Source organism: Streptomyces sp. NPDC048295 (assembly GCF_040652135.1).
Lineage (GTDB): Bacteria > Actinomycetota > Actinomycetes > Streptomycetales > Streptomycetaceae > Streptomyces.
The window spans coordinates 56,841-114,511 of record NZ_JBEZLL010000027.1; the positions used below are offsets into that span (position 1 = coordinate 56,841).

The 57,671-nt window shown below is 71.0% G+C and carries 48 protein-coding genes (2 of these 48 cut by a window edge); 18 read left to right on the forward strand and 30 right to left on the reverse strand.

The genetic code is table 11. The features are described 5' to 3' along the window. On the reverse strand, positions 1 to 1,833 hold the 5' portion of the coding sequence (locus AB0D53_RS31960) for a RecQ family ATP-dependent DNA helicase (protein ID WP_362452627.1). The gene continues 327 nt to the left of window position 1, outside the view; 1,833 of the gene's 2,160 nt are visible here — the first part of the coding sequence; its start codon is at positions 1,831 to 1,833; the stop codon falls past the left edge of the window. A gap of 368 nt (positions 1,834 to 2,201) precedes the next feature. On the opposite strand from AB0D53_RS31960, the gene AB0D53_RS31965 reads away from it, so the two are divergent. Then, the gene (locus AB0D53_RS31965; protein ID WP_362452628.1) at positions 2,202 to 2,831 is read left to right on the forward strand and encodes a hypothetical protein; all 630 of its coding nucleotides are present in this window, start codon (positions 2,202 to 2,204) and stop codon (positions 2,829 to 2,831) included. Between the two features lie 67 nt (positions 2,832 to 2,898). Here the strand turns inward: AB0D53_RS31965 and AB0D53_RS31970 are convergent, their stop codons facing one another. The 6 genes from AB0D53_RS31970 to AB0D53_RS31995 all read right to left on the reverse strand — a co-directional run bounded on the left by AB0D53_RS31970 (position 2,899) and on the right by AB0D53_RS31995 (position 9,740). After that, positions 2,899 to 3,513 (reverse strand): hypothetical protein, encoded by a 615-nt coding sequence (locus tag AB0D53_RS31970; protein ID WP_362452630.1) that lies wholly within the window; start codon positions 3,511 to 3,513, stop codon positions 2,899 to 2,901. Positions 3,514 to 3,573: 60 nt separating this feature from the next. Further along, complete coding sequence (locus tag AB0D53_RS31975) at positions 3,574 to 4,284, reverse strand: ribonuclease HII (RefSeq protein ID WP_362452631.1); 711 nt, start codon at positions 4,282 to 4,284, stop codon at positions 3,574 to 3,576. Positions 4,285 to 4,395: 111 nt separating this feature from the next. Then, positions 4,396 to 6,138 carry a DUF4153 domain-containing protein gene (locus AB0D53_RS31980; protein WP_362452632.1) on the reverse strand — a complete coding sequence of 581 codons (1,743 nt, stop codon included), beginning with the start codon at positions 6,136 to 6,138 and terminating at the stop codon, positions 4,396 to 4,398. Between the two features lie 218 nt (positions 6,139 to 6,356). Beyond that, a complete protein-coding gene (locus tag AB0D53_RS31985; protein ID WP_362452633.1) occupies positions 6,357 to 7,259 on the reverse strand; it encodes an ADP-ribosylglycohydrolase family protein in 903 nt (300 codons plus the stop codon). 12 nt (positions 7,260 to 7,271) lie between these two features. Beyond that, positions 7,272 to 7,931, reverse strand: coding sequence for a histidine phosphatase family protein (locus tag AB0D53_RS31990; protein WP_362452634.1), 660 nt, complete (start codon positions 7,929 to 7,931; stop codon positions 7,272 to 7,274). 198 nt (positions 7,932 to 8,129) lie between these two features. Beyond that, positions 8,130 to 9,740 (reverse strand): ABC-F family ATP-binding cassette domain-containing protein, encoded by a 1,611-nt coding sequence (locus tag AB0D53_RS31995; RefSeq protein WP_362452635.1) that lies wholly within the window; start codon positions 9,738 to 9,740, stop codon positions 8,130 to 8,132. Between the two features lie 82 nt (positions 9,741 to 9,822). Between AB0D53_RS31995 and AB0D53_RS32000 the strand changes: the two genes are divergently transcribed. Continuing rightward, the gene (locus AB0D53_RS32000) at positions 9,823 to 10,482 is read left to right on the forward strand and encodes a TetR/AcrR family transcriptional regulator (RefSeq protein WP_362452636.1); all 660 of its coding nucleotides are present in this window, start codon (positions 9,823 to 9,825) and stop codon (positions 10,480 to 10,482) included. A 45-nt stretch (positions 10,483 to 10,527) separates the two neighbouring features. Here AB0D53_RS32000 and AB0D53_RS32005 read toward each other — a convergent pair whose 3' ends face one another. Continuing rightward, positions 10,528 to 11,133, reverse strand: coding sequence for a YdbC family protein (locus tag AB0D53_RS32005; RefSeq protein ID WP_362452637.1), 606 nt, complete (start codon positions 11,131 to 11,133; stop codon positions 10,528 to 10,530). 89 nt (positions 11,134 to 11,222) lie between these two features. Here AB0D53_RS32005 and AB0D53_RS32010 point away from each other — a divergent pair, with 89 nt between their 5' ends. Further along, positions 11,223 to 12,179, forward strand: a complete 957-nt coding sequence (locus AB0D53_RS32010) for a DUF1152 domain-containing protein (RefSeq protein ID WP_362452638.1) — start codon at positions 11,223 to 11,225, stop codon at positions 12,177 to 12,179. Between the two features lie 146 nt (positions 12,180 to 12,325). Further along, on the forward strand, positions 12,326 to 12,862 hold the full coding sequence (locus AB0D53_RS32015) for a TerD family protein (protein ID WP_362452639.1): 537 nt from the start codon (positions 12,326 to 12,328) through the stop codon (positions 12,860 to 12,862). 94 nt (positions 12,863 to 12,956) lie between these two features. Here the strand turns inward: AB0D53_RS32015 and AB0D53_RS32020 are convergent, their stop codons facing one another. The 5 genes from AB0D53_RS32020 to nrdR form a co-directional block, all read right to left on the reverse strand. Beyond that, entirely contained in the window at positions 12,957 to 15,353 is a 2,397-nt protein-coding gene (locus AB0D53_RS32020) for an excinuclease ABC subunit UvrA (protein ID WP_362452640.1), read from the reverse strand. 132 nt (positions 15,354 to 15,485) lie between these two features. Continuing rightward, positions 15,486 to 15,896, reverse strand: coding sequence for a VOC family protein (locus tag AB0D53_RS32025; protein ID WP_362452641.1), 411 nt, complete (start codon positions 15,894 to 15,896; stop codon positions 15,486 to 15,488). Positions 15,897 to 15,901: 5 nt separating this feature from the next. Then, the gene (locus tag AB0D53_RS32030) at positions 15,902 to 16,351 is read right to left on the reverse strand and encodes a helix-turn-helix transcriptional regulator (RefSeq protein ID WP_362452643.1); all 450 of its coding nucleotides are present in this window, start codon (positions 16,349 to 16,351) and stop codon (positions 15,902 to 15,904) included. A gap of 167 nt (positions 16,352 to 16,518) precedes the next feature. Beyond that, on the reverse strand, positions 16,519 to 19,413 hold the full coding sequence (locus tag AB0D53_RS32035) for a vitamin B12-dependent ribonucleotide reductase (protein ID WP_362452644.1): 2,895 nt from the start codon (positions 19,411 to 19,413) through the stop codon (positions 16,519 to 16,521). 160 nt (positions 19,414 to 19,573) lie between these two features. Beyond that, the gene (gene nrdR, locus AB0D53_RS32040; RefSeq protein WP_362452646.1) at positions 19,574 to 20,086 is read right to left on the reverse strand and encodes a transcriptional regulator NrdR; all 513 of its coding nucleotides are present in this window, start codon (positions 20,084 to 20,086) and stop codon (positions 19,574 to 19,576) included. Between the two features lie 522 nt (positions 20,087 to 20,608). On the opposite strand from nrdR, the gene lexA reads away from it, so the two are divergent. Next, positions 20,609 to 21,403, forward strand: a complete 795-nt coding sequence (gene lexA / locus AB0D53_RS32045) for a transcriptional repressor LexA (protein WP_362452647.1) — start codon at positions 20,609 to 20,611, stop codon at positions 21,401 to 21,403. An 81-nt stretch (positions 21,404 to 21,484) separates the two neighbouring features. On the opposite strand, the gene AB0D53_RS32050 is transcribed toward lexA, so the two are convergent. From AB0D53_RS32050 to AB0D53_RS32070, 5 genes are read right to left on the reverse strand one after another with little or no spacing between them, the layout of a single operon-like run. Continuing rightward, the gene (locus AB0D53_RS32050) at positions 21,485 to 23,455 is read right to left on the reverse strand and encodes an ATP-dependent DNA helicase (RefSeq protein WP_362452649.1); all 1,971 of its coding nucleotides are present in this window, start codon (positions 23,453 to 23,455) and stop codon (positions 21,485 to 21,487) included. A gap of 38 nt (positions 23,456 to 23,493) precedes the next feature. Then, entirely contained in the window at positions 23,494 to 25,392 is a 1,899-nt protein-coding gene (locus AB0D53_RS32055; protein ID WP_362452650.1) for an IucA/IucC family siderophore biosynthesis protein, read from the reverse strand. Positions 25,393 to 25,452: 60 nt separating this feature from the next. Then, the gene (locus tag AB0D53_RS32060; RefSeq protein ID WP_362452652.1) at positions 25,453 to 26,217 is read right to left on the reverse strand and encodes a GNAT family N-acetyltransferase; all 765 of its coding nucleotides are present in this window, start codon (positions 26,215 to 26,217) and stop codon (positions 25,453 to 25,455) included. A gap of 44 nt (positions 26,218 to 26,261) precedes the next feature. Beyond that, positions 26,262 to 28,136, reverse strand: coding sequence for an IucA/IucC family protein (locus AB0D53_RS32065; protein ID WP_362452653.1), 1,875 nt, complete (start codon positions 28,134 to 28,136; stop codon positions 26,262 to 26,264). Positions 28,137 to 28,165: 29 nt separating this feature from the next. Then, complete coding sequence (locus AB0D53_RS32070) at positions 28,166 to 29,545, reverse strand: diaminobutyrate--2-oxoglutarate transaminase family protein (protein WP_362452654.1); 1,380 nt, start codon at positions 29,543 to 29,545, stop codon at positions 28,166 to 28,168. A gap of 328 nt (positions 29,546 to 29,873) precedes the next feature. Here AB0D53_RS32070 and AB0D53_RS32075 point away from each other — a divergent pair, with 328 nt between their 5' ends. Together AB0D53_RS32075 and AB0D53_RS32080 are read left to right on the forward strand one after the other, a co-directional pair. Further along, complete coding sequence (locus tag AB0D53_RS32075) at positions 29,874 to 31,094, forward strand: hypothetical protein (protein ID WP_362452655.1); 1,221 nt, start codon at positions 29,874 to 29,876, stop codon at positions 31,092 to 31,094. Positions 31,095 to 31,319: 225 nt separating this feature from the next. Further along, positions 31,320 to 32,489: a hypothetical protein gene (locus tag AB0D53_RS32080; protein ID WP_362452657.1), complete on the forward strand. Its 1,170-nt coding sequence runs from the start codon at positions 31,320 to 31,322 to the stop codon at positions 32,487 to 32,489. An 88-nt stretch (positions 32,490 to 32,577) separates the two neighbouring features. Here the strand turns inward: AB0D53_RS32080 and hflX are convergent, their stop codons facing one another. The 6 genes from hflX to miaA all read right to left on the reverse strand — a co-directional run bounded on the left by hflX (position 32,578) and on the right by miaA (position 40,601). Beyond that, the gene (gene hflX / locus AB0D53_RS32085; protein ID WP_362452658.1) at positions 32,578 to 34,098 is read right to left on the reverse strand and encodes a GTPase HflX; all 1,521 of its coding nucleotides are present in this window, start codon (positions 34,096 to 34,098) and stop codon (positions 32,578 to 32,580) included. 145 nt (positions 34,099 to 34,243) lie between these two features. Further along, positions 34,244 to 35,698: a M1 family metallopeptidase gene (locus AB0D53_RS32090; RefSeq protein ID WP_362452659.1), complete on the reverse strand. Its 1,455-nt coding sequence runs from the start codon at positions 35,696 to 35,698 to the stop codon at positions 34,244 to 34,246. 96 nt (positions 35,699 to 35,794) lie between these two features. Further along, complete coding sequence (locus tag AB0D53_RS32095; RefSeq protein WP_362452661.1) at positions 35,795 to 37,969, reverse strand: HD domain-containing protein; 2,175 nt, start codon at positions 37,967 to 37,969, stop codon at positions 35,795 to 35,797. Between the two features lie 208 nt (positions 37,970 to 38,177). Next, entirely contained in the window at positions 38,178 to 39,050 is an 873-nt protein-coding gene (gene dapF, locus AB0D53_RS32100) for a diaminopimelate epimerase (protein ID WP_362452662.1), read from the reverse strand. Between the two features lie 67 nt (positions 39,051 to 39,117). Next, positions 39,118 to 39,555 carry a hypothetical protein gene (locus AB0D53_RS32105; protein WP_362452716.1) on the reverse strand — a complete coding sequence of 146 codons (438 nt, stop codon included), beginning with the start codon at positions 39,553 to 39,555 and terminating at the stop codon, positions 39,118 to 39,120. 107 nt (positions 39,556 to 39,662) lie between these two features. Then, positions 39,663 to 40,601 carry a tRNA (adenosine(37)-N6)-dimethylallyltransferase MiaA gene (gene miaA, locus AB0D53_RS32110; RefSeq protein WP_362452663.1) on the reverse strand — a complete coding sequence of 313 codons (939 nt, stop codon included), beginning with the start codon at positions 40,599 to 40,601 and terminating at the stop codon, positions 39,663 to 39,665. 181 nt (positions 40,602 to 40,782) lie between these two features. Here miaA and AB0D53_RS32115 point away from each other — a divergent pair, with 181 nt between their 5' ends. Beyond that, positions 40,783 to 41,034, forward strand: coding sequence for an antitoxin (locus AB0D53_RS32115; RefSeq protein WP_362452664.1), 252 nt, complete (start codon positions 40,783 to 40,785; stop codon positions 41,032 to 41,034). Between the two features lie 81 nt (positions 41,035 to 41,115). On the opposite strand, the gene AB0D53_RS32120 is transcribed toward AB0D53_RS32115, so the two are convergent. Then, a complete protein-coding gene (locus tag AB0D53_RS32120; RefSeq protein ID WP_362452665.1) occupies positions 41,116 to 41,829 on the reverse strand; it encodes a class III extradiol dioxygenase subunit B-like domain-containing protein in 714 nt (237 codons plus the stop codon). A 45-nt stretch (positions 41,830 to 41,874) separates the two neighbouring features. After that, positions 41,875 to 43,404: a tRNA (N6-isopentenyl adenosine(37)-C2)-methylthiotransferase MiaB gene (gene miaB / locus AB0D53_RS32125; RefSeq protein ID WP_362452667.1), complete on the reverse strand. Its 1,530-nt coding sequence runs from the start codon at positions 43,402 to 43,404 to the stop codon at positions 41,875 to 41,877. A 125-nt stretch (positions 43,405 to 43,529) separates the two neighbouring features. Between miaB and AB0D53_RS32130 the strand changes: the two genes are divergently transcribed. Then, on the forward strand, positions 43,530 to 44,528 hold the full coding sequence (locus tag AB0D53_RS32130; protein WP_362452669.1) for a TAXI family TRAP transporter solute-binding subunit: 999 nt from the start codon (positions 43,530 to 43,532) through the stop codon (positions 44,526 to 44,528). A gap of 24 nt (positions 44,529 to 44,552) precedes the next feature. Here AB0D53_RS32130 and AB0D53_RS32135 read toward each other — a convergent pair whose 3' ends face one another. Beyond that, entirely contained in the window at positions 44,553 to 45,947 is a 1,395-nt protein-coding gene (locus tag AB0D53_RS32135) for a HAMP domain-containing sensor histidine kinase (RefSeq protein ID WP_362452670.1), read from the reverse strand. A gap of 15 nt (positions 45,948 to 45,962) precedes the next feature. Beyond that, on the reverse strand, positions 45,963 to 46,655 hold the full coding sequence (locus tag AB0D53_RS32140) for a response regulator transcription factor (RefSeq protein WP_362452671.1): 693 nt from the start codon (positions 46,653 to 46,655) through the stop codon (positions 45,963 to 45,965). A gap of 357 nt (positions 46,656 to 47,012) precedes the next feature. Here AB0D53_RS32140 and AB0D53_RS32145 point away from each other — a divergent pair, with 357 nt between their 5' ends. From AB0D53_RS32145 to AB0D53_RS32180, 8 genes are all read left to right on the forward strand, one after another. Further along, positions 47,013 to 47,798, forward strand: coding sequence for an amino acid ABC transporter ATP-binding protein (locus AB0D53_RS32145; RefSeq protein ID WP_329819298.1), 786 nt, complete (start codon positions 47,013 to 47,015; stop codon positions 47,796 to 47,798). Between the two features lie 69 nt (positions 47,799 to 47,867). Further along, entirely contained in the window at positions 47,868 to 48,704 is an 837-nt protein-coding gene (locus tag AB0D53_RS32150; protein ID WP_362452672.1) for a glutamate ABC transporter substrate-binding protein, read from the forward strand. A gap of 75 nt (positions 48,705 to 48,779) precedes the next feature. Then, entirely contained in the window at positions 48,780 to 49,445 is a 666-nt protein-coding gene (locus AB0D53_RS32155; RefSeq protein WP_362452674.1) for an amino acid ABC transporter permease, read from the forward strand. Continuing rightward, the gene (locus AB0D53_RS32160; RefSeq protein WP_362452675.1) at positions 49,442 to 50,338 is read left to right on the forward strand and encodes an amino acid ABC transporter permease; all 897 of its coding nucleotides are present in this window, start codon (positions 49,442 to 49,444) and stop codon (positions 50,336 to 50,338) included. The genes AB0D53_RS32155 and AB0D53_RS32160 overlap by 4 nt, the downstream gene beginning before the upstream one ends. 245 nt (positions 50,339 to 50,583) lie before the next feature. Continuing rightward, entirely contained in the window at positions 50,584 to 52,197 is a 1,614-nt protein-coding gene (locus AB0D53_RS32165) for an FAD-dependent monooxygenase (RefSeq protein ID WP_362452676.1), read from the forward strand. A 47-nt stretch (positions 52,198 to 52,244) separates the two neighbouring features. Next, entirely contained in the window at positions 52,245 to 52,316 is a 72-nt protein-coding gene (locus AB0D53_RS32170) for a putative leader peptide (RefSeq protein ID WP_309544753.1), read from the forward strand. Between the two features lie 133 nt (positions 52,317 to 52,449). Further along, positions 52,450 to 52,971, forward strand: coding sequence for a cysteine dioxygenase (locus tag AB0D53_RS32175; RefSeq protein ID WP_362452717.1), 522 nt, complete (start codon positions 52,450 to 52,452; stop codon positions 52,969 to 52,971). Continuing rightward, positions 52,968 to 53,375, forward strand: a complete 408-nt coding sequence (locus tag AB0D53_RS32180; RefSeq protein WP_362452677.1) for a rhodanese-like domain-containing protein — start codon at positions 52,968 to 52,970, stop codon at positions 53,373 to 53,375. The genes AB0D53_RS32175 and AB0D53_RS32180 overlap by 4 nt, the downstream gene beginning before the upstream one ends. A 204-nt stretch (positions 53,376 to 53,579) precedes the next feature. On the opposite strand, the gene AB0D53_RS32185 is transcribed toward AB0D53_RS32180, so the two are convergent. Next, complete coding sequence (locus tag AB0D53_RS32185; protein WP_362452678.1) at positions 53,580 to 56,120, reverse strand: FtsX-like permease family protein; 2,541 nt, start codon at positions 56,118 to 56,120, stop codon at positions 53,580 to 53,582. A gap of 301 nt (positions 56,121 to 56,421) precedes the next feature. Between AB0D53_RS32185 and AB0D53_RS32190 the strand changes: the two genes are divergently transcribed. Continuing rightward, complete coding sequence (locus AB0D53_RS32190; protein ID WP_362452679.1) at positions 56,422 to 57,084, forward strand: hypothetical protein; 663 nt, start codon at positions 56,422 to 56,424, stop codon at positions 57,082 to 57,084. A 194-nt stretch (positions 57,085 to 57,278) separates the two neighbouring features. Here the strand turns inward: AB0D53_RS32190 and recX are convergent, their stop codons facing one another. Further along, positions 57,279 to 57,671: the 3' portion of a recombination regulator RecX gene (recX, locus tag AB0D53_RS32195; RefSeq protein WP_362452681.1), read on the reverse strand. Its footprint extends 345 nt past the window's final position; 393 of the gene's 738 nt are visible here — the last part of the coding sequence; its start codon lies beyond the right edge, outside the window; the stop codon is at positions 57,279 to 57,281.

Below are 57,671 nucleotides of genomic sequence, written 5' to 3' on the forward strand. Positions count from 1 at the left end.
CGGTACGGCAACGACTCCTACCGGCCGGGCGGCGGCGTCCGGGGCATTCGGTGCCCAGCCGCCCGGGGAGCGTGCCCAGTCGGCGAGGACCGCCACCGCAGCCCGCAGGACATCGTCGGGGACCGGACCGTCGGGTGCGTTGTCAGCCAGCAGCGGGCGCAGTCGGTTGCCCCAGCCGATGTCCGAGAGCCGTCCCAGGGCACGTCCGGTGGAGCACTGCTCCTTGGCCGGGATGCGGCCCTTGAGGTCGATGCCCAGCGCGGGCATCCCCGTCGGCCACATGCGGCGCGGCTCGACCTCCACGCCGGGGCGGTCCAGTTCCTTCGTCGCACCTGTCAGCGTCTCGGCGGAAACGGCCGTGTCGGCCCAGGCCCCCGCACAGTTGTCGCAGCGGCCGCACGGGGCCGCCCCCTCGTCGTCCAGCTGCCGGCGCAAGAACTCCATCCGGCACTCGGACGTGCCCGCGTAGTCCCGCATGGCCTGCTGCTCGGCTGCCCGCTGCCGTGCCACCCACGCGTAGCGTTCGGCGTCGTACATCCACTCGGCGCCCGTGGCCGTCCAGCCGCCCTTGACCCGCTTGACCGCGCCGTCGACGTCCAGCACCTTCAGCATCGACTCCAGCCGGGTGCGCCGGAGGTCCACCGCTGCCTCCAGAGCCGGCACGGACAACGGCCGTCCCGCGCTCGCGAGGGCCGAGAGGGTCTGCCGGACCTGCGCCTCGGGCGGAAAGGCGGTATCGGCGAAGTAGCGCCAGATGGCCTCGTCCTCCTTGCCCGGCAGCAGCAGCACATCGGCGTGGGCAACCCCGCGCCCCGCGCGCCCCACCTGCTGGTAATAGGCGATCGGCGAGGACGGCGAGCCGAGGTGGACCACGAAACCCAGGTCCGGCTTGTCGAAGCCCATGCCCAGGGCCGAGGTCGCGACCAGCGCCTTGACCCGGTTCTCCTGCAGGTCGACCTCGGCCTGCAGCCGGTCGGCGTTCTCCGTCCTTCCGGTGTACGAGGCGACGCGGAAGCCGCGCTGCCGCAGGAAGGCGGTGGCCTCCTCCGCTGCGGCGACGGTGAGGGTGTAGATGATTCCGGAGCCCGGCAGCTCGTCCAGGTGCTCGGCGAGCCAGGCCAGGCGGTGCGGGGCGTCCGGCAGCCGGACGACGCCCAGCCGCAGGCTCTCCCGCTCCAGCGGACCGCGCAGCACCAGGGCCTCGCCGGCGCCGGTGCCCAGCTGATCGGCCACATCCGCGGTGACCCGCGCGTTCGCCGTCGCGGTGGTGGCCAGCACCGGCACGCCGGGGGCGAGCTCGGCGAGCATCGCCCGCAACCGGCGGTAGTCGGGGCGGAAGTCATGTCCCCAGTCGGAGATGCAGTGCGCCTCATCCACCACCAGCAGACCCGTGGTGGCCGCGAGCTTGGGCAGCACCTGATCACGGAAATCCACGGAGTTGAGACGCTCCGGGCTCACGAGGAGGACATCGGTCTCGCCGCGCTCGACCTCCTCGTAGATGGTCTCCCACTCCTCCGGGTTGGCCGAGTTGATGGTGCGCGCCCGGATACCGGCCCGCGCCGCCGACTCGACCTGGTTGCGCATCAGCGCCAGCAGCGGCGAGACGATCACCGTGGGCCCCGAACCGCGCCTGCGCAGCAGAGCGGTGGCGACGAAGTACACCGCCGACTTGCCCCAGCCCGTACGCTGCACCACCAGCGCACGCCGACGCTCCTCCACCAGGGCGGCCACCGCCTGCCACTGGTCCTCCCGGAGCCTCGCCGAACCGCCGGGGTCGCCGACGAGCTCGGCGAGGATGGCATCGGCTTCGGCGCGGAGCTCCAGGTTGTCCATGCCTCCATGCAACCCGATAGCACTGACAATCGGCGAATCCACCCCGTGGGGCACCCGCGCGCCGGCCGGGGACCGGGCGGTGGCAGCGGGGCTCAAGCGGCCGAACGGGGCGGACGGGGTGTTTCTGCTGGTCCTCGCCGTTCAGGCGGGGCAGGAGCGTCGTCCGGGCCTGGCGTGGGCAGGGATATCAGAGTCATTCCGGCTGATTCCCGTCAGCCGTGCCATTTGCTCGTTGCCGCCCGCCGATACGCCAGGAAGAATTGGACCCGCTCCCCGCACAGTCCCTTTCGCGGTCCGGAAGGACTGTGCCCCGGTGCGCCCTCACCCGGCTCTGCCCGCACCATGGGCGCGTATGCGAAGGGAGGATCGTGACCTTCGGATTCGCTTCGTCCGCAGCCACTTCGATATCCGCGTCCGCCGACTCGGCCAACCGTCTCGCCAGGATGCTCGAACCGGCCGAGTGGGCCGAAGCGGGCATACCGTTGCTGCGCAGCCCCCGCGAGGTCGTCAGCGGCCTGCACGCCCGGCACGGGCCGACCCCGTCGACCGCTGTGGTCGCCGTGCTCGACCATGAGGAACGCCTCACGGCCAGCGCCTCGTTCGCCCGCCGCTCCACGGCTGCGGACGGCTGGGAGTTCCGCAACGCGCTGCTGGCGCATCTGCGCCGGGTCGTCCCGCACGATCTCCGCCGCCGCACGCCCGTCCGTACCGCGGTGCTGCTCTACTGCCGCGAGGGCGACGAGCGTTGGACGGAGGAGGACGGGGCGTGGATGTGGGGCCTGCGGGACGCCTGCACGCTGCACGGCCTGCGGTGCGGCGCGTACATCACGCTGACCCGGGGCGGTTGGCAGGTACTGGGCGAGGGGCGGGGCGGGCGCCGTCCCAGCTCCACATCGCGGCCGTCCGCCCTCGCCGACACCTCGCTCGGCCCGGATCCGGCCCCGCTGCGCTCCGGCGGCGGCGCGGCGCAGCCGCTGCGGCGTACCGTCGCCCGCTGACCGCGGCCGCGGACCCGGCCGCCCTCTCGGACGGCCGGGCCATCATGCGTGCCGAGTGTCCCGCGGATCAGACGCCAGCGCCGAGCACTGCGTTGATCCGCTGCGGGTCCCCGCACACGATCAGCAGTGCTCCGGCGCGTTCCCGCGCCCCGGTCAGCGCACCGTCAAGGGCATCACCGCCGTTGACGGCGACGATCACCACCGGACGGGTCTTCATCCGGTCCGCGGCCGCGGCACCGGCGAAGAAGACGTCCTCGCCGGCCTCGTACTGCGCCCAGTAGGCGGCCTCTCCGAAGGAGAGTTCGTGCGCGGCCCACGGGTGCTGCTCGCCGGTGGTGAGCACCAGGATGTCGCCGGGTGCGCGACCGGAGTCGAGCAGCAGGTCCACGGCTTCGTCGGCGGCGTCGAGTGCGCCGGCCGCCGAGGCGGGAATCAGCTGGATCTGCGGTGCGGAACGATTCTCCGGCCGGTCCGTCCGGGGACGGTCGGAGGTGGGGTGCGGGCGCTGCGCCGGGGGCGCGGGCCTCGCGGGGCCGGGCCCGGGGCGACCGGGACGCGGCGTGGCCGCTGAACGCGGACCGGGTACAGGACGGGGGGTCGGCGCGGTGCGGCCTGCGGCCGGAGTGACGCGGGGACCCTGGGCGCTCTCGTGAATCTGAGGCTCCTCGGGGATGAGAGGCATGGGTGGTTGTCTATCAAACGCCGGCGCTCGGGACGTCGGCGGGTGGGTACTTGTGCGCGATCAGAAGTCGAAGCCGAGCTGGCCCCCGCTTTCCAGTGCAGCCGCCTCGGCGGAGATGCGGACCTTCTTGAGGTGCTGCCACCTGGGCAGCGCGTCGAGGTAGGACCACGAAAGCCGGTGGTGGGGGGTCGGCCCCCGCTCCTCCAGCGCGGCCCTGTGTACGGGCGACGGGTAACCGGCGTTGGCCCCGAAGGCGAAATCGGCGTACTCCCCGGAATCCGCACCCAGTTCGGCCATCATCGTGTCCCGGTGGACCTTCGCGATCACCGAGGCGGCCGCGACCGCGATACAGGACTGGTCACCCTTGATCACCGTACGGACCTGCCAGGGCGGGCCCAGGTAGTCGTGCTTGCCGTCGAGGATCACCGCGTCCGGCCGGACCGGCAGGGCTTCGAGGGCGCGCACGGCGGCGAGGCGCAGCGCGGCCGTCATCCCGAGCTCGTCGATCTCCGTCGCGGAGGCGTCGCCGAGACCGAACGCGGTGACCCAGCGCTCCAGCAACGGCGCGAGCTCCGCGCGGCGTTTGGGGCTGATCAGCTTGGAGTCGGTGAGTCCGGCGGGAGGTCTGCGGAGGCCGGTGACGGCCGCGCACACGGTGACCGGTCCCGCCCACGCTCCGCGTCCGACCTCATCGACACCGGCGACGGTCTTGGCACCGGTGGTGGCGCGCAGTGAGCGCTCGACGGTGTGCGTGGGTGGTTCGTACGGCATGGCGCCTGTCAGCGTACGCCGATGGGGGCGCCCGCAACACCCCGGGGCACCCGTCGGCCGTCCCGGACGCGTTCATGCCCCCACCTCCCGCACGCGCGCGGCACGGACCGGTCAGTACGGGTCGTAGGGATCGCTCACGCCACCGTCGCGATCGCCGCCTTCGACACCCCTGCGCGTCGTTCGGGCACAGGACTGCTCCGCGTCCCGCGGACTCCGTTTCCGCAGAATGTCCCGGGCCCGCGCCTCGCCCCAGCTGGTGGCGTACCAGGGGGCGTCGTCGGAGCGCAGCGAGCGCTCGATGTCCCTGAGGGCGCAGGAGCGCAGGGGCTCGGGCAGCGTGTCCAGGGCCGGTACCGCGTCGGCGGAGAGGCCCCGGAGGTAGTCGATGTCGATCGAGTGGTCGGCGCGGTAACGCTGCACGTTCTGCTCCGCGATCAGACCGTCGGGCGAGGCGAGTCCGAACGCGAGGACGCCGACCGCCGCGCTCGCGGCCACGGCACGCGGCAGCAGCCGGGCACCGAACACCCCGGCAGCCATGATCAGGACGAGCACCACACCCAGCCAGAGTTCCACCGCGGCCACCGATATCCGTAGCCGCGTCAGACCGTACGCGTCGACGTAGAGGTCCATCCGCCTCAGCGCGGAGGCCACGACGATCAGGGTGAGCAGGCACAGCACGCCGAGCACGGTCCGGACGAGAGTGCGGTCGCTCCCCCGCCCGCGGGGGGCCCAGCGCAGCGCGAGCGCGATCACCAGCAGCGTGAGGAGTGTGGCCCAGAGAAGCTGCCAGAAGCCCTGCCGGGCGTATGCGGAGTAGCTGAGATCGGTCTCGGCCATCACCTTGTCGTACCCACCGAGCAGCACGGTGAGCTGGACGGCGATGAACACGGCGAACAGCAGGTTCAGCACGACGAGCGGGAGGGCCCACTCCAGTCGCCCGCGGGGCTTTCCCCTGCGGACGGTGATGCCGTCCCAGCGCACCGGAGCGGCTGCCGCGTACGCGGCGGCGAGCGCGCCGACCAGGCCGGTCAGGAAGAGGAGGAATCGCCACGGGCTGCCGCTGACCGACACATCGGGCATCAGACTGCCGAGCACGTCGGCGAAGGCGGCGTCGGCGCTCGCGAACAGCGCCCCGAACACGATCAGCAGGACGACCGCCACCGCGGCGCTGCGGAGAACGCCGCCCAGCCGGCCGCGGGAGCCCGACATCCGCGCGCGCACGCCCCGTCCGCCCCAGGCGAGACCGTCGGCGACGGCGCTGAACAGACCCAGTGACCCCAAAAACACCCCGAGCCAGCTGCGGCTGCCGTGCAGGGCGAGCGAGCCCAGCGCGACCGCCGACACGACGGCCAGGAAGACGGGCCATCCGGCGTCCCGAAGGGCCGGGACGGCGAGGAGTGCCAGTCCGCCGACTGCCCAGACGCCCGTCCACGGACGCAGGCGGCGACCGGTGGTCCGCGCGGCGAAGAAGGCCCCGAGCGCCGCGGGGACCGCGACGATCAGCGCGTTCAGGCCGAGGCCGTCGCCCAGCAACAGGCCGCTCAGGATCGCTGTGACAATGACGCAGCAGAGCGTCGCGCCGGGGACCGCGGCCGGCGTGGCCGGGCGGAGCGTCGACAGTGCGGTGGCCTGGGGGCTGTTCTTCCGCCAGGGGTCGGCCGGCTGCTGGTGACCACCGTGTCGCGCGTATCCCGGCACTTCCGGCGGCTCGGGAACGGTGCCCCCGGGCTCCGGCGTCGGCGTCTTCGGCAGTGCGCGCTGCCCGGGCGTTCCGGCCTGCCCCGATGGCTCGGGCTGCTCGGACGGCTCGGGAGCGTCGGCCGGCCGGGGCGTTTCTGACGTGTGATCGGACATGGGACCCCTCCCCCACCGAGGGCCGCGCACACCGCCCACAGGGCAGCGGCTGGGGCACCCCGGCGTCTCGATTTCGGCGCACGCCCGTCCGGATGATCATCGGCGGCGGCGTGGCCGAAAGAGTAGCTTCCGCTCGCCGGTCCGGGCCGTGCGCGGAGGAGCTGTGGCAGTACCGTGACAGTCGGGCGGCCCCTGGCAGGCGCTCCGTGGCGCCCGCCCTACCGCGGGAGCCAGTCCGGCAGCTCCTCCGTCCGTGCCGTCCAGTCGGCCGGCGGCGCGCCCGCACGGCTCGCCGCGACGATCCCGCCGGCGATCGCGCAGGTCGTGTCGACGTCCCCGCCGGCCTGGGCGGTCACCCAGAATGCCTGCTCGAAATCGCCGAGGCTCCGCGCCGCCGACCAGAGGGCGAACGGAACGGTGTCGTGTGCACTGGTACGCCGGCCGTTGCCGAGGACCGCCGCGACCGTGCCGGCGTCGCCGTAGTCGAGCATGTCGCGTGCCCGTCGCAGTCCGGCGCCGACGGCGCTGCGCGGTACGAGCGCGACGACGCCGTCCAGCAGCTCCGCGGGGGAGGGCGGCCCGGCCGGCGCCGCCGCGAGTGCGGCAGCCGCCGCGACGGCCATCGCGCCCACGACCGCCTCGCGATGCTGGTGCGTGGTGTATGAGGAGATCTCGGCCTGGTGCGTGGCCTGCTCCGGGTCGTCCGCGTACCAGGCGCCGAGCGGGGCGATGCGCATCGCCGAACCGTTGCCCCAGGAGCCCTGGCCGTTGAAGAGCGCGGACGCCAGCTCCCGCCAGTCACCGCCTTCCCGGACCAGTCTGAGCAGCCGGTTCACGGCGGGGCCGTATCCCCGGTCGAAGTCGTGGTGGCCGGCGAAGGAATGGGCGAGCGCGTCCTGGTCGATCCGCTCGTGCTCCACCAGCACGGCCAGCACCGAACACGCCATCTCGGTGTCGTCCGTCCACTGCCAGGAACCTGGTGGAAGCTCGCGTTGCTTCAGCAGCGGATAGTTGACGGGCACAAAGAACTGGGAGCCCAGTGCGTCTCCCACGGAGAGCCCGCGCAGGCTGGCAAGGGCACGTTCGAAACGTTGGCCGGAGGCAGAGTCAGCGGTTGTCATCGCCTCTCCACTCTATCCGGTGATGCCGTACGGCTCAGGGGTGCGCCAGCGCTCGAACGGCCGGTCAAGGGTGTAGCGCCCGTCCTCGCCGAGTACCAGCGTCCGGGTCTCTCCGTTGCCCGGATTGGACAGTGACTCGAACTCGGCGACCGACCAGTGGAACCAGCGCATGCAGAACAAACGCATGGTCAGTCCGTGTGTGACCAGCAGAACGTTCGGCGGATGGTCAGGGTCCTCGAAGCTCCGGTGCAGGCTCTCCAGAAAGGCCCCCACCCTGTCGTACACATCGGCTCCGGACTCCCCCTGGGCGAAGCGGTAGAAGAAGTGGCCGTACGCGTCCCGGTAGGCCTTCTGCAGCCGTACGTCGTCGCGGTCCTGCCAGTTTCCCCAGTCCTGCTCGCGCAGGCGCGGCTCCTCCCGTACCCGTACCCGTCGAAGGTCCAGACCGAGGGACCGGAAGGTCTCGTGGGTGCGCCGGTAGGGCGAGATGTACACGCTGACCCGCTCGCCGTCGAACAGCGCGCGCAGCCGCACTCCCGTCTCCCTGGCCTGCCTCAGCCCCGCCGCGGTGAGTCTCAGCGCATGGTCCGGTTCGCGCTCGTACACCGTGTCGTCGGCGTTTCCCTCGGACTCCCCGTGCCTGACTAGGACAATGCGTTGCGGTCGTGCCATGTACCGACCCTAAGGGCTGTCCCGTAGTCCCTGGTGGATCAGCCTGCGGCGTCGGACGCGGTGCATCGCGAGGCGGAGGGACGCCCGAATGCTGGACGTATTCGGGCGTTCCGGCAACGCGGCGAGGTGCCGTGGCTGTCGTCGCACGCCCGCCGGGGATTACGGGACAGCCCTTAGGGCCTCTCGAACGACTGCGGCTCATTCGAGGAGCCGGCCGGACTCCATCCGTCGGATGTCGCCGGTGAAGCGGCGGCGCAGCAGCCGGTCGTGCGAGACCACGACCAGGGCGCCCGGCCAGTGGGCCAGCGCTTCCTCCAGTTCCTGTACGAGTCCGAGGGCCAGGTGGTTCGCCGGCTCGTCGAGCAGCAGCAGATCAACGGGCCGGGCCAGGAGGCGGGCGAGGGCGAGCCGCCTGCGCTGTCCTGCAGAGAGCGACCCGACCGGCACCCGCAGGTCCCGGGGGCGGAAGAGCCCGTACGAGAGCAGCAGTTCCGCCTGCTCGTCATCGGTGAGCGGCAGCCCTCGGCCGAAGGTGGTGAGCACGGACTCCGCCGGGCGGTGCACCGGGATCTCCTGCGCGAGGTAGCCGGTCCCGCCCCGCCGGACCACACGGCCCTCATCCGGTTCGAGCACGCCCGCCATCACCCGGAGCAGGGTGGACTTCCCCGCTCCGTTGCCTCCGTGGATCAGCAGTCTCCCGGCCGCCGCCACGGAGAGCCGGTGGACCGCGAGTCGGTCGCCGACCCGTACGTCCGTCAGGGAGACCAGCTCTCCCCCGGCTGCGCCGGCCGTGGGCCGGGCGGCGAAACGCAGCGGGTCCGGGGGTCTGGGGACGGGCTGCGACCTGAGCCGCTCCAGGCGCCTGTGCGCGTCGCGGACGCGGCCGGACACCGAGGCCTGGACCCGGCCCGCCGCCCGGTCGTACGCCATCTTGTTGTTGTCCTTGATGGCGCGGCCGACGGCGACGCCATGGGCGGTGGTAGCCGCGTACTCCTCCAGTCGCGCGGTTTCCTCGCACCACTGGGCGTAGGTCTGTTCCCAGCGCTGCCGTGCGGCGCGCTGCTCGGCACGGAATCCCCCGTACCCTCCGCCGTAGCGCACGACCGTCCGCCGGTCGGCGTCGACCTCCAGCACCGCGGTGGCGACCTGCTCCAGGAAGATCCGGTCGTGGGACACGGCGACCACTGTGCCGGGGTGGGACCGCAGTGTGCTCTCCAGCCAGTCGAGCGCGGCTCCGTCCAGGTGGTTGGTGGGCTCGTCGAGCAGCATCACTTCCGGACACGCCGCGATCAGGCAGGCGAGACCCAGCCTCGCCTGCTCGCCGCCGGAGAGACTGCCCAGTTTCCTGTCCGGTCCCATGTGTCCGAGGCCGAGGCCGTGCATCGCCCTGTCGACGCGTGCGTCCGCCTCGTATCCCCCGCGCGACTCGAACTCCGTGAGCAGGTCTCCGTAGGCGGCGAGCGCGGCATCGTCGGCCGCACCGAGGTCCGCCTCGATCTCGCGCAACTTCCGCTCCACGGCGCGCAGTTCCGCGAGCGCGTCATCGACCGCGTCCTGGACCGTACTGCCGGGCGGCAGCCGGGGCGTCTGGGACAGCAGGCCGATGCCGCGCTCCGCGGCCGTGAACACGCTCCCGGAATCGGGCTGTTCGAGCCCCGCGAGGAGCCGGAGCAGAGTCGTCTTCCCCGCGCCGTTCTCCCCGACGACGCCGATCCGTTCACCCGGGCGCACGGTCAGCGAGACATCGTCGAGCAACAGTCTGTCGCCACGGGTCATGGTCACGCCGCGAAGAGAGATCTGTGTGGGCAAGGGCACCTCCGGGCTAACGCAATCATTGTCGCATTAGAGCGAGTGTGGCAGACTGGACCCACTAACGCAACAGGAGTAGCAATTGACTGAGCAGAGATCCTCATCGGAGCCCGATCCGCCGGCGCCCCCGGCCGCCCCCGGCACCAGCCGTCCGGGCGGCAGGACCGCCCGCACCCGGGCGGCCGTCCGTGACGCCGTCCTCACCGGCCTGGTGGAGCACGGCTACCCGGGCCTCACCGTCGAGTACGTCGCGGAGCACTCCGGCATCCACAAGACGACCCTCTACCGCCGCTGGGGAAACCTCGAAGGGCTCCTCGTGGACGCCCTGGACCTGGCCGGGGAGGACAGCTGGGCCCCGCCCGACACCGGAAGCCTGGAGGGAGATCTGCGCGCCCTGGCTCGGACGACGGCCGCCGCCTTCGAGGACCCCGCCGCAGCGGCCGCGCCGACCGCGTTCATCGCCGCGGCCTTCCAGTCCGAGCGTGCCGCAGAGGCGCTGAACGCCTTCTACACGGAGCGGTTCGCCCGCTGCGAGGCCATCGTGGCGCGCGCCGTCTCCCGGCGCGAGCTGGACCGGCGCACGGACGCGGCGGCACTGGTCAGGGCCGTGGTCGCGCCGCTGTTCCTCAGACTCTTCATCACCCGCGAGCCCGTGGACGGGACGCTGGCCGACCGGTCCGCCGACGCGGCTCTGGCAGCGGCCCGCGCCGGATCCTTCAACTCCCCTGCCGCATCCGCCTGATGAACCGCCCGGAGCGCCCTCGCTTCATCGCTCCGGCCGCGCCGGTCACACCGTCCACGACGGCTCCAGCTGTACGACGTCCCCTGCCAGCTCCGCCACGTCGTCCTCGAGCTGCGCCCGTTGCGACAGCCGCTCGATGCTCCCCGCCCGGTACTTGCCGCGCTCGGCGCTCGACTGCCACATCGACAGCACGAGGAACTCCTGCCCCGGCGCCTCCCCGAACACCCCGCGCAGCATGCCGGGCGAGCCGGCCATCGCCGGATTCCACACCCTCTCCTGCATCAACGCGAAGTGCTCCACCCGGTCCTCGCGCACCTTGCTGTGCGCCACCCGGACGACATCCGCGTCGGTGAAGCGCGGCTCGAAGCCGGTCTTCACATCGAAGCGGTGCTCGAAGAGTTTGACCTGGATGCCGCTGTACGTGCCGGACTGGGCGGCGGCCAGGCCCTCGTGCGCACGCGCCATGAACGAGTCGTAGAAGACACGGTTCTCCCAGAAGGCGAAGATGTGCGCCACATCGGGACGCCCCCGGCTCCACCCGCCGCCCTGGCCCCTGAATCCGGGCTCGCCGAGCAGCCCCGCCCACTTCCGCTGCCCCCGTTCAAAACCTCGACGGTCCACCACGGTGCAACGAATCCACTTGACCAGCACCGCGCCATCGTACGGTGCCGGGCGTGGCAGCGGTCACGCCCGGACGGAGTAGTCCCGAACCGACCGTCCTGTAACGCAGAATGATCTCCATGGCCCCGTTGCACACCAACCCCCTGTTCGCCCGGCTCGAATCCGCGGAACGTGTCCTCGTCGCAGGGGCCGGCGACGGATTCGACATCTACGCCGGACTGCCCATCGCGCTCTCCTTGCTCCACCAGGGCAAGCAGGTACAGCTCGCCAATCTGTCGTTCAGCGCTCTCGAAGGGCTGCCCCTCGATTCCTGGATCGCGCCGGACGTCGCCGCGATCACCCCCGAAACCTCCCTCCACCAGGCGTACTTTCCGGAGCGGACGCTCGCCCAGTGGCTCGGCCTGCACGGCTATCCGAGCACGGTCCACGCCTTCTCCCGAGTGGGCGTGCAACCACTGCGTGCCGCCTACCGGGAACTGATCGGGAAGTACGACATCGACGCGGTCGTCCTGGTCGACGGCGGTACGGACATCCTGATGCGCGGTGACGAGTCCGGCCTCGGCACACCGGAGGAGGACCTCACCAGTGTCGCCGCGCTCGCGGCGATCGACGTGCCGGAACGCCTCGTCGTCTCCATCGGTTTCGGCATCGACGCGTACCACGGGGTGAGCCACGGCCTCGTACTGGAGAACATCGCCGCGCTCGAACGCGACGGTTCCTGTCTCGGCGCGTTCTCCGTGTCCCGTGCGAGCCGTGAGGGCGCGCTCTTCGTCGATGCCGTGGCACACGCCCGGCACCACACGCCCGACCACCCCAGCATCGTGAACGGGTCGATCGCCGCCGCCGTCCAAGGAGCATTCGGGGACGTGCAGTTCACCTCACGCACCCGTGGCAGCGAGCTGTTCATCAACCCGCTGATGACGCTCTGCTTCGCCTTCGAGCTGGAGGGAGTGGCCCGCAACTGCCTCTATCTCGACCGTATCGAGGACACCCAGCTCATCCGTCAGGTCAGCAGCGCCATCGAGGTCTTCCGGGACGAGATCCGGCAGCGACCGCCACGGCGCATACCGCACTGATCCGGAGCGGCCACGCGGGCACGGGCCGTCGATGGCCCGATTCCATCGCCGGGAACCAAGCCGGTTGGCTCCACGGTCGGTTACGGACATGATCGGGTGATGTGAACGGCCCGACGGCCCAGCGGACAGCCAGGGAGGCATCTCCGATGAGCACGCCCAACAAGGACATCGACAAGGTCGAGGTCAGACTCAAGTGGGACCCCAGCCCTTCGGGCGCACCAGCCCACGACCTCGACATCATCGCGGCGACCTACCTCGCCGAAGCGCCGTACGGCAGCCCCGCGTACCTGGTGCACTTCGACAGCCGCTCGCCGGACGGCACCATCATCCTCAACCGCGACAGCAGGACCGGCCAGGGGTTCGGCTTCGACGAGGTGATGACGCTGGAACTGGAGCGGTTGTCGGACACGTACAGCCGGGTCGTCGTCGGGGTCGCCATCCAGCAGCGCGACGGCCACAAGACGTTCGGCGAGATACCGAACACCGGTGTCCAGGTCCGGGAGGGCTACACGAATCTGGCGGAGGACGACTTCTCCGCCGTCGGCGCGGCCACCGCGGCGACCGTGGCCGAGTTCGTCCGGAGCGCCTCCGGGTCCTGGGAGTTCCACGGCACGGTCCGGGGCTTCGACGGCGACCCCGAATCGTTCGCCGCGACGATGGGAAGCCGCGCGTCCGGCGCCTGACACGTCGCTGGGCACGGTCCCGTGGAGGCATCGCGGGAGCGTGGCCTCCAGGGCCCCGCGCGGTCGTGTCGTGCGCCCGCGCGAGGCCCTCCGGTCAGGCCCCGGCGTACTGCGCGAGGTGCTCGCCGGTGAGGGTGGAGTGGGCGGCGACGAGGTCGGCGGGGGTGCCCTCGAAGACGATCCGGCCGCCGTCGTGACCCGCGCCGGGCCCCAGGTCGATGATCCAGTCGGCGTGCGCCATGACCGCCTGATGGTGCTCGACGACGATGACCGACTTGCCGGAGTCGACGAGCCGGTCGAGCAGGCCGAGGAGCTGCTCGACGTCGGCGAGGTGGAGGCCGGTGGTCGGCTCGTCCAGGACGTACACCCCGCCCTTCTCGGCCATGTGGGTCGCCAGCTTCAGCCGCTGCCGCTCGCCACCGGACAGCGTGGTGAGCGGCTGGCCGAGGCTGAGGTAGCCGAGCCCGACATCGGCGAGCCGCTCCAGGATCCTGTGCGCGGCCGGCGTGCGCGCCTCGCCGGCGCCGAAGAACTCCTCCGCCCCGGTCACCGACATCGCGAGCACCTCGCTGATGTCGCGGCCGCCGAGGCGGTAGTCGAGCACCGATGCCTCGAACCGCTTGCCCTCGCACTCCTCGCAGGTGGTGGCGACGCCCGCCATCATCGCCAGGTCGGTGTAGATGACCCCGGCGCCGTTGCAGGTCGGGCAGGCGCCCTCGGAGTTGGAGCTGAACAGCGCCGGCTTCACACCGTTGGCCTTCGCGAACGCCTTGCGGATCGGGTCGAGCAGTCCGGTGTACGTCGCCGGGTTGCTGCGCCGCGAACCGCGGATGGCCCCCTGGTCGACCGAGACCACGTCCGCGCCCGCCGGGATCGACCCGTGCACGAGCGAGCTCTTGCCGGAGCCCGCGACGCCGGTGACGACGGTCAGCACGCCGAGCGGAATGTCGACGTCGACGCCCTGGAGGTTGTGTGCCGTCGCGCCACGGATCTCCAGCGTCCCGGTGGGCTCACGGACCGCCTCCTTGACGACGGTCCGGTCGCCGAGATGACGGCCGGTGATGGTGTCGCCGGCCCGCAGCCCCTCGACGGTGCCCTCGAAGCAGACGGTGCCGCCCCCCGTGCCCGCGCCGGGACCGAGGTCGACGACATGGTCGGCGATGGCGATCGTCTGCGGCTTGTGCTCCACCACGAGCACCGTGTTTCCCTTGTCCCGCAGCCGCAGCAGCAGGTCGTTCATCCGCTGGATGTCATGGGGGTGCAGACCGATGGTGGGCTCGTCGAAGACATAGGTGACATCGGTGAGCGAGGAGCCGAGGTGGCGGATCATCTTCACGCGCTGCGCCTCGCCGCCCGACAGCGTGCCCGACGGCCGGTCGAGCGAGAGGTAGCCGAGGCCGATCTCCACGAACGAGTCGAGGGTCCGCCGGAGCGCCGCGAGCAGCGGGGCCACCGACGGGTCGTCGAGGCCGCGCACCCACTCCGCCAGGTCGTTGATCTGCATCGCGCAGGCATCGGCGATGCTCAGCTTCCTGATCTTCGACGAGCGGGCCTCCGCGCTGAGCCGGCTGCCGTCGCACTCGGGGCACGTGGTGAAGGTGACCGCCCGCTCCACGAATTCCCGGATGTGCGGCTGCAACGCCTCCTTGTCCTTGGACAGGAAGGACTTCTGGATCTTGGGGATCAGTCCCTCGTAGGTGAGGTTGACGCCCTCGACCTTCACCTTGGTCGGCTCCCGGTAGAGGAAGTCCTGCATCTCCTTCTTGGTGAACCTGCGGATCGGCTTGTCCGGGTCGAGGAGGCCCGACTCGGCGTAGACCCGCACGGTCCAGAAGCTGTCCGACTTCCAGCCGGGAATGGTGAACGCACCCTCGGCGATCGACTTGGAGTCGTCGTAGAGCTGGGTGAGGTCGATGTCGGAGACCGTGCCGCGGCCTTCGCAGCGGGTGCACATGCCGCCGGTGCGGGTGAAGGTCCGCTTGACGGTCCTGGTGCGGTCGGCGCCGCGGTCGACCTTGAACGCACCGCTCGCCTGGACCGAGGCGACGTTGAAGGAGAAGGCCTGGGGCGAGCCGATGTGCGGCTTGCCGAGCCGGCTGAAGAGGATGCGCAGCATCGCGTTGGCGTCGGTGGCGGTGCCGACCGTGGAGCGGGGATCGGCGCCGAGTCGCTGCTGGTCGACGGTGATCACGGTCGTCAGCCCGTCGAGCACATCGACCTCGGGCCGCGCGAGGGTCGGCATGAAGCCCTGTACGAAGGCGCTGTACGTCTCGTTGATCAGCCGCTGCGACTCGGCGGCGATGGTGCCGAACACCAGTGAGCTCTTGCCCGAACCGGAGACTCCGGTGAACACCGTCAGCCGGCGCTTCGGGATCTCGATGCTGACATCCTTGAGGTTGTTCACGCGCGCGCCGTGCACGCGGATCAGGTCGTGGCTGTCGGCGGCGTGCGGCGCAGGCGACTGCGTGTCCGTCCTCTTGGCCATGCTCATCGTTTCTCCATCTGTCGGGCGGAGCCGCCTCGCGGTCTCCGTCTGCGTCGCCTGGCTCGGCGTCCTGGGCGTCGAGCGGTACGCCCGGTTCTGCGTCGTCCGCGCGGCGCGTGGCCGCGATCGCCGGACGGTTCAGCGCACCTCGTTGATGCGGACGAGATTTCCGGCGGGATCACGGAAGGCGCAGTCGCGGATCCCGTACGGCTGCTCGGCCGGCTCCTGGACGACCTCGGCACCGCCGGCCTGGAGCCGGTCGAAGGTGGCGTCGAGATCGGCGGTGGCCAGGGTGATGATGGCGTAGGTGCCCTTGGCCATCATCTCGGCGATGGTGCGCCGCTCCTCCTCCGTGACGCCCGGATCCGCGGCCGGCGGATGCAGGACGACGGATGTGCCGGGCTGACCGGCGGGACCGACCGTGATCCAGCGCATCCCGCCGAACCCTACGTCCTTGCGGATCTCGAAGCCCAGGATGTCGCGGTAGAAGGCCACGGAGGCGTCCGGGTCCTCGTGCGGAAGGAAGCTGGAGTGAATCGTGATGTCCATGGACGTCACGCTAGATCGCGGCCCGCGGACCGCGCTTCTCGATTCCTGATCGGTCTGGTGACCTGCTTCGCCACGCAGGACGGCATCCCCACCGTCGCACGCGTCGCCTCCCGCCGGTAGACGCTGGGCGGCATGCCCACCAGCTCGGTGAAACGCGTGCTGAAGGTGCCCAGCGACGAGCAGCCGACCGTGAAACAGACCTCGGTGACGCTGAGATCGCCGCGCCGCAGCAGTGCCATCGCCCGCTCGATGCGCCGTGTCATCAGATATCCGTACGGCGACTCGCCGTACGCCTGCCGGAACGCGCGGCTCAGGTGCCCCGCCGACATGTGCACGCCACGGGCGAGCGCCTCGACGTCCAGCGGTTGCGCGAACTCCCGGTCGATCCGGTCACGGACACGGCGCAACCGCGCAAGGTCGCGCAGGCGCTGCGCCTCATCGGGTCTGCTCGTCATCTGCGAGATGGTGCCACACCACGGTGACCACCGCTCGCCGGCCCGGGAGCGCATCACGGCGAAGGGCGCCGACCGGAAGTCGGCGCCCTTCTTGAGCTGCGGTTCAGCCACCCGGACGGATCACGTGGAACGACGCGTCCCGAGCCGTCGGGCGGCCGGCCGGCCGGTCAGCTGCAACCGCTGGTCGAGCCGCAGCCCTCGCAGATGTAGCAGGATCCGGCGCGCTGCATCTTCGTACCGCAGGAGAAGCAGAGCGGCGCGTCCGCGCTGATGCCCAGCTGCATCTCGACGAGCTCCGCCGAGGTGTGCGCGGTCTTCGGGGCGGGCTGCTCCGCCTCCTGAACCGCGGCCACCGCCTTCAGCGGCTCCGTCCGCACCGGGGCGGACTGGGCGAGGCTCTCGATGTCCAGCTCCTCGTCCTCGAGGGAGGGCTCGTACGAACCCGTGTCGAGGTGGCGCTGACGCTCCTCGGCCGAGTGGATGCCGAGCGCCGAGCGGGTCTCGAAGGGCAGGAAGTCCAGCGCGAGGCGGCGGAAGATGTAGTCGACGATCGACTGCGCCATCCGCACGTCCGGGTCGTCCGTCATGCCGGCCGGCTCGAAGCGCATGTTGGTGAACTTCGAGACGTACGTCTCCAGCGGGACGCCGTACTGCAGACCGACCGAGACGGCGATGGAGAAGGCGTCCATCATGCCCGCGAGGGTGGAGCCCTGCTTGGACATCTTCAGGAAGACCTCGCCGAGACCGTCGTCCGGGTAGGAGTTGGCGGTCATGTAGCCCTCGGCTCCGCCCACCGTGAAGGAGGTGGTGATGCCGGGACGGCCCTTGGGCAGACGCTTGCGGACCGGGCGGTACTCGACGACCTTCTCGACCGCGGTACGGATGGTCTCCTCGGCCTTGGCGGTGACCGCCTCCTTCTCCTTCTCCTTGGTCTTCGCGGAGAGGGGCTGGCCGACCTTGCAGTTGTCGCGGTAGATCGCGAGCGCCTTGACGCCCATCTTCCACGCCTCGAAGTAGACCTCTTCGACGTCCTCGACGGTGGCCGTCTCCGGCAGGTTCACCGTCTTGGAGAGCGCGCCGGAGATCCACGGCTGGATCGCGGCCATCATGCGCACGTGACCCATCGCGGAGATGGAACGCTCGCCCATCGCGCAGTCGAAGACCTCGTAGTGCTCGGTCTTCAGGCCGGGGGCGTCGATCACATTGCCGTGCTCGGCGATGTGGGCGACGACCGCCTCGATCTGCTCCTCCTGGTAGCCCAGGCGGCGCAGGGCCTGCGGGACGGTGCCGTTGACGATCTGCATCGAGCCGCCGCCGACCAGCTTCTTGAACTTGACCAGGGCGAGGTCGGGCTCGAGACCGGTGGTGTCGCAGGACATCGCGAGACCGATGGTGCCGGTGGGCGCGATGACCGAGGCCTGCGCGTTGCGGAAACCGCTCTTCGCACCGAGGCGGATGACGTCCTGCCAGGCCTCCGTCGCGGCGGCCCAGATCGGGTTGTCCAGGTCGTCCATGTGGACGGCCGCGGCGTTGGCGTCGGCGTGCTGCTTCATGACGCGCTGGTGCGGCTCGGCGTTGCGAGCGTAGCCGTCGTACGGGCCGACGACCGCGGCGAGCTCGGCGGAGCGCTTGTACGAGGTACCGGTCATCAGCGAGGTGATGGCACCGGCGAGGGCGCGGCCGCCGTCGCTGTCGTAGGCGTGGCCGGTCGCCATCAGCAGGGCGCCGAGGTTGGCGTACCCGATACCGAGCTGGCGGAAGGCGCGGGTGTTCTCGCCGATCTTCTGGGTCGGGAAGTCGGCGAAGCAGATGGAGATGTCCATCGCGGTGATGACCAGCTCGACGACCTTGGAGAAGCGCTCGGACTCGAAGGACTGGTTGCCCTTGCCGTCGTCCTTGAGGAACTTCATCAGGTTCAGCGAGGCGAGGTTGCACGAGGTGTTGTCCAGGTGCATGTACTCGGAGCACGGGTTCGAGCCGTTGATCCGGCCGGACTCCGGGCAGGTGTGCCAGGCGTTGATGGTGTCGTCGTACTGGATACCCGGGTCGGCGCAGGCCCAGGCGGCCTCGGCCATCTTGCGGAAGAGGGACTTGGCCTCGACCTCTTCGATGACGTCGCCGGTCATGCGGGCCCGCAGCCCGAACTTGCCGCCGGACTCGACGGCCTTCATGAACTCGTCGTTCACCCGGACCGAGTTGTTGGCGTTCTGGTACTGGACGGACGTGATGTCGTCGCCGCCCAGGTCCATGTCGAAGCCCGCGTCGCGCAGGGCGCGGATCTTCTCCTCCTCCTTCACCTTGGTCTCGATGAAGTTCTCGATGTCGGGGTGGTCGACGTCGAGGATGACCATCTTGGCCGCGCGCCGGGTGGCGCCACCGGACTTGATCGTTCCGGCGGAGGCGTCGGCACCACGCATGAAGGAGACCGGGCCGGAGGCGTTGCCGCCGGAGGACAGCAGCTCCTTGGAGGAGCGGATACGGGAGAGGTTCAGGCCGGCTCCGGAGCCGCCCTTGAAGATCATGCCCTCTTCCTTGTACCAGTCGAGGATCGACTCCATGGAGTCGTCGACGGACAGGATGAAGCAGGCCGAGACCTGCTGCGGCTGGGGCGTTCCGACGTTGAACCAGACCGGCGAGTTGAAGCTGAAGATCTGGTGCAGGAGGGCGTGGGCCAGCTCGTGCTCGAAGATCTCGGCGTCCGCGGGAGAGGCGAAGTAGCCGTTGTCCTCACCGGCCTTGCGGTACGTCTTCACGATCCGGTCGATGAGCTGGCGCAGACCGGTCTCGCGCTGCGGGGTGCCGACGGCCCCGCGGAAGTACTTGCTGGTGACGATGTTGACCGCGTTCACCGACCAGAAGTCGGGGAACTCGACGCCACGCTGCTCGAAGTTGATCGAGCCGTCGCGCCAGTTGGTCATGACGACGTCACGGCGCTCCCACGCCACCTCGTCGTACGGATGTACGCCGGGGGTGGTGTGGATGCGCTCGATACGCAGACCCTTGCTCGACTTGGCTCCCTTGGCTCGGGAACCTCGTGCCGGGCCGCTCGCCGTCTCTGTCATGCCGCCTCCCATATGTGGGCAAAAACACCCTGAAGTGCCCAGAACTTCCCGGGGCACAGTCTGTCTCTGATGCCTCGGACGCCACGCAGAGCGCCCGGAGCAGGTCTATGAAGCCGCCCTGCCGTCGATCCACGGAACCGTGTCGACCGGCCGGCGCCGCTCAGTCGGCGGCGACGGCGGGAACGGGGACCTCGACGGTCTCGCCCTTCCCGCGTTCCTCCACCGAAGGCCACCGCTCGCGGAGTTCCGCGATGGCGGCCTCGAAGTCTTCGAGTGTGTCGAACGCCCGGTACACGGACGCGAAGCGCAGGTACGCGACGAGGTCGAGTTCCTGCAGGGGGCCGAGGATGGCCAGGCCCACGTCATGAGTGGTCAGCTCGGCACTGCCGGTGGCGCGCACCGCCTCCTCGACCCGCTGGCCGAGCTTGGCGAGGGCGTCCTCGGTGACCGGCCGGCCCTGGCATGCCTTGCGCACGCCGGAGATGACCTTGGTACGGCTGAAGGGTTCGGTCACACCGCTGCGCTTCACCACCATCAGCGAACAGGTCTCCACCGTCGTGAAACGGCGGGAACAGTCGGGGCACTGGCGGCGACGCCGGATCGACGTGCCGTCGTCGGTGGTGCGACTGTCGACGACCCGGCTGTCGGGGTGCCTGCAGAAGGGGCAGTGCATGGCTCCCAACCCTCCTTCACAGCACGACTGAATAGCCTCTCCAGGGCCCGTCGGGGCCCTGCGAAGCTGTCACAAGCATAGGCGATGGCCACACCCTCGGCGGACCGGGGACCACAACTTCTGGGCGGCTGGAACAATCCAACCACTAGATCTTGGGTTTGGCCGCGCATTCGGCCCTACCGCGTGTCGCGCGTCACGAGCGACCGGCAGGCAGCGTACGGCCGCCCACGAGGTTACGGGAACGACGCGGCCGCCAGGATCGCGGGGCTCTCCTTGTCGGACCCGGACAACGACCCGGCGGCCACCCCGCATGGCGGCGGCGCCCCGTCGGCCGCTACCGTGAAAGCCCGGATCGCGGGTCGGCCCGCAGCCGGTTTCCCGGCCACTCGGTCATCGCACATACACCCGGCAGAGAAAACGCGGCAGACTTTTATTCGTTTTTCACTCGAACGTGTGTTTGGCGCAACCTTTCGAAAGCTACTACCGTTGTCCAGCTAGGGAGACCATTCGAGAGGGGCCGACGTGACCACCACCGCAGACAGTGCCACCATCACTGCCCAGGACCGCTCCCAGAGCCGATTCGAGCCGGTGCATGCCATGAATGACTCAGTCACGAACTTGGAGGGGCCAGAGCCCGCGCGCCCAGCGCGCTCATTGCCCGGCCGACCTCCTGGTATCCGGGCGGACAGCTCGGGGCTCACGGACCGGCAGCGGCGCGTGATCGAGGTGATCCGGGATTCCGTGCAGCGGCGTGGATACCCGCCCTCGATGCGGGAGATCGGTCAGGCCGTGGGCCTGTCCAGCACGTCCTCCGTCGCCCATCAGCTGATGGCTCTGGAGCGGAAGGGCTTCCTTCGCCGCGACCCCCACCGCCCGCGGGCGTACGAGGTCCGCGGTTCGGACCAGCCCAGCTCACAGCCCACCGATACGACCGGCAAGCCCGCGGCGTCGTACGTGCCGTTGGTCGGCCGGATCGCCGCCGGTGGCCCGATCCTCGCCGAGGAATCCGTCGAGGACGTCTTCCCTCTCCCCCGCCAGCTCGTCGGTGACGGCGAGCTGTTCGTTCTCAAGGTCGTCGGTGACTCGATGATCGAGGCGGCCATCTGCGACGGCGACTGGGTGACCGTACGCCGCCAGCCCGTCGCGGAGAACGGCGACATCGTGGCGGCCATGCTGGATGGCGAGGCCACCGTCAAGCGCTTCAAGCGGGAGGACGGCCATGTCTGGCTGCTCCCGCACAACTCCGCGTACCAGCCGATCCCCGGCGACGAGGCGACGATCCTCGGCAAGGTGGTGGCGGTACTGCGGCGGGTGTGAAGCCCGCCGCTTCCGACCGGGCCCCGGGATCCACTGCGCCGATCCCGGGGTCCTGCCATGCCGCCGACCGCCCGGGGCCGACTACGCGCCGTCCGCCTTGGCCGCCGCGTCGATCGCCGCGAGCGAGCGGCGCGCCTGATTGCGGTCGGTGGTGTACCAGAAGTCGGGCAGCGAGGCGCGCAGGTAGCTGCCGTACCGGGCGTTGGCCAGGCGCGGATCGAGCACGGCCACCACGCCCTTGTCGCCCATGGCCCGGACGAGCCGGCCGGCGCCCTGGGCCATCAGCAGCGCGGCATGCGTCGCCGCGACGGCCATGAAGCCATTGCCGCCCGCCTCCTCGACCGCCTTCTGGCGCGCGCTCATCAGCGGATCGTCGGGGCGTGGGAACGGGATCCGGTCCATGACCACCAGCTGGCAGCTGGCCCCCGGCACATCGACGCCCTGCCAGAGCGACAGCGTGCCGAAGAGGCAGGTCTCGGGATCGGCGGCGAAATTCTTGATCAGCTCGCCCAGCGTCTCCTCGCCCTGCAGCAGGATCGGCTTGTCCAGTCGGCCCCGCAGCTCCTCCGCGGCCGCCTGGGCCGCGCGCATGGAGGAGAACAGCCCGAGCGTGCGCCCGCCCGCCGCCTCCACCAGCTCGGCGAGCTCGTCCAGCATGTCGGTGCGGGAGCTGTCCCGCCCCGGCGTGGCCAGATGCCTGGCCACGTACAGGATGCCCTGCTTCGGGTAGTCGAACGGCGAGCCGACGTCGAGGCCCTTCCACTGCGGCATGTCGTCGCCCGCGGTGCCTTCGGGAGCCAGGCCGAGCGAGGCCCCCACCCCGTTGAAATCCCCGCCGAGCTTGAGCGTGGCCGAGGTCAGGACGACGGACCGCTCGGTGAACAGCTTCTCGCGCAGCAGCCCCGAGACGGAGAGCGGTGCGACCCTCAGGGAGGCGCCGAAACGGTCGTGGCGCTCATACCAGACGACGTCGTACTCCGAGCCCTGGGCGATCCGCTCGGCCACGCCGTGGATCGTCTCCACCGATGCCAGAGCCTGCTTGCGGACGACGTCCTCGTCCTGGACGGACTTGTCGCGCGTGGCGCCCAGGGCCGAGATCACGGTGCGCGCGGCGTCGCGGAGCGCCAGCAGCGCGTAGCCGAGGTCCTCGGGGACCTCTTCCAGGCGGCCGGGAAGCGCCAGCTCCATCACCCGCTCGAACCCTTCCGACGCGGTCTGCAGCGCGTCGGCGGCCTTCTCGTTGACCAGCTTCGCCGCGCGGCGCACCGCGCGGTTGACCTGGCCGGGGGTGAGCTCGCCGGTGGCCACCCCGGTGACCCGGGAGACCAGCTCATGGGCCTCGTCGACGATCAGCACCTCGTGCTGCGGGAGCACCGGGGCGCCCTCGATGGCGTCGATGGCGAGGAGTGCGTGGTTGGTGACGACGACATCGGCGAGCTTGGCCCGCTCACGCGCCTGCTCGGCGAAGCACTCCGCGCCGTACGCGCACTTGCCGGCACCCACGCACTCGCGGGAGGAGACGGAGACCTGGGCCCATGCGCGGTCGGAGACCCCGGGGGTGAGGTCGTCGCGATCGCCGGACTCGGTCTCGTCGGACCAGTCCCGGAGCCGGATCAGGTCCTGGCCGAGCTTGCTCGACGGGGCCGCCGCCTCGAACTGGTCGAAGAGCCCCTCCTCCTCTTCCTGCGGCACTCCTTCGTGGAGCCGGTGCAGACAGAGATAGTTCGACCGGCCCTTGAGCATGGCGAACTGGGGGCGCCGGCGCAGCAGCGGATGCAGGGCGTCGACCGTGCGCGGAAGGTCGCGCTCCACGAGCTGGCGCTGGAGCGCCAGCGTTGCCGTGGCCACCACCACCCGCTCCCCGTGGGCCAGCGCGGGCACCAGGTAACCGAGCGACTTGCCGGTGCCGGTGCCGGCCTGGACGAGCAGATGGGAATGGTCGTCGACGGCCTCGGCGACGGCCCCGGCCATGGCGGCCTGGCCTGGTCGTTCCGTCCCGCCGACGGCGGTCACGGCGGCGTGCAGGAGCTCGGGGAGGGATGGCTTCGTCATAGCCCGACCAGCGTACGGGGCCCCACTGACAACAGCGGTCACTCCCGGACTCCGGCGGAGGGGTGGAGCGGATTGGGAACGGTCCCGTGGATGGCCGCGTGCGGGCGCTGGGGGCGGTCCCGGTATCCGTCGACGTGCAGGCGGTTGCGGTTGAGACAGAGGCGCGCGATGCGAGGGGTCAGCAGGTCGAACATCTCGAACCGCTCCTTGAGCTCGGGGAAGCGGGCGTGGTGGCGCAGGATCTCGGCGCGGACGAGTGACCAGAAATCGTCCTCCGGAACCCCCAGCTGTTCCTCGCAGAGCGGGGAGAGGAAGCGGAACACCCCGATGAACAGTCCGGCGTGGATGAACTGGGTGAGGAAGGAGGGTTCCTCGGTGAGCAGGACGCGGCGTACGTCCTCGGGCATCGACTCGTGCTCCGGCAGTGGCCGGGCGCTGACGTTCACGTCGTCGACGAAGTCCTTGATCGCGAGGCGCACCGGCACGTCCTGGTCGTCGAAGACCACGATGGCGTTCTCGCCGTGCGGGGAGAACACCGTGCCGTACCGGTAGAGGAAGTGCAGCAGCGGCGGCAGCAGGGCGGCGAAGAGGCGGGTCAGCCAGGCGGTGGGCGTCAGCCCGGAGCGGGCGACGAGCTCGGCGGTGAAGGCGCGGCCCTGCGGATCGGTGTGGAGCAGCGAGGCGAGGGTCCGGGCCCGCTCGCCGGGCGCGAGCCGGGGCTGGAGGGGTTCGCGCCAGATCGCGCCGAGGATCTCCTTGAACTGGTACGGGGCCTCGGGAAGGTGGTCGTAGAGCGGGTGCTCGACCGCCACCGAGGCCACCTCGCCGAGCAGGATGACCCCGCAGGTGTCACGCAGATAGGCGTCCTGGTCGCGCAGGCCCTGGACCCAGTCGGTGACGGCGGGGGCCGCGAGGGTGCGTTCGGTCGGCAGTCCCCGCCAGACGAGGGTGTTGAGGATCGACAGGGGCAGTTTGACGGTGTGCCGCTCGGGACGGGCCACGTTGCTGAAGGTGCGGATGGACTGCTGCGGCAGCCTGAGGTCCGCGTCGGCGTGCAGCGGCACGATGTCCCCGGCGGCGATGGCGGGGGCGAAGACCGGAACGATCCATTCGTCCCACTGCCAGGGGTGTACGGGAAGACAGAGGTAACCGGCGGGGTCGAGGCCGCGGGCGCGGAGCACGGCGGCGAAGGAGTCACGGACCGACGGGTCGAGCTCCTGTGCGTACAGCTGCTCCGGCACGCCCAGGCGGGCCACTCCGCGGTAGCCGGCGATCCTCGTGGAGACCGCGATCCATGGCAGCGTGAGGGGCTTGCGGGCCTCGGGGGTGTAGCGCGAGGCGTCGGCGGCGGAGAAACCGAGGCGGCCCTTGTTGGCGACGAGCCAGGGGTGGCCGGTCTGGTGCCCTTCCAGTTCGGCGTAGTCGAGCTCGGCCAGCCGGGCGGCGGGGAGCGCGGTGTGGTCGAGCCGGGCGTCGGCGGCGAGGGTGGTGGTGATCTCACGGATGAGGTGGCCGAGGGTCGCACCGTCGATGTCCAGGAGCCGGCGGGCGCGTACGAGGAACTGGAGGGGATCGTGGAAGGGGACGGCCCCGGTGTTCCGGCTGCCCGGCCGCTCGCCGTCGGGCCCCGCCCCGGCCGCCGTTCCGGGGGCGCTCCCGGGCGTCTCCAGAATCGAGTCCGGGGCGATGTGCCAGCTCCCGTACACGCCCCGCCGGGCGCTGAAGCCGAGGGTTGCGCCGTCGTCGAGGCCGAGGGTGTACCTGTCGCCTCCGCCCGCCTGCCGGGCCGGCTCGACGACTTCCTCGTAGGCGAACTGGGCGAGCATCTTCGCGAGCAGTCGGGCGGCGGCCCGGTCCCAGACCGCCCGGTTCAGTTCCGGTGTGCTGAACAGCTCGGCGGACTTCGCTGAATCATGGCTCTCGGGATATTTCGGCACGGGGACTCCTCGGGATGGAACCGATGGGGTTCGAGCGGTGTGAGGTGGATGGCAGTTCGTTCACAGCTGGGCACGATGGGTTCGGTCGCGGACCATCAGGGCGGCTCGTTTGTCAGGGAGTTCGAGCTCCGCGGAGAAGCGGAATCCGGCACTCAGGAAGGCGGAGACGGACGGGGTGTTACGGAGGTCGGGTTCCGCGACCACACGCGCGCACCGGGGACGCTGGTCGAGCACGAGGTCGGCGACGGCCCGCAGCAGAGTGGTGCCGAGGCCGCGTCCGCGGTTGTTCACACCGCCGATGAGCAGGTGGATTCCGGTGTCGTGCGGACGGGCCGGGTAGTGGCGTGCCAGCGGGTCGAGATCCGCGCGGTAGATCTCCCAGTAGCTCATGGGGACGCCCTCCAGCACGCCGAGGCAGGGGACGCTGCGTCCGTCACCGTCGAGTTGAGGGCGCAGATGGGCGGCGGTCACGGCCTCGGGTCCGGCGAGTTCCCAGAAGGCCGCGACCGCGGGGTCGTTCATCCAGCGGCTCAGCACGGCGAGGTCGCGTTCCAGTCGCACGGGCACGAGCTGGAGGACTCCGGCCGGAGTGGTGACCGGTCGCCAGTCGGCCGGGCGGTCGAGCAGATCGGAGGAGGCGGCCCTGCTCACGGCCGGCGTCGCACCCGCCGCCCGGCCCGCGTCGCCCTCGGCGGCCGGGGGGTCCTCCCCGAACAGGGCGAGGAGCTCCTCGGGGAGCTCCAGGTCCAGGGTGTCCTCGGCACCCGTGTCGGCCGGTGGGACAGGGCCGGTACCGGCGTCGGTCTGCGCATCGGCGCTAGCCACGGTGTCGCGCTCCTCTCGGCGGTTCAGGAGTTGGTCATGTTCCCTCAGACACACAGGGGGTTGGCAATGGTGACGTAGACGGACTGGGTGTCGACGGGGCCGACGAGTTCGTCCAGACCGTGCATCCGGGTCAGCAGGTTGGCCTTGCACCGCAGATGGGGCTTTTCCAGCAGATGGGCGGAGAGCGGGGAGCCCAGGGCGGCGGCCGAGCCGAGGAATCGGCGGAAGGCCGCGACGAGTACGCGTTCGTCGGCGAGGTGCTGGGCACCGAACGCGCCGATCAGGCCGAAGACGTTGTTGATGCCGAGGTAGTAGGCGAAGCGTTCGTCGGTGACCGCGTCGGAGACGAAGGTGTCGCTGACCGATCCGATGCCGGGGAGCCGGTCCTCCAGCGCCGTGCGGTGGGACTCGCGGAAGTAGTAGCCCTGGTTGTCGCGGTATCGGCCGCCGACCGGCCAGCCTTCGGGGCCCAGCAGCACCAGGGTGTTCTGCTGGTGTGCTTCGAGCGCCACGCCCGCGTGGCCGTCGAGCCAGAGCACGGGGCGCACGACGCGGTCCAGGTAGCGCAGGAACCACTCGGCGGCGACCGCGCCCACGGTCCTTCCGGTGAGGGCGGCCAGCGTGTGAACGATCTCGGCGAGGCGCGAGTGCATGCCGATCCGGCCCGGCCAAGGACGCGGGGCGGTCAGGGCCGCGATGCAGACCGCGTCGTCGTGCGGCCCGAAGGGGTTGTGACGGAGCATCACGTCCAGGCCCCGCACGGGCTCGCCGTCGAGACCGTCGACGGCGAGCCAGGCGGGGTCGCGGACGATGTCGAAGCCCGGGTGGGCGGCGTGCCACCGGGTGGCGAGCCCGGTGCGGAGCAGCCGGTGCACCTCCACGCCGCGGTGGAGTTCCTTGCGGAGGTTCTCCCGGCGGGAGTTGGTGATGCGTACGCCGAGGGAGAGCTTGAGCATGACCTCGGCGCCGGGCCGGTGCACGGTGCGGACCGAAGAGGTGGGGTGCCAGCGGCTGCCGTGGGGTCCCAGGTCGTGGAGGAGTCCGGCGTCGAGCAGCGCGGCCACCTCGGGACGGTGTGCGAGCTCGCGGGCCTGCCAGGGGTGGAGCGGGATCGGCACGGTGCCGCCGGGGAGCCGCAGGCCCTCGGCGTAGGAGGTGAGCAGCTCGGTGGCCGGTACGGGACGGCCTCCGTCGGTCCAGGCGGAGTCGGTGGCCAGCACGGACCGGTCGACGGCCATCCAGTGCAGCGGGAAGGATCCGTGCGACTCGGGTGAGTAGAGGCGGGACTCCGCGTCGGAGAGCCCTTCGCGGCTCTTGGGGGTGGGGTGCAGCGGGTGTCCGAGCAGCAGGGACTGCTCCGCGGTGAGGAAGAGGTCCGCCCCGGCCGGGGCGTGGGGGGCGCGGCGCCGTTCGGTGATGAAGCCGGCGGTGCGCCGTACCGAGTCGGCCACCCGGGCCACCAGGTCGGCGCCCTCGTCGCGGTCGGCCTCGCGGCCCAGGAGGGCGGCGACCATGACGGCGTCGGCGGGCGGTGCTCCTTCGGGCGCCCCCTCCAGCACGGGTGGGCCGAAGCGGTGGCAGCCCGTGGCCGACCAGTAGAGGACGGGGACGAGCAGCGCCGTTCCGCTGGCGGGGAGCGGGATCCGCAGCGTACGGCCGTCCGGGCCGGGCCGGCCGGTCTCCCGGACCCAGCAGCGGAGAAGATTCTCCGCGCCCGCGGTGTCGGCGGCCCGCAGCGGGTCCGGGTGGTCGAGCGGATCGGCCGAGGGCCTGCCGATGGCCGCGGGGTCCGGGGTGCACCGCTCGTCGGGCGGTGCCGTCATCTGGCGCGGCACCGTGGACTGTTCGACGACGAGGGGGCCGGCGAGCTGCGGGGTGGGGGGAGAGCCGTCGGCCTGGGGCGCGGGGGTGGGGTTCACGGCGGTCTTTCTTGTGAGGGTGTCCGGGGTCAGCGGACCGACCCGGTCGTGGTCCGGCGGAGCGGCAGCCGCTCGGCGGCTGCCAGGGCGTCGGCGAGGCGGTCCACGACCGCTGTTGCCTGTTCGTCGGTGAGCGTGAGGGGAGGCAGGAGGCGTACGACGGTGGAGTGGCGTCCGCCGAGTTCGACGATGAGGCCGCGGCGCAGGCACTCCTGCTGGACGGCGGCGGCGAGGGCGGGTGCGGGCGGGGGCTCGGGGCCGTCACCGGGAGCGGTGGCCTCCGGGTCGACCAGCTCGATCCCGATCATCAGGCCGCGTCCGCGTACGTCGCCGATGGCGGGGTGGTCGGTGGCCAGCGCCTGGAGACGGGCGAGCATGCGGGCGCCGAGGATCGCGGCGCGTTCGGCGAGGCGGTTCTCCCGTACGTAGGCCAGGGTGGCCGTGCCCGCCGCCATCGCGAGCTGGTTGCCCCGGAAGGTGCCGGCGTGGGCGCCCGGCTGCCAGGTGTCGAGCTCGGAGCGGTAGACGATCACGGCGAGCGGGAGGGAGCCGCCGATCGCCTTGGAGAGCACCATCACATCGGGCACGATCCCGCTGTGCTCGACCGCCCAGAAGGCACCGGTGCGGCCGACGCCCGTCTGGACCTCGTCGGCGATCAGCGGGACGGAGCGGGCCTCGGTGATCGCTCGCATCCGGCGCATCCAGCCGTCGGGGGCGGGGTTCACACCGCCCTCCCCCTGCACCGGTTCGAGGATCATCCCGGCCGGTGCCGGTGTGCCCGCCTTGGGGTCGTCCAGGAGGCTCTCGGTCCACCGTGCGGCCAGCTCCGCGCCGCGCTCCCCGCCGACGCCGAAGGGGCAGCGGTAGTCGCGCGGGAAGGGCAGCCGGGTCACCCGTACGTCCTCGGCGCCCCCCGACGCGGCGAGGGCTCCCTCGGTCATCCCGTGGTAGGCCCCGGTGAAGGCGAGCAGGCCGCTGCGGCCGGTCGCGCCGCGGACCAGCTTGAACGCCGCCTCGACCGCGTCCGTGCCCGCCGGTCCGCAGAACTGGATCCGGGCGTTGTCGGCGAACCGCGGCGGCAGGGTGGCGAACAGCTCCGTGGTGAAGGCGTCCTTGACCGGCGTGGCGAGGTCGAGCACATGGAGCGGCGCACCCGAGTCGATGACCTTCTTGATCGCTTCCAGGACGACCGGGTGGTTGTGGCCCAGCGCCAGGGTGCCGGCTCCGGAGAGGCAGTCCAGATACCGCCGCCCGTCCGCGCCCTCGATGGTCAGTCCGCGGGCCCGCACCGGCACGATCGGCAGTGACCGCGCATAGGTACGGGCGGCGGATTCGCGCAGGGACTGGCGGCGCAGGATCCCCTCGTGCACCGTCGGTGCTGCCACCGGGGCTGGTTCGGTCACGGCCACGGCTGTCGGTCCTCCTGGTGTAACGGTTGCGTTGCACATCAGTACGTCGGTGAGCGGACGGAGTTCGGGGATGAACGCTTTCCCCGGGTCCCTCGCACGTACCAACGACGCCGGGGGCGGCGGATCACGGGTAAATCCGAAGATCCTTGCGGAGGCGGAACCACGGCCCTGCCGCTCACCGTCCCCAACGGCACCGGCATAGTGGGGGCCGCACAGGACCCCGGACAACTGTCCAGGAGTCCGCAGGGTGTTCGGAGCGGATGGCTCGGAGCGGTACCGCAGTGCAGTACAGAAGTGTTGAGTTACGAAGTCCCAGGGGGATCACCACATGCGACTCATTCGACCGGTTCTCGCCGTACGCCGGGGGAGGGCGGGCCGCCGGCCCTCGTCGATGCTCGCCGTGGCCGCGGTCACCGCGGTCCTCGCACTCACCGCCACGGCCTGCGGACCCGAGGAGGACAACGCGAGCGACAAGCCGAGCGTCCCCGCGGGCCAGTCCTCGGACGGCAAGATCAAGATTCCCGACGACCTGAAGAACCGGCTCAAGGAACACGGGATCGACCTCGACCAGTGGAAGAACGGCGAGTGGAAGAACTGGGACAAGGACAAGTGGCTGCGTGAGGCCAAGGACTTCGTCAACCCGATCATCGAGGACCTCTGGGACCCGGACCGGATGCGGGATGCGGACAAGTCGCCGGAGAAGCCGGTCGAGAACGACATCTCGGGTGACGAGGGTGTGACGGACCCGACGCCCGCACCGGTCCGGGCCGCGGGCGTCCGAACGCCTTACCACACCAGTGCCGCCGAGTCCGGGAAGCTGCTCTTCGACAGCCCCGAGGGCTCCATGGTCTGTTCCGCGACCGTGGTGAAGGACCCGGCGCACCCCGGGAAGTCCAACCTGGTGTGGACCGCCGGGCACTGCGTGCACGCGGGCAAGAAGGGCGGCTGGTACCGCAACATCGCCTTCGTTCCCTCGTACAACAACCAGGGCCTCTCCCTGGCCGAGCTGAAGACGGCGACCAAGCAGGAGATCGCCCCCTACGGCGTGTGGTGGGGCACCTGGGCGCAGACGTCCGACCAGTGGATCTCGCAGGGATCCTCGATGGGCGGGCTGGGCGCGCCGTACGACTTCGCCGTGCTGCACGTGACGCCGGAGAAGGGTTCGACGGGCAAGTCCCTGGAGGAGACGGTCGGTTCCGCGCTGCCCGTCGAGTTCAACGCCCCGGCCGTGCCGAAGATCGACGCCATGACGGCGACCGGCTTCCCGGCCGCTCCGCCGTACGACGGCCAGAAGGCCTTCCAGTGCGCGGACAAGCCGGGCCGGCTCTCGCTGACCGCGCAGGACCCGACGATGTACCGCATCGGCTGCAGCATGACCGGTGGTTCCTCCGGCGGTGGCTGGGTCGCGAACGGCCAGGACGGCAAGCCCGCACTGGTCTCCAACACCTCCATCGGTCCGGTGACCGCCGGCTGGCTGGCCGGGCCTCGGTTCGGCAAGGAGGCCAAGGGCGTCTACGACTCGGTCAGCAAGAAGTACGCGGGAGAGTGACGACGGACCGTCACCCGGCCCGTCTCCGGTGACGGAGCATCAGGGGCCCCCGGCGCTGCAGTTGAGCGCCGGGGGCCCTCTCCGTGGCGCCGCGCCGCCGTGGCGGGGAGCACACTGCGGACCGTCATAGGGTGGGGCCCTGCATCTTCGGCGGCCGCTGGTCCGGCCGTCGATTCGAATGACACGTTCATGGCAATTTCGGAAGTTTCAGGGGGAACACTTTCCATGCGATCCATACGTCCACTGCTCGCCGCGACAGGACTCGTCGCCACGCTCGCGCTGACGGCCACCGCCTGCGGCCCGGGTGAGGACAGCGCGAACGACAAGCCCGCCGCAGGCTCGACGGGTGGCCAGGACGCCGGCTCCTCCCTGCCCGAGGGTCTGGCCGAGGCGCTGAAGAAGCACGGCGTCGACCCGGAGAAGTGGAAGAACGGCGAGTGGAAGAACTGGGACAAGGACAAGTGGCTGCGTGAGGCCAAGGACTTCGTCAACCCGGTCATCGAGGGGCTGTGGAAGCCCGACCGGATGAAGTCGGCCAAGGACCCGGCGAAGACCATGGCGGCCGGCGACGTCTCCGGCGGCCAGGGCGTCACCGACCCGGAGCCCGCTCCGGTGCGGGCCGAGCCCGAGAAGACGCCGTACCACAACTACGCGGCCCCGGTCGGCAAGGTGTTCTTCGACTCCCCCAAGGGCTCGATGGTCTGCTCGGGCACGGTCGTCAAGGACCCGCGGAACCCGGGACGGTCCAATCTGGTGTGGACCGCCGGACACTGTGTGCACGCCGGTTCGAACGGCGGCTGGTACCGCAACATCGTCTTCGTGCCCGCGTACAACGACCAGGGCAAGTCCGCCGCCGCTCTGAAGAACGCGCAGCCCCAGGAGGTCGCCCCGTACGGCGCGTACTGGGCGGACTGGGCGTCGACGTCCGGGGAATGGCTGGCCGACGGCGGCCCCACCGGGGGCGATGGCGCTCCCTACGACTACGCGGTGCTGCACGTGAAGCCGGAGAAGGGCACCAAGTCGCTGGAGGAGACCGTGGGCAACGCCCTGGCGGTCGACTTCGACGCTCCCGAGGTCTCGCAGATCGGCGCCATGGGCGCCTGGGGATACCCCGCCGCTCCCCCGTACGACGGCCTGATCATGCACAAGTGCGTCGACCGCCCCGGGCGGCTCTCCATCAGCCCCAGCACTCCGGCGATGTACCGCATCGGCTGCACCATGACAGGTGGGTCGTCCGGCGGTGGCTGGTTCATGAACGGCGGCGACGGCAAGTCCGTGCTGGTCTCCAACACCTCCATCGGGCCGGTGACCGCCGGCTGGCTCGCCGGGCCTCGCCTGGGTCCGGGCGCGAAGGACATCTTCACCACGATGAGCGAGAAGTTCGCCGGCCGCTGAGTGCCACCGGCACCCCGATGAAGGCCCGAAGGCCCGCCCCCGGTCGGGGGCGGGCCTTCGGGCCTCGCTGAACCGTGTCGCGCCGCGGTCAGTGCGCCACGGGGACGAACGAGGAGAGCTCGGCAGCCAGTTCCTCGTGCACCCGCGCCTTGAGCCGGGTGCCCTCCGACGTGTGCTCCTCGGAGATCACCTCGCCCTCGGCATGCACCCGGGAGACGAGTCCGCCCTGGATGTACGGCACGAGCGCGTCGATCTCGACCGACGGCCGCGGCAGCTCGGTGTCGATGAGCGCGAGCAGCTCGTCGATACCGGCACCGGTGCGCGCCGAGACGGCGATCGCGTGCTTCTCGATGCGCAGCAGTCGCTGGAGCACCAGCGGATCGGCCGCGTCCGCCTTGTTGATCACCACGATCTCGGGCACGTCCACCGCACCCACTTCGCGGATCACCTCGCGCACCGCGGCCAGCTGCTCCTCCGGGACCGGGTGGGAGCCGTCCACCACGTGCAGGATCAGGTCGGACTCGCCGACCTCCTCCATGGTGGAGCGGAACGCCTCGACGAGGTGGTGCGGCAGATGCCGTACGAACCCGACGGTGTCGGCCAGGGTGTAGAGCCGGCCGCCCGGCGTCTCGGCCCGGCGCACGGTCGGGTCCAGGGTGGCGAACAGGGCGTTCTCCACCAGGACGCCCGCACCGGTGAGCCGGTTGAGCAGCGAGGACTTGCCCGCGTTGGTGTAGCCGGCGATGGCGACCGACGGCACCTTGTTGCGCTTGCGCTCCTGGCGCTTGATCTCACGGCCCGTCTTCATCTCCGCGATCTCCCGGCGCATCTTCGCCATCTTCTCGCGGATCCGGCGCCGGTCCGTCTCGATCTTGGTCTCACCGGGACCACGGGTGGCCATGCCGCCACCGCCGCTGGAACCGCCGCCGCCCATCTGCCGGGAGAGCGACTGACCCCAGCCGCGCAGCCGCGGCAGCATGTACTGCATCTGTGCCAGCGAGACCTGCGCCTTGCCCTCTCGGGACTTGGCGTGCTGGGCGAAGATGTCGAGGATCAGGGCGGTCCGGTCGACCACCTTGACCTTGACGACGTCTTCCAGGTGAATCAGCTGGCCGGGGCTGAGCTCACCGTCGCAGACGACGGTGTCGGCCCCGGATTCGAGAACGATGTCGCGCAGCTCCAGTGCCTTGCCCGAACCGATGTAGGTGGCCGGGTCCGGCTTGTCGCGGCGCTGGAAGACGGCGTCGAGCACCTGGGCGCCCGCCGTCTCCGCCAGTGCGGCCAGCTCCGCGAGGGAGTTCTCCGCGTCACGCACGGTCCCCGATGTCCAGACACCGACCAGCACCACACGCTCCAGGCGCAGCTGTCGGTACTCGACCTCGGTGACATCTTCGAGCTCGGTGGAGAGTCCGGCCACGCGCCGCAGGGCGGCGCGCTCGGAGCGGTCGAACTGCTCTCCGTCCCGCTCTCCGTCGATCTCGTGGCTCCAGGCGACGTCCTCTTCCATCAGGGCGTCGGCCCGAAGGCTCTCGGTGAGGCTTTCGGTGACATTCTCCGTAGCGCTCTGCGCGTCCTGCGCGTCCTGGGGAAGGGAAGAAGAGGAGGTCATTGGATCCTTACGTCGATGGAAGTCCGTTACATGAGTCACAACGCGTGACCCCTTCCGATGATTCCCGCTGTCGCGAATCTCCGGTCCCGGCCGCCGCGGCGACCCGTCGATAGTGGCACGGCCGTACCTCGCCAGTCACCCGGGTTTATCGCTGTGCGGCGGGCGCGGCACTGCGCCAGTCCGGGTGACCGGGCATCGGCGGGGTCTTCTCCCCGTAGAGCCAGCCGTCGAGGAACGAGGTCAGGTCGCGGCCCGCGGTCCGGGAGGCCAGCCGGACGAAGTCCTCGGTGGTGGCGTTGGAGTCCCGGTGCTTGCGCACCCAGCTCCGCTCCAACCGGTCGAAGGCGCCCGCGCCGATCTCCTGGCGCAGCGCGTAGAGGATCAGCGCGCTGCCGTCGTACACCACCGGCCGGAACAGGCTGATCTTCTGTCCGGGTTCCGGGGCGTCGGGACGGGCCGGCGGGCCGCCGGCCGCGCGCCAGCCGTCGGACTTGGTGTAGGCCTCGCGCATCCGGCGTTCCAGCGGCTTTCCGGCGTGCTCCTCGGCGTAGCGGGCCTCGTACCAGGTGGCGTGTCCTTCGTTGAGCCACAGGTCGGACCAGCTCCGCGGCGAGACGCTGTCGCCGAACCACTGGTGGGCGAGTTCATGCACCATGATCGAGTCGAGGTACCACTCGGGATAGCCGGTCCCGGTGAACAGGGACCGCTCGAAGAGCGAGAGCGTCTGGGTCTCCAGTTCGAAGCCGGTGTCGTTGGCGGCGACGAGCAGTCCGTACGTCTCGAAGGGGTAGCGGCCGACCTGTCGTTCCATCCATTCCAGCTGGGCGGGGGTCTTGCTGAGCCGGTGTTCGAGGCGCTCGCGGTCGGCGGTGGGCACCACGTCGCGTACCGGAAGTCCGTGCGGGCCGGTCCGGCGCAGGACGGTGGAGCGCCCGATGGAGACCTGGGCCAGTTCGGTGGCCATGGGGTGTTCGGTCCGGTAGGTCCAGGTGGTGTCGGCGCCGTGCCGGGTCGTGCCGGAGGGCAGTCCGTTGGCCACCACGGTGAGGTCCTTGGGCGCGGTGACCCGGAAGGTGAAGTAGGCCTTGTCGGCGGGGTGGTCGTTGCTGGGGAAGACCCGGTGCGCGGCGTCGGCCTGATTGGCCATCGCCAGGCCGTCGGCGGTACGCAGCCAGCCGCCGCTGTCCTGGTCGCCGTTGGGGTCGCTGGTGTGATGGACGGTGATGCGCAGCGGCACCCCGGCGGGGAGCCGGCCCAGTGGCTGGATGACCAGGTCCTCGTCCGTGACGGCGAAGTCGGCGCGCAGACCGTTGACTTCGACGCTGCGGACGGTGCCCCGGGTGAAGTCGAGGTTGATCCGGTCGAGCGGCTCGGTGGTCCGCGCGTCGATCCTGGTGACGGCCTCCAGCGGCTTGCTGTTGTCGCCGTGGTAGGTCAGTCCGATGTCGTAGGCGCGGACGTCGTACCCGGGGTTGCCGAGATGGGGGAAGAGCGGATCCCCGATGCCGAGCGGCACGGGTGAGGGGAGGGTTGCTGCGACGAGGGCGGCTGATGCGGTGACCAGCAGAGCGGCCCGCAGACGGCGGGAGATGAACGGCATGAACTACCGCTACCAGCGACTTCCCGCCGGGCAGGCGCGGCGCGCGCCGCGCCACCCGAATGAGAGCGCGCGGCGGACGGCAGCTGCCCGCCGGTGTCAGGCGGTGGTGGCGGGGTGCCGGGTGCGGCTCACGTCGTACACCCCGGGCACATCACGCATGGCACGCATCAGGGCGGGCAGTCCGGCCGCGTCGGGGAGCTGCAGGGTGTAGGTGTGCCGGACACGCTGTTCGCTGGGCGGCTCGACGGTGGCGGCGATGATCGCCGCGTCCGCCGTCGCGATCGCCTCGGTGAGATCGGCGAGCAGCCGGGGACGCCCGAAGGACTCGGCGACCAGCGTGACCCGGCACTCGGTGGAGTCTTCCCAACTCACCCCGACGGGCGACCGGCCGGCCGACCGCATCCGGGCGACGGCGGGACATTCCATCCGGTGGACGGTGACGGCGCCGCCGCGCACCACGAATCCGGTGACGGCGTCGGGTGGTGCGGGGGTGCAGCAGCCCGCGAGCCGTACGGTGGCGTCCGGCCGGTCCACCACGGCGGTCGCGGTGCCGTCAGGGGCCATGGCGGCTCCGGCGCCGACCGGCTCCTGCTGCTGCGGTCCGGGTCTGGAGTGGCCCTGCGACGGCTGCCCTGTCCCTGTCCGGCCGCCGTGCGGGCCCGGGGCGTCCTCGGGGTGGGTGTCCAGCCAGCCGGTGATGGCGATGCGGGCGGCGGGGGTCCTGGCGTGGTCGAGCCAGTCGGGCGAGGGGCCCGAGGCGGCGTCCTCGGCGAGCAGCAGCTGCACGGTGTCGCCGTCGCTGAGCACGGTGCCGAGGGTGGCCAGTCGGCCGTTGACCCGGGCGCCGATGCAGCTGTGCGCCCGGTCCCCGTACTGCGCGTAGGCGGCGTCGACGCAGCTGGCTCCGACGGGCAGTCCGAGCGTGCCGCCGTCGGTCCGGAAGACCGTGATCTCACGGTCCTGGGCCAGGTCGGCGCGGAGCGTGGTCCAGAAGGTGTCGGGGTCCGGGGCGGACTGCTGCCATTCGAGGAGACGGGAGAGCCAGCCGGGCCGGGTGGGGTCAGCGCGCTCGCCGTCCGCGGGTTCGGCCGTCTGGGGGCCGGTGCCGCTGTCCGCCGCGTACGGATTGCCGAGGGCGATGACCCCGGCCTCGGCGACCTTGTGCATCCGGTGGGTACGGATGAGGACTTCGGCGACCGCCCCCTCCTCGCCCACGACGGCGGTGTGCAGCGACTGGTACAGGTTGAACTTGGGGGCGGCGACGAAGTCCTTGAACTCGGAGATCACCGGGGTGAAGCAGGTGTGCAGCTCTCCGAGCACGGCATAGCAGTCGGCGTCCTCGCCGACGAGCACCAGCAGCCGGCCGAAGTCGGTGCCGCGCAGCTCGCCGCGTTTGACGCCGACCCGGTGCACGGAGACGAAGTGGCGGGGCCTGATGAGGACTTCGGCGGGGATGCCGGCCTCCCGCAGCACCGTCGTGACGTTCTCCGCGATGGCGGCGAGCGGGTCCCGGCGGGCGGCGCCGGAACCGTCCGGCCGCGCCGACGCGGCGGCGATCAGCGCGCGGGTCCGTTCGTACTCCTCGGGGTGGAGGATCGCGAAGACCAGGTCCTCCAGCTCGGTCTTGAGGGCCTGCACGCCGAGCCGTTCGGCCAGCGGGATCAGTACGTCACGGGTGACCTTGGCGATCCTGGCCTGTTTCTCGGGCCGCATCACACCGAGGGTGCGCATGTTGTGCAGCCGGTCGGCGAGCTTGATCGACATGACCCGGACGTCGTCCCCGGTGGCGACCAGCATCTTGCGGAAGGTCTCCGGCTCGGCGGCCGCTCCGTAGTCGACCTTTTCGAGCTTGGTGACGCCGTCGACGAGATAGCGGACCTCGTCGCCGAACTGGTCCCGCACCTGATCGAGGGTCACATCGGTGTCCTCGACGGTGTCGTGGAGCAGCGACGCGGTGAGTGTCGTCGTCTCGGCGCCGAGCTGGGCGAGGATCAGCGTGACCGCGAGCGGGTGCGTGATGTACGGCTCGCCGCTCTTGCGCATCTGTCCCCGGTGCGAGGACTCCGCGAGTACATAGGCCCGGCGCAGGATCGAGAGGTCCGCGTCCGGGTGGTGGGCCCGATGGGCCTCGGCGACATGGCCGATGGCGTCGGGCAGCCGGTCGCGGGAGACGGGGCCGAGCAGAGCGACGCGGCCGAGGCGGCGCAGATCGATCCGGGGGCGGCCCCGTCTGCGGATGGGGGCACCTGGACTGGTGGCCTCTGCACTCATGGGGCACCTCCGGCGGCATCGACCGGCGGTGGAAGGTGCGGTCGCGCCTCCGGGCCGGTGCTTGATGCTACCGAGCCCACCACGTGGCGGAGTCCCGCTCTCGCCCAGCGTGAAACGGATCACCCATTCGAGCGAAGCTCCGGAGCCTCTCGTTTGGACCCGGCCGGGCTCGCGGGCCCCGGTCCGGCCCGGTCCGGGCGGCAGTCGCCTAGGCGTTTTCCGCTTCGAGCCAGGCGGGGTCGATGAGGCCCTCGGCGACGATCACGGCCGGTCCGGTCATCTCGATCTCGCCGTCCGGCCGCTCGGTGATCACGAGGGTGCCGCCCGGCAGCTCGACCGTGTACGTGACGGGGGTGCCGGTCTCCGCGGGGTCCGCGCCGTCCCTGCGGGCCGCGGCGACGGCCACGGCGCAGGCGCCCGTGCCGCAGGAGCGGGTCTCGCCGGAGCCGCGCTCGTGGACCCGCATGGCGACATGGCGCGGTCCGCGGTCCACGACGAACTCGATGTTGACGCCCTCGGGGTAGACGGCCGCGGGGCTGTAGGGCGGCACGGAAAGCAGATCGCCTGCATGCGCCAGGTCCTCGACGAAGGCCACGGCGTGGGGGTTGCCCATGTTCACGTTGCGGGCGTCCCAGCTGCGGCCCCCGACACTGACCGTGACGCCGTCCCCGGGCAGGAGCGCGCGCCCCATGGAGACCGTGATCTCGCCGTTCTTGGCGATGTGCACCTTCTTCACGCCGCCCCGGGTCGCGACGGCGAGGTCACCCTCCTCGACGTGCCCGACGCGCTGGAGGTACCCGGCGAAGACCCGTACGCCGTTGCCGCACATCTCGGCGATCGAGCCGTCCGCGTTGCGGTAGTCCATGAACCACTCGGCCTCGCCCGCCATGGCCCGCGCCTCGGGATGCGCGGCGGACCGTACGGCGTGCAGGAGTCCGTCACCGCCGATACCGGCGCGGCGGTCGCAGAGCCGGGCCACGACGGACGCGGGCAGGTCGATGGTGTTGTCCGGGTCGGGAACGATCACGAAGTCGTTCTCGGTGCCGTGACCCTTGAGGAAGGCGATCTGCGAGGTGCTCACAGGGCAACTGTACGAAACGGCGCCGACAACCGGCGGCGCCGGGCGGTCCCGGATGTGACGTCCGGGGTCAGCGGAGCCGTGCCACGCGCCAGATGGCCAGCGCCACCAGCGCGGCCACGACGACGACGTACAGGGCGATCACCCGCCAGTCGGACCGCTCGCCCGAGCCCCGCTGCGGCAGGCCCGGCCAGGTGTATCCCACGCGGCGGGCGGCCATCATGCCCCAGCCCGCCGCGCAGCAGCTGATCAGCAGGCCCAGCATGGCCACGACCGCGCCGCCGTCGCCGAACTCGAAGGCCAGCGGGAAGGCGAACATCAGCGATCCCACCGCGGCGAGCACGACGATCGGTGCCAGTTGCCAGATCCGCAGCCGGCGCGCGGGCCGCAGCTCGACCTCGACCTCGGGGGTCGCTTCGAGATCGTCCGGCCCGTCGGGGCTCAGACTTCCTGTCCCGTGCAGCACGTCCGGTGCGTCTTGTTCAGTGTCGCGAGGGCCGGCCTCCATCGCCACGCGCCCTCCCAACTCGGACTCCACTGGTCGATCGATGCTCGATGATGGCACGCTCCGGGTCACCGAAATGACGGGCAGGGCTTCCCGATGCCATCACGTGATCAGGCTGTAACCGCTCGTTCGATCAACGCCAGCGCCCGGCGCGGGAGTTCCCCGCGGTCAGCCGCGGCGCCGCTGAGCCAGTGGACCCGCGGGTCGCGGCGGAACCACGAGTCCTGCCGGCGCGCGAAGCGCTTGGTGGCGCGCACGGTCTCGGCACGCGCCTCCTCCTCGGTGCATTCCCGGGCCAGCGCGGCCAGCACCTGCTGGTAGCCGAGCGCCCGGGAAGCGGTCCGCCCTTCGCGCAGCCCCTGTGTCTCCAGGGCCCGGACCTCGTCCACGAGTCCGGCCGCCCACATCCGGTCGACCCTCAGGGCGATGCGTTCGTCGAGTTCGGGGCGGGCCACGTCGACGCCGATCTGGACGGTGTCGTACACCGCATCGTTACCGGGGAGATTGGCGGTGAAGGGCTTGCCGGTGATCTCGATGACCTCAAGAGCCCGGACGATGCGGCGGCCGTTGCTCGGCAGGATGGCGCGGCCCGCCCCGGGGTCGGCGGCGGCGAGCCGCGCGTGCAGCGCTCCGGAGCCGCGCTCGGCCAGCTCCTCCTCCAGCCTGGCCCGTACGTCCGGGTCCGTGCCGGGGAACTCCAGTGCGTCGATGGCGCCCTTCACGTAGAGCCCGGAGCCGCCGACCAGGACGGGGGTGCGGCCGGCCGCGAGCAGCCGGTCGATCTCGGCGCGGGCCAGCCGCTGGTACTCGGCGACGCTGGCGGTCTCGGTGACGTCCCAGATGTCCAGCAGGTGGTGCGGGACGGATCCGCGTTCGGCGAGCGTCAGCTTCGCGGTGCCGATGTCCATCCCGCGGTAGAGCTGCATGGAGTCGGCGTTGACCACTTCGCCGTCGAGCTGCTGAGCAAGGAATACCCCCAGATCGGACTTTCCGGCTGCAGTGGGACCGACGACGGTGATGACCCGCGGTGCGGGAGCTGAGCTTCTCACCGCCACAGTCTCGCAAACCTCCGCACCTGTTCCCGAACGAGTGAGTTTGCCCGGTGACGCCGCAGGCACGCCGAACGGCGCGGATCTTCTCCCACGACAGTAGAATCCAAATTGAATATGGGTGTTTTTTCACGGTTTGAAGAAGCACCCGACCGTAGTCCCCCAGCAGGGAAGGTGCCCGATGGGCTTCCTGGACAATTTGAAGGCCAAGCTGAGCCCCGCCAGGGAAAAGGTCGGCGAACTCGCGCATCAGCACGGGGACAAGATCGACCAGGGACTCGACAAGGCCGCACGGACGGTCGACCAAAAGACCAAGGGCAAGTACAGCGACAAGATCGAGTCCGGTACGAGGAAGGCCAAGGACGCGGTCGAGCGCCTGACCCACAAGGACGAGACCCACAAGGACGAGGGTGGTACACCGCCCGCTTCCTGAGCATGAACTGATCAAGTCCGGCGACGGCCGTGGAGCGAGGACGCTGTACGGCCGCCCGCCGTACGTCCCGGGCGGCGGGGGTCAGGACCAGGCGGCGACCAGGTAGCCCACGCCGTACGGAGCGTCCTCGTACAGCAGCCTCCCGGCCGTCCGCGCCCCCTGCGCCGCGCCCGCGAGGACCTGCCAGGGTGCCCGGCCCGCCGCCTTCAGCTCGTACGCCAATGACGCGTCCAGCGCGGTCAGCGCGTCGGTGTCCGCCGCGCCCAGCGCCCGGGCGGCCGCCGCGTCGAAGGCCTCGGCCCGCTGGTCCAGATAGCCCGGGGCCTTGAGCGTGCGGCAGGCGCTGCCGTCGCCCATCACGAGGAGCGCGACCCGGTCCGCCCTGGCGGCCAGGTCCCGTCCGGCGCTCGTACAGCGGCCGGTCTCCAGCTGCTCCCCCACGCCCAGCCCTTCGACCGGCGCACCGTCCCATCCCGCACGGGCCAGCAGCCACGCGCCGACCGAGAGGGACGGCGGGAGTGTGTCGTCCGCCACCGGTCCCCGGTCGCGCCCGAGCCGGACGCCGAGGCCGACGCCGAAGCCCTTGAAGGTACCGGTGGCCCCCTCGGGGTGCGGGCCACGCCCCGGCAGGTCCGCGGGCCCGACCACGATCAGCAGATCGGGACGCGCGGCGGCGAGCACACCGAGGGCCTCGGCGCAGGCGTCGCGCGCGGCGTCGAGCTCGGGCGCGGCACCGGCGGCGACCTCGGGTACCAGCAGGGGCGGGCAGGGGCAGACAGCGGCGGCGGCAAGCATGGTGGGCAGCGTACTGCGGGCCGGGCCGCTGTCGGGCTCCCGGTGTCAGTCGCGGCCGCAGCCGGGGGCCGCCACGGCCGGCAGCGGCGCCGGGGCTCCGATGCCCGGCAGTCCCAGCATCACTCCGGCCGGCTTGGCGGCCTCGGCGGCGGTGCGCTTCTCCCAGGCGTCCCCGGCCCGGGTCCGCCGCACGGCCACCGGTGCGCCCTCGGCGAGGAGGTGGTGCGGGGCCGCGTAGGTGATCTCGACGGTCACCACGTCGCCCGGTCGCACGTCCTGGTCCGGCTTGGTGAAGTGGACCAGGCGGTTGTCGGGGGCGCGGCCGGAGAGGCGGTGGGTGGCGCCGTCCTTGCGGCCCTCGCCCTCCGCGACCATGATCTCCAGCGTCCGGCCGACCTGCTTCTTGTTCTCCCCCCAGGAGATCTCCTCCTGGAGGGCTGACAGGCGCATGTACCGCTCCTGGACGACCTCCTTGGGGATCTGCCCCTCCATCTCGGCGGCGGGGGTCCCGGGACGCTTGGAGTACTGGAAGGTGAAGGCGTTGGTGAAGCGCGCCTCGCGGACCGCGTGCATGGTCTGCTCGAAGTCCTCCTCGGTCTCGCCGGGGAAGCCCACGATGATGTCGGTGGAGATGGCGGCGTCCGGCATCGCGGCGCGCACCTTCTCGATGATGCCGAGGAAACGCTCCTGCCGGTAGGAGCGCCGCATCGCCTTGAGGATCGTGTCGGAGCCCGACTGCATCGGCATGTGGAGCTGCGGCATCACATTGGGCGTCTCGGCCATCGCCGCGATCACGTCGTCCGTGAAGTCACGGGGGTGCGGCGAGGTGAAGCGGACCCGCTCCAGCCCTTCGATCCTCCCGCAGGCGCGCAGCAGCTTGGAGAAGGCCTCGCGGTCGCCGATGTCGGAGCCGTAGGCGTTCACGTTCTGGCCGAGCAGGGTGATCTCCGAGACGCCCTCGGCGACCAGGGCCTCGATCTCGGCGAGGATGTCGCCGGTGCGGCGGTCCTTCTCCTTGCCGCGCAGGGCCGGGACGATGCAGAACGTGCAGGTGTTGTTGCAGCCGACGGAGATCGAGACCCACGCGGCGTAGGCGGACTCGCGTCGGGTGGGGAGCGTGGAGGGGAAGGCCTCCAGGGATTCGGCGATCTCGATCTGCGCCTCCTCCTGGACCCGGGCGCGCTCCAGCAGCACGGGCAGCTTGCCGATGTTGTGCGTACCGAAGACGACGTCGACCCAGGGGGCCCGCTCGACGATGGTGTCGCGGTCCTTCTGCGCCAGGCAGCCGCCGACGGCGATCTGCATGCCCGGCCGCTTGGTCTTCATCGGAGCGAGCCGGCCGAGGTTGCCGTAGAGCTTGTTGTCGGCGTTCTCACGCACCGCGCAGGTGTTGAAGACGACGACGTCCGCGTCGCCGTCGGAACCCTCGTCCGCACGGACGTAGCCCGCGCCCTCCAGCAGCCCCGACAGCCGCTCGGAGTCGTGGACGTTCATCTGACACCCGTAGGTGCGGACTTCGTAGGTCTTGGGTCCCTCGACGCTCACTGCGGGGCTCCGGTCGCTGCTGCTGGTCATGCCCTCCAGGGTAGGTGGTCCCGGGAGGGTCCCCGGCGGGCGGGACGCGGTGATCACCGGCCGGTCCGTCGTGGGCGGGCATCCGGCCCTGGTCATCGCCGGAGCGGGCTGGCAGGATCGCCGCCATGCTCCAGGCACTCTCCCGTATCGGCCGGCGACGCGTTCTTCAGGCGTGCGCCGCCGTCGCCGTCGTGCTCGGGCTGCTGCTGTGGTGGCTGCTGCCGCTCGGGGAGCCGGTGCCGACCGGAACGCTGACCTTCAGCACCGGTGTGCGCAGCGGGGTCTACCAGCGCTACGGCGAGCGGCTCAAGGGGGACCTGGCCAGGGATCTGCCCAAGGTGTCGATACGGCTCCGGACCAGTGAGGGTTCGCAGCAGAACATCGCACGGGTGGCGACCGGGAAGGCCGACTTCACCATCGCCACCACCGATGCCCTCGCCACCTATCTGCACGGCGGCAAGCCCGGCGCCGGCCGGCTGCGGGGCTGTGTGCGGCTGTACGACGACTACATCCAGCTGGTCGTGCCCCGCGACTCGGAGATACGGAAGGTCTCGGATCTGCGCGGAAAGCGCGTCGGGGTGGGGCAGCGCGGTTCGGGCGTACGCCTGGTCGCCGACCGGCTGATGACGGCCGCGGGTCTCGATCCCACCGACGACGTGAAACCGGTCCCCGCCGGTATCGACACCATGCCGAAGCAGCTGGAGGACGACCGGCTCGACGCCTTCTTCTGGTCCGGCGGGCTGCCCACGTCCGCCGTGCAGGAGTTGTCGGACCGGTTCGCGATCCGGCTGGTGCCGTTGGAGGCTTCGCTGGTCAAGGAGCTCCAGGCGGCGGGCGGGTCTGCCCGCTACTACCGTTCGGCGATGATGCCCGCCGACGCCTACCGCAACGCGCAGCAGGGCCAGGCGGTGCCGACGGTCGCGGTCGCCAATGTGCTGGTGACCACGGACCGTTCGGACCCGGCGCTGACGGAGGCGTTCACCCGGACCGTGATCGACAGCCGGGACCGGATCGGGCGCGAGGTGCACGCGGCCCAGCTGGTGGATCTGCGTACGGCGATCTACACCGATCCGCTGCCGCTGCACGAGGGGGCCAGCCGCTACTACCGCTCGGTCAAGCCCTGACCGTTCTTCCCCGTCGGGCCGCACTCAGCCCTGCGGGCCGTTGCGCGGCACCGAGACCGTCACCCGCAGCCCGTGCGGCTCGTGGGCCGCGTAGCCCAGGGAGCCGCCGCCGGCCGCCAGGAGCGCCTGCGAGATGGAGAGCCCGAGGCCGGAGCCCCGGATGTTCTGATGCTGGGTGCTGCGCCAGAAGCGGTCGCCGATGCGTTCCATCTCCGCCGCCGTGAGGCCCGGCCCGCGGTCGGCGACGACGACCGTGACGTGGTCGGGGCCGGAGGCGACCGTGACGACGACCTCTTCCTCGGCCGGGGTGAACTTCAGGGCGTTGTCGATGATCGCGTCCAGGGCGCTCGACAGTGCGATGGGGTCCGCCCAGGCGGTCACGGCGGACGGGCCGTCCGCCCTGAGCCGTACCCCCTTCTCCTCGGCGAGCGGCCGCCAGGACGCGACGCGCTCCGCGGTGAGCGCGCCGATGTCCGTGAGCCGGAGATCGGCCGCGGCGTGTTCGGCCAGCGCCAGGTCGAGCAGGTCGTCGAGGACCTGCGCGAGACGCTTGCCCTCCGTGCGCACGGAGGCGATCTCCTCGTTGCCCTCGGGAAGTTCCAGCGCGAGGAGCTCGATCCGCAGCAGCAGCGCGGCGAGGGGGTTGCGCAGCTGGTGCGAGGCGTCGGCGACGAAGGCACGCTGCTGCTCCAGCACGTCCTCGACGTTGTCGGCCATCTCGTTGAACGACCGGGCCAGGCGCCGCAGTTCCGGCGGCCCGCCGGAAGCCGCGACCCGGGACCTCATCCGCCCGCTGGCGATGTCGTGGGTGGCGGCGTCCAGGGTCCGTACGGGCAGCAGCACCCAGCCGGTGAGGCGGATCGCGGCGCCGACCGCGACCAGCATCGCGACCGCTTCGCCGGCCGCGATCAGCAGCCAGCCGCGCAGCGTGCGCGCGCGCATCTCCCCGGTGGGCGAGTCGAGAACGACGACGGCGACCACGTCGCCGTCCCGTACGACGGGTGAGGCGACGACGACCCTGCCGTCCTGCCACGGCCAGACCTGCGGCGGATCATGGCTGCGCCGGCCGAGCAGGGCCTCCTTGAACGCCTCGCGCCCCTCCCCCTCGATCGGGAGCTGCCAGGCAGCGGGCGCCTTCGCCATGGCGCTGTCGTCGCGGTAGAAGACCCCGGCGCGGATGCCGTACACCGACGCGTAGGTGTCGAGCTCGCTGCGCAGGGTGCGCCGGCGCTCGTCGTAACCGGCCGCCCGCTCGGTGATGAACTGGGCGAGGGCGGCGAAGCGCGCCGTGTCGTCGATGCGGTCGATGACGACGCGTTGCTGCTGGGCCGCCGCCACACTGACGGCCAGCGGGAAGCCGAGGGCGAGCAGCACGCCCGCCATGAGAATGATGAGCAGGGGAAGCAGCCGGGTGCGCACCTGGGACGTACGCCTCTACGCGGACGGGGCGACGAGCCGGTAGCCGACCCCGCGCACCGTCTCGATCAGTGCGGGCAGCCGCAGCTTGGAGCGCAGTGAGGCGACGTGCACTTCGAGGGTGCGGCCCGTGCCCTCCCAGCTGGTACGCCACACCTCGCTGATGATCTGTTCCCGGCGGAACACCACTCCGGGGCGCTGGGCGAGCAGCGCGAGCAGATCGAACTCCTTGCGGGTGAGCTGGACTTCGGCCCCGTCGACGCTGACCCGGCGGGTCGGCAGCTCGATGTGGACGTGCCCGAGGCGCAGTGCGGCGACGGGCGTGGGCACGGTGTCCTCGCCGGTCGTCTTGCGCCGGCTGACGGCGTGGATACGGGCGAGGAGTTCACCGGTGTCGTAGGGCTTGACCACGTAGTCGTCGGCGCCGAGGTTGAGGCCGTGGATGCGCGACCGGACGTCGGCGCGCGCGGTCACCATGATCACCGGGGTGGAGGTGCGCTTGCGGATCTTCCCGCACACCTCGTAGCCGTCCTGGTCGGGCAGGCCGAGGTCGAGGAGCACGACACCGAACGGCTCCATGTCCGCGGGCAGCAAGGCCTGCAGCGCCTCCTCGCCGCTGCGCGCGTGCACGACCCGGAAGCCGTGCCGGGCCAGGATGGCGGAGAGGGCGGCGGCGACGTGGTTGTCGTCCTCGACGAGCAGCAGTCTCATGGCCTCCCTCTCCGGTTCTCCGACGGTTTCGATCGTGCGGTGCCGGTACGCGTCGGCAGAAGTTTCGGTGCGGTCTCTCGTACGCTCCCCGTCACTTCCCCGTACCGAGGCGTTTCACGTCATGGCGTACCAGGGCATCCACTCCGATGAGGGGCAGGTCAGTCAAGGCCCGCCCGCCGCATCCGGCCATCTGTTATCCACCCGGTACGCCGCAGGCGTCACACCCCGCACCCCCTTCACACGGAGTGTCCGGTTGCCGCCGGATCGTTATCCTCAATTTCCGCTCAGATGTAATGACGCTGGTAGCACCGCGTCACTAGGGTCCTTCCCAACCGAGGAGGACGGAGCAAAAAGCCGATGAGCGGAGTTTCAGTGACCAAGGGTGCCGAGGACGCCGCGCCTGCGGCGGACGACCTTGTCGTGCTGAGCAACGTCAACAAGCACTTCGGCGCGCTGCATGTGCTCCAGGACATCGACCTGACCATCGCCCGTGGCGAGGTCGTGGTCGTCATCGGGCCCTCCGGGTCCGGGAAGTCCACGCTGTGCCGCACGATCAACCGCTTGGAGACGATCGACTCGGGCGCCATCTCGATCGACGGCAAGCCGCTGCCCGAGGAGGGCAGGGAGCTGGCCAGGCTGCGTGCCGACGTCGGCATGGTCTTCCAGTCGTTCAACCTCTTCTCGCACAAGACGGTGCTCGAGAACGTGATGCTGGGCCAGATCAAGGTCCGCAGGACGGACAAGAAGTCCGCCGAGGACAAGGCCCGTTCACTGCTCGACCGGGTGGGTGTGGCGACGCAGGCCGACAAGTACCCCGCCCAGCTCTCCGGCGGTCAGCAGCAACGCGTGGCCATCGCACGGGCGTTGGCGATGGACCCGAAGGTGATCCTCTTCGACGAGCCGACATCCGCGCTCGACCCGGAGATGATCAACGAGGTGCTGGAGGTCATGCAGCAGCTCGCCCGGGACGGAATGACGATGGTCGTCGTCACCCATGAGATGGGCTTCGCGCGCTCGGCCGCGAACCGGGTGGTCTTCATGGCCGACGGAAAGATCGTCGAAGAGGCCACGCCCGACCAGTTCTTCAGCAACCCGCGCAGTGACCGGGCCAAGGACTTCCTGTCGAAGATCCTTCACCACTGATTGATCCTGCAGCGCCGGGCCCCGGACCGGCTGATCACTCACATCGCGTCAACTCTAGGGAAAAACACCATGCAGCTTCGTAAGGTCACCGCCGCCTCGGCCGCCGTGCTCGCCCTCGCCGTCACCGCCACCGCCTGTGGTTCCGACAAGTCGGACGGCGGCTCGGGCGACGGCAAGAAGATCACCATCGGCATCAAGATCGACCAGCCGGGCATCGGTCTGAAGACCCCGGACGGCAAGTACGCCGGCTTCGACGTCGATGTCGCCACGTACGTCGCCAAGGAACTCGGCTACGACGCCAAGGACATCGTCTTCAAGGAGACCAAGAGCGCCGACCGCGAGACGGCGATCGAGCGCGGAGACGTGAAGTTCATCGCCGCCTCCTACTCGATCAACGACGAGCGCCTGAAGAAGGTCGACTTCGCGGGTCCGTACCTGCTGGCCCACCAGGACATCCTGGTCCGCGCCGACGACGACTCGATCAAGTCGCCGGCCGACCTGAACAACAAGAAGCTGTGTTCGGTCGCCGGCTCGACCTCGGCGCAGAACGTCAAGGACAAGCTGGCGCCGAAGGCCGACCTCCAGACGTACGGCGGCTACTCGGAGTGCCTGACCGGCCTGGAGAACAAGGTCATCGACGCGCTGACCACCGACGACAGCATCCTGGCGGGCTACGCCTCGCAGCAGAACTTCCAGGGCAAGTTCAAGCTGGCCGGCTTCAAGATGACCAACGAGAACTACGGCATCGGCCTGAAGAAGGGCGACGCCGACCTCAAGAAGAAGATCGACGCCGCGCTCACCAAGATGGTCTCGGACGGTTCCTGGGACAAGGCCGTGAAGGACAACTTCGGCCCGGCGAACTACAAGAACGAGCCCGCCCCGAAGATCGGCAACATCGTCAAGTGAAGCAGGGCTGACCGGGCGCGCCGTCCGTGAACGACGGCGCGCCGTGCCCTCCTACACGCGGAAGCGCGGGAGATCGTGTTCGACTTTCTTGAAGGTTACGACCTGCTGGGGGCCTTCTGGGTGACGGTGCAGCTCACCGTCTACTCCGCCCTCGGCTCCCTCATATGGGGAACGCTGCTGGCCGGCATGAAGGTCAGCCCGGTCCCCCTGATGCGCGGCTTCGCCACCGCGTACGTGAACGTGGTCCGGAACATTCCACTGACCGTGATCATCGTGTTCTCGTCGCTGGGCCTGTACCAGACGCTGGGCATCGCGCTCGGTGCCGATGCCACCGAAGACATCAACTTCCGGCTGGCCGTTCTCGCCCTGGCCGCCTACACGGCCGCCTTCGTCTGCGAGGCGCTGCGCTCCGGCATCAACACGGTGCCGGTCGGCCAGGCCGAGGCGGCACGCGCACTCGGGCTGAGCTTCACGCAGGTACTGCGGCTGATCATCCTTCCTCAGGCGTTCCGTGCGGTGGTCAACCCGTTGTCCAACGTACTGATCGCACTGACGAAGAACACCACGGTCGCCTCCGCGATCGGTGTCGTCGAGGCCTCCTACCTGATGAAGGAGATGATCGAGGCCGAGGCCCAGCTGATCCTCATCGCACTGGTCTTCGCGTTCGGCTTCGTCGTCCTGACCCTCCCGACCGGCCTGATCCTCGGCTGGGTGAGCAAGAAGGTGGCGGTGAAGCGATGAGTTCCGTCCTCTACGACGCCCAGGGACCCCGCGCCAAGCAGCGCAACATCCTCTACACCGTGCTGTTCGTGCTGTGCGCCGCGGCCGTGGTGTGGTGGGTGTACAACGGCCTGGCCGAGAAGCACCAGCTCGACTGGATCAAGTGGAAGCCCTTCTTCACCAGTCCCCAGCCGTGGGAGACGTACATCTGGCCGGGCCTCCAGAACACGCTCAAGGCGGCGTTCTTCGCCCTGATCATCGCGCTGCCGCTCGGCGCCCTGTTCGGGATCGGCAGGCTCTCGGACCACCGCTGGGTGCGGATGCCGGCCGGCTTCGTCGTGGAGCTCTTCCGCGCCGTCCCGGTACTGATCCTGATGATCACCGCGAACGCGGTGTACGCGGAGTACACCACCATCGACACCGATGTGCGTCCGCTGTACGCCGTGGTGACCGGACTCGTGCTGTACAACTTCTCGGTCCTCGCCGAGATCGTGCGGGCCGGAATCGAGACCTTGCCGAAGGGCCAGGCGGAGGCGGCCAAGGCGCTCGGCATGCGCAAGAGCCAGATCATGCTGTCCGTGCTGCTGCCGCAGGCGGTGACGGCCATGCTGCCGGCGATCGTCAGCCAGCTCGTCGTCATCGTGAAGGACACCGCGCTCGGCGGCGCCATGATGACCTTCCCCGAGCTGCTGGCGTCGGTCCGCCCGATGAGCGCGAACTACGGCGCCAACACCATCGCGTGCTTCACCATCGTGGCCGTGATCTTCGTCGCGCTGAACTTCGCGCTCACCTCCTTCGCGAGCTGGCTGGAGCGGTGGCTCCGGCGCAACAAGAAGAACAAGGGCACCGTCCCCGGGGGCGCACCGGAGTCCATCGGTACGCCGTCGCTCGTCGTCGACGACGGACGCGCCTGACGGTTCGTCGTAATGCGTTCCTGAGGGGCGGTGGCAGATGAGCCACCGCCCCTCATCGCTCTTTGGTGTCGCTTGACGCAAGCACCGGCAGTAGGTTGCATACGTTCTGTGATCGCGCCCCCTGCCCCCGCCGCCACACTTCCTCCGCCGCCTGCCCCCGTTCCGAGCCGCGCGCTCGTACCGTCCGCGTCCTCGGCACCGTTCACGTCCCCGGCCTCGTTCGCACGGATTCGAGGAGCCGCCCCGTGGACCCGGTGATCGTCGTCGGCGCCGGGCCTGTCGGTCTGGCGCTGTCGCTCGCCCTGGCGGCGCAGGGCGTTCCCTCCGTCCTGCTCGACGAGGACCCGGGCAAGGACGAGACCCGCCCCGCCCGCACCGTGGTGCTGCGCGAGGACACCGCGGCCATGGTGGAGCGGCTGGGGTGCAAGGCGCTCCGGCACGAGGGGATGCGGTGGTCCGGGTGGCGGTCGATGCGGCGCAGGCAGCTGGTGCGTGAGCTGCCGCTCGGCGAGGACTCCCCCGAGGGCGATCCGTCGTCGGCCCCCGTCCATCTGCCGCAGCACGTCCTGGCGCGCGGGCTGCGGGACGCGGTGGCCGCGCAGGAGCTGGTGCGGGTGGCCCCGTACAGCCGGATCGACACGCTGGAGCAGGACCCCACCGGCGTCACCGTGCACACCAGGGAGCCGAACGCGACCTGGTGGCGGGGGAGTTATCTGGTGGGCTGCGACGGTGCCAGGTCCACCGTGCGCAAGCTGCTCGACATCCGGTTCCCCGGCCGTACGGCGGTGGAGCGGCATGCCGTCGCGGCGCTGCGGACCGAGCTTCCCTGGCCCGGGCAGGCCGTGCTGCACCGGCTGCCGCCGTGGCGCACCGGGGGCGCCGAGGTGACGGCGCGTCCACTGCCGGACGGCGTCTGGCGGCTGGACTGGCTGCTGCCGCCGCGCGGCGAGCTGGTCACCCCGGACGCCCTGATCACCCGGGTCCGGGACACCCTGGCGGGCTGGTGCGGCGAGACACCTCCGTACGAGCTGCTGGACACGGGCGTGTACACGCTGCATCACCGGCTCGCCCTGCGCTGGCGGGTCGACCGGGCCTTCCTGGCCGGGGACGCCGCGCATCTGCTGGGTGCGCTGGGCACCCAGGGCCTCGACGAGGGGCTGCGGGACGCCGAGAACCTGGCCTGGAAGCTCGCCCAGGACTGGCACCACGGAGCCTCCGACGTGCTGCTCGACAGCTACCAGGCCGAGCGCAGGGCCGCGGTCGCCTCACGGCTGCGCGCCGCGGACCAGTCGCTGCCGATACTGCGTGGCGGCAAGGGGCTGCGGACCCTGGTCCCGGGGAGCGCACGGGGGCACGATTCGCTGCTCACCGACGGACATCTGGGCTGTGGCCCCCTCGGTGCGCCCCCCTCGTACTCGCATTCGCCCCTTGCGCCCCCACGCGCCGAGGCGCACACATCTGTGGGTACGCCCCCCGGTGCGCCGGTGGCCGATGTGCGGGTGACGGCACCCGACGGCACGACCGCCCGGCTCCGGGAGCGGCTGGGGCGGGGGAATCTGCTGGTGGTCCTGGTGGCGCCCGGAACAGGGGTGTGGGACCGGCGTCACTGGATGACCGCCGGTGTCATGCCCCGCCTCGCCGCGGCCGTCGACGCGCTGCCGGTGAAGGGGGAGCTGCTGGTGACCGAGAGCTACCCGGGGGCGTCGGCCCACACCGTGCTGCTGGTCCGACCGGACGGGCACCTCGTGGCGTCGTTCGGCGGGGTACGGCCCCGGGAGCTCTTCGCGGCGGCGGAGGCGGTCCGGGGCGGGGCGGTGCGCGCCGCCGTACGTTCCGACCAGACTGCGGGCATCAATTGACCGCTGCGGACGCACATGGTCTACTCCGAACCGTGACCGACACCGATGTGCGCCTGTGGCGGAGGGTCCATATGGACCTCGTCCGCTATGCGGGCTGCGTGTGTCGGCCGTCCTGCTGAATCGCCTTCCCCTGCCCCGCCGTGCGCGCTGCCGCACGGGCGGGCATCCGCGCGAACCTTCAGGACGGTCTCCGTGTCCACCCCTGCCTCACTTCCCGTACCCACGCCTGCGCCCGAGTCCGGGGCCGCCTCCGTGAACACGTCTCCCTCCGTCGGCGGTTCCGGTCCGACGGCTGCGGAACTCCTCGAATTCGTCCGCCGTGTCGCCGCCGACGCCGGGATCGTCGCCTCGCTCCCCCTCGATCCCGAGGGCCGTACCTGGATCCAGCTGGACGGCCCCGGCGGCAGCGAGGCCTGGCTGATCGGCTGGCCGCCGGGCACCGGCACCGGCTGGCACGACCACGCCGACTCGATCGGCGCCTTCACCACCGCGGCCGGCGCCCTCAAGGAGCTGTCGCTGGCCGCCCGGCTGCCCACCGACGGCTGGAAGACCCTCGAACTCACCGAAGGCATCGACCGGTCCCGGGAGTTGGCCACCGGCCAGGGCCGCGCGTTCGGCCGCCACCACGTCCACGAGGTGCTGAACGAGTCCGCCACGGAGCACGCCGTCTCCGTCCACGCGTACTACCCGCCGTTGCCGCGGATCCGGCGCTACAGCCGTACCGGCGACCTGCTCCGCCTCGAACAGGTCGAACGGCCGGAGGACTGGCAGTGAGTGCCGGCGAACGGAGCGGTGAGGAGCGGGTCGGGATCGACGAGCTGCTGGACCGGGTCCGGACGGGGTTCGTCAGGGTCGGTCCTCAGGAGGCGGCGGCCGCCGCCGCGGACGGTGCGCTGCTGGTGGACATCCGTTACTCGGAGCTGCGGGAGCGGGACGGGCTGATCCCGGGGGCGCTGGTCGTCGAGCGCAACGAGCTGGAGTGGCGGCTCGACCCGTGGGGAAGCCACCGGGTCCCGCAGGCCGTGAGCCACGATCTGCGGATCGTGGTGGTCTGCAACGAGGGTTACGCGTCGAGCCTCGCGGTCGCGTCCTTGCGGCAGTTGGGGCTGGACCGGGCGACGGACCTGATCGGCGGGTTCCAGGCGTGGCGTGCCGCGGGGCTGCCGGTCGAGGTCTGAACGGACGGGGCCCGGTGTGCCGGGGACGGACCGATTCCGGGCCGGGCACGGGCCAGGGACGGGTCGGTTCCGGGCCAGGGACGGGTCGGTTCCGGGCCAGGGACGGGTCGGTTCCGGGCCAGGGATGGGCCGTTTCCGGGCCGGGCACGGGCCGGTTCCGGGGGCCTGTCGAAGGGCCCCGGAACCGGATTCCGTCGGAGGAGGTCACTGCCTGGACGTGGCCGCCTCCACCGGCCGGATCCTGAGTGCGAGTCTTCCGGGCAGCGCGGTGGCGGCCAGCGCGAGCAGCGCGGCGGCGCCCACCACCGTCGCGTACAGCAGTGGCATGACCGTGGGTGCCGCGCTGCCGGTCATGCCGATACTGAAGGCGGTCAGCACGGACAGCGCGATTCCGCTGCCGAGGGCCGCGGCGATCAGCAGCACCGACAGGGCCTCGGCACGGAGCATCCTCAGGACCTGCCGCCGGGTCGCGCCGGCCAGCCTGAGCATGGCGAACTCCCGGAAGCGCTCGGACACGGACATGGCGAGGGTGTTGACGACCGCGATGGCGGTGAAGGCCAGGATCAGGCCCATGGCGAGGTAGTTGACCGCCGCGTTCTCCTGCTGCCGGTCCGCCTGGAGCCGGTCGGCGGTCTGCGGTGACATGACGGAGACGCCGGGGAACCGCTCGACCGCGGCGGTGAGTTCGTCACGGCTGCCGGACCCGGCGACCAGGACGGTGGCGGCGAGCGGGTTGTCCATGTGGCGGGCCAGCAGGTCGTGGGGCAGCGTCAGGTCGCCGAAGCCCAGCCCGCGACGGTAGACGGCGGCGACGGTGAGAGTCGCGGGGGTGCCGTCGCCGAGGTGGAGCCTGAGCACGCTGCCGGGGCGGAGGCCGAGCCGATCGGCGGCGAGTTCGCTGATCGCGGCGGTGTCGCGGCCTCGGGTGAAGGCGGTGAGCGATCCGCTCGTGACGTCCGGGTCCCAGGTGCGGGTGAGACCGGCCTGTGTGACGCCCTGGGCCTGGTACTTGTCGAGGCCGACGCGCACAGTGGTCCGCACGACCTCCGTGGCGGCCGTGACATCCGGAGCCCTGCGGATTGCCCCGGCAGCCTCGGACGGGACACCCGGTCCCTGCGCGGCCAGCACCCAGGTGGCACGGACGCCGTCGCGGGCCTGGGCGCGGGCGGCGTCCCCGAGGGTCGGCTGGACGAAGAGGACCGTGCAGGTCATCCCGATGAGCAGGGTGAGCGGGGTGACGACGGAAGCCATCCGGGCTGAGTTCCCGCGGATGTTCACGGTCGCGAGAGGGCCCCCCGGACCCGCCGGCCGCAGTACCCCCGCGAGCAGCACGGACGCGAACCTCACCAGGTACGGTCCCAGCAGTGACACGGCCGTGGCCGATACGACGACGGCGAGGAACGTGACCGGCGTCGCGGCGGCCTCGGTACGCAGCACGCTCAGTACGCCGACAAGAGCGGCTCCGCCCGCGAGCAGGACCAGACCCGCCACGGTCCGGCCCCGCGCCGGGCCCCGCTCGACGGTGGACTCGGCCATGGCCTCGGCGGGCCGGATGCGGGCGATACGGCGGCCGGAGATCCTTGCCGCCGCCCAGGCGCCGGCAAGGGTGACGGCGAGCGCCGCGCAGGCCGGGAAGATGCCCGCGGTGCGTTGCAGAGTGACCGGAATCGCACCCATGTCGATGAATCGACCGTGCAGCCAGCCGGCGAGGGGCAGTCCGGCGAGCGCGCCGAGAACACCGGCCACGGCTCCGACGGCCAGGGCCTCACGGCCGAGGAGACGGCGGATCTGGCGTGGGGTGGCGGCGATGGCGCGGAGCAGGGCCAGTTCGCGGTGGCGCTGCTGGATGGAGAGGGCGAAGGTGCCGACCACGACGAGGATCGCGACCAGGAGGGACGTGCCGCCCATGGCGCCGCCCATGGAGACCAGCTTGATCCGGGCGCCCGCGGCGTCCAGGAATTCGACGGGGCCCCGGGCCTCGCCGGTGGCGACCTGGGCGGAGGTGCCCTTGAGCGCCTGCTCGACCCGGTGCTTCAGCTGCGCGAGGTCGGTGCCGGGCGCGGGTGTCACGCCGAGAGCGGTTATCCGGCCGGGGCGGGCGGCGAGGTGCTCCGCCTCGGCGGATGAGAAGAAGAGCGAGGTCTGCTGCCGGAGGTCGCTCCGCCCGGCCGGGGCCGCGATGCCGCTGATGCGGTACGGGCGGGGAGCGCTGGTGGACTGGACGACGAGCCGGTCCCCGGGCTTCAGGCCGTTGTCCTCCGCGAGGGCCCGGTCGATCACCACGTCGTCACCGGAAGAGGGGGCACGGCCCGAGACGAGACGGAAGGGGGTGAGCGGGGCGGATGCCCAGGAATGGCCGTACGAGGGACGGGACACGGGCCGGTCCACGGGCCGGGCCAGGAAGGTCAGTTCGGGTACGACCTTGCCCACGCCTTCCAGATCACCGACCCGGCCGACGACGGTGGCGGGGAGCCAGGCACGCTCGGCGACCGGCTTCGCCTTGTGCTTGACCTTGGTCTTTCCCTTGCCCTTGTGCTTGACCGTGGTGCGGTGGACGTTCTGGTCGGCGGAGACCACGAGCGGCGCGGCGGCATAGCGCTCGGTGGCGATCCTTCCGCGCAGGCCGGTCTCCAGCAGCGTGCCGCAGGCGGTGATCAGGGCGGCGGCGCACAGGAGAGCCAGGAAGGCGCCGAGGAACCCGCCCTTGCGGTCCCGGATCGTCTGTAAGGCATAGCGCAGCATCATCGTGCGTCCGTCCCTCTTCTGTGGTCGCGCTTCGGCATCACGGTCGGTGGCGGCGCCGGAGTCCCGGGCGGGGCCGGGTGTGCGGCTGCTCCGTCATGCGTCACACAGTGCTCTGTGCATGGGTGCCCGCGCACTGGAGCGTGCCCGTGTGTTCGGGAGGGGGGCTGCCCCCGTATGCCGCCGTCAGTTCCCCCGAATCCGCCCCGACACACCCGAACGCCACGCTCCGGTGGAGCGATCCCCGTAGCCGACGGACATTCACCTCAACGCCAAGGACCGATGTGACGGAGGCCTCGCACCCATGCCGACCCCCACCCTCACCCCCGACCAGTTGGACGCCCAGGCCGCTCGTCTCCATGACACCGAGGCATGGCAGCGGATCATCACCGGCTGGGAGGCAACGGCCCCCGACCCCGTACGGCAGTCCTCGCCCGCCCCGGTGCTGCCGTCCTCCCCCGGCGCCGCAGAGCAATGGCCCGACCGTCGACCCGCCGACTGGCGCGATCTGCTGTCCGTGCCGGTCGACCAGCTCATCGCCGACTCCGTCCGCGCCCTGCCCGCGACCGCGCCGCGCGAACGGCCGCTTCCCGGGCGCCTGGGCGCGGTCCTCCCGGACCGGCTCCACTCCTGGCGCCGCATCGGCCAGCCCGATGTGCGGCCCTCCACGCATCTCGCCCACGCCCGGCAGATCCTGACCGAATGGGGCTGGCAGAACACCCCGTACCGGCTCCGCAACGCCCGCGGCGCACGATGCGTCTGCGGCGCCCTCGTCACCGCACACCGGCTGGGCTACGGCTCCCTCGCCACCGTGGACCGGGCCGGCGCCTGGCTCGTCGCCGAGCTCCGCTCCCGGGGCTGGACCGGGCTGATCGGGCCCTGGAACCGCTGCCCCGGCCGCACCGCCGCGGATGCGCTCGCCCTGATCGACGCCACCATCATCCGCGCCGCCCGCGCCGGGCAGTGATCACCGCGCCTCCCCCGCGGCCCGCCCGACCCCGGCGGCCGCACCCGAGGCACTGCCCCGCCACACGGCTCTCTCCCCCCGTCCCCGCCGGCTCTCTCCCCCGCCCCCCTCGACACTTCGCGGCCCCGTGCTGCCTTCCCCGGCGACCGGCTCTCCCCGGGAGCCCCCGCCTGCCCCCACCGGTACGACCCCGGTCAGAAGGGCTCGTCCAGTCCTTCCGTGTCCTCGCCCTCTTCCTCCAGCGCCTGCCGCACGACGCGCAGGGCCATGCCCTCTCCGTACCCCTTGCGCGCGAGCATGCCCGCGAGGCGGCGCAGCCGCTTGTCCCGGTCCAGGCCGCGAGTGGAGCGCAGCTTGCGCGCGACCAGCTCGCGGGCGGTCACCTCCTCCTGCTCGGAGTCCAGCTGCGCGACGGCCTCGTCGATCACCGCGGAGTCCACGCCCTTGGTACGCAGCTCACGGACAAGAGCGCGACGGGCCAGTCCGCGTCCGTGATGGCGGGACTCCACCCAGGCGTCCGCGAACGCCGCATCGTCGATCAATCCGACGTCCTCGAAGCGCGAGAGCACTTCCTCGGCCGCCTCGTC

Excerpts from the sequence above, each read along its gene's own strand:
- AB0D53_RS31970 (WP_362452630.1), bottom strand. The coding sequence starts at position 3,513 with ATGCCTCTCATCCCCGAGGAGCCTCAGATTCACGAGAGCGCCCAGGGT.
- AB0D53_RS31975 (WP_362452631.1), bottom strand. The coding sequence starts at position 4,284 with ATGCCGTACGAACCACCCACGCACACCGTCGAGCGCTCACTGCGCGCC.
- AB0D53_RS31980 (WP_362452632.1), bottom strand. The coding sequence starts at position 6,138 with ATGTCCGATCACACGTCAGAAACGCCCCGGCCGGCCGACGCTCCCGAG.
- AB0D53_RS31985 (WP_362452633.1), bottom strand. The coding sequence starts at position 7,259 with ATGACAACCGCTGACTCTGCCTCCGGCCAACGTTTCGAACGTGCCCTT.
- AB0D53_RS31990 (WP_362452634.1), bottom strand. The coding sequence starts at position 7,931 with ATGGCACGACCGCAACGCATTGTCCTAGTCAGGCACGGGGAGTCCGAG.
- AB0D53_RS32010 (WP_362452638.1), top strand. The coding sequence starts at position 11,223 with ATGGCCCCGTTGCACACCAACCCCCTGTTCGCCCGGCTCGAATCCGCG.
- AB0D53_RS32015 (WP_362452639.1), top strand. The coding sequence starts at position 12,326 with ATGAGCACGCCCAACAAGGACATCGACAAGGTCGAGGTCAGACTCAAG.
- AB0D53_RS32020 (WP_362452640.1), bottom strand. The coding sequence starts at position 15,353 with ATGAGCATGGCCAAGAGGACGGACACGCAGTCGCCTGCGCCGCACGCC.
- AB0D53_RS32025 (WP_362452641.1), bottom strand. The coding sequence starts at position 15,896 with ATGGACATCACGATTCACTCCAGCTTCCTTCCGCACGAGGACCCGGAC.
- AB0D53_RS32030 (WP_362452643.1), bottom strand. The coding sequence starts at position 16,351 with ATGACGAGCAGACCCGATGAGGCGCAGCGCCTGCGCGACCTTGCGCGG.
- AB0D53_RS32035 (WP_362452644.1), bottom strand. The coding sequence starts at position 19,413 with ATGACAGAGACGGCGAGCGGCCCGGCACGAGGTTCCCGAGCCAAGGGA.
- nrdR (WP_362452646.1), bottom strand. The coding sequence starts at position 20,086 with ATGCACTGCCCCTTCTGCAGGCACCCCGACAGCCGGGTCGTCGACAGT.
- AB0D53_RS32050 (WP_362452649.1), bottom strand. The coding sequence starts at position 23,455 with ATGACGAAGCCATCCCTCCCCGAGCTCCTGCACGCCGCCGTGACCGCC.
- AB0D53_RS32075 (WP_362452655.1), top strand. The coding sequence starts at position 29,874 with ATGCGACTCATTCGACCGGTTCTCGCCGTACGCCGGGGGAGGGCGGGC.
- AB0D53_RS32080 (WP_362452657.1), top strand. The coding sequence starts at position 31,320 with ATGCGATCCATACGTCCACTGCTCGCCGCGACAGGACTCGTCGCCACG.
- hflX (WP_362452658.1), bottom strand. The coding sequence starts at position 34,098 with ATGACCTCCTCTTCTTCCCTTCCCCAGGACGCGCAGGACGCGCAGAGC.
- AB0D53_RS32090 (WP_362452659.1), bottom strand. The coding sequence starts at position 35,698 with ATGCCGTTCATCTCCCGCCGTCTGCGGGCCGCTCTGCTGGTCACCGCA.
- AB0D53_RS32095 (WP_362452661.1), bottom strand. The coding sequence starts at position 37,969 with ATGAGTGCAGAGGCCACCAGTCCAGGTGCCCCCATCCGCAGACGGGGC.
- AB0D53_RS32105 (WP_362452716.1), bottom strand. The coding sequence starts at position 39,555 with ATGGAGGCCGGCCCTCGCGACACTGAACAAGACGCACCGGACGTGCTG.
- AB0D53_RS32115 (WP_362452664.1), top strand. The coding sequence starts at position 40,783 with ATGGGCTTCCTGGACAATTTGAAGGCCAAGCTGAGCCCCGCCAGGGAA.
- AB0D53_RS32120 (WP_362452665.1), bottom strand. The coding sequence starts at position 41,829 with ATGCTTGCCGCCGCCGCTGTCTGCCCCTGCCCGCCCCTGCTGGTACCC.
- miaB (WP_362452667.1), bottom strand. The coding sequence starts at position 43,404 with ATGACCAGCAGCAGCGACCGGAGCCCCGCAGTGAGCGTCGAGGGACCC.
- AB0D53_RS32130 (WP_362452669.1), top strand. The coding sequence starts at position 43,530 with ATGCTCCAGGCACTCTCCCGTATCGGCCGGCGACGCGTTCTTCAGGCG.
- AB0D53_RS32140 (WP_362452671.1), bottom strand. The coding sequence starts at position 46,655 with ATGAGACTGCTGCTCGTCGAGGACGACAACCACGTCGCCGCCGCCCTC.
- AB0D53_RS32145 (WP_329819298.1), top strand. The coding sequence starts at position 47,013 with ATGAGCGGAGTTTCAGTGACCAAGGGTGCCGAGGACGCCGCGCCTGCG.
- AB0D53_RS32150 (WP_362452672.1), top strand. The coding sequence starts at position 47,868 with ATGCAGCTTCGTAAGGTCACCGCCGCCTCGGCCGCCGTGCTCGCCCTC.
- AB0D53_RS32160 (WP_362452675.1), top strand. The coding sequence starts at position 49,442 with ATGAGTTCCGTCCTCTACGACGCCCAGGGACCCCGCGCCAAGCAGCGC.
- AB0D53_RS32185 (WP_362452678.1), bottom strand. The coding sequence starts at position 56,120 with ATGATGCTGCGCTATGCCTTACAGACGATCCGGGACCGCAAGGGCGGG.
- AB0D53_RS32190 (WP_362452679.1), top strand. The coding sequence starts at position 56,422 with ATGCCGACCCCCACCCTCACCCCCGACCAGTTGGACGCCCAGGCCGCT.